The 57,671-nt window shown below is 56.3% G+C and carries 52 protein-coding genes (2 of these 52 cut by a window edge); 35 read left to right on the top strand and 17 right to left on the bottom strand.

The annotated features are described in order from the left end of the window. The 5 genes from AB8996_RS09670 to AB8996_RS09650 form a co-directional block, all read left to right on the top strand. On the top strand, positions 1-250 hold the 3' portion of the coding sequence (locus AB8996_RS09670; RefSeq protein WP_369298773.1) for an MGMT family protein. The gene continues 233 nt to the left of window position 1, outside the view; only the last 250 of its 483 coding nucleotides appear in the window; the start codon falls outside the window, past its left edge; its stop codon occupies positions 248-250. Positions 251-553: 303 nt separating this feature from the next. Then, positions 554-1,534 carry a calcium/sodium antiporter gene (locus tag AB8996_RS09665; RefSeq protein ID WP_369298772.1) on the top strand — a complete coding sequence of 327 codons (981 nt, stop codon included), beginning with the start codon at positions 554-556 and terminating at the stop codon, positions 1,532-1,534. A 116-nt stretch (positions 1,535-1,650) separates the two neighbouring features. After that, the gene (locus AB8996_RS09660; RefSeq protein WP_369298771.1) at positions 1,651-1,869 is read left to right on the top strand and encodes a hypothetical protein; all 219 of its coding nucleotides are present in this window, start codon (positions 1,651-1,653) and stop codon (positions 1,867-1,869) included. Positions 1,870-1,934: 65 nt separating this feature from the next. Continuing rightward, positions 1,935-2,126, top strand: a complete 192-nt coding sequence (locus tag AB8996_RS09655; protein ID WP_369298770.1) for a holin — start codon at positions 1,935-1,937, stop codon at positions 2,124-2,126. A gap of 137 nt (positions 2,127-2,263) precedes the next feature. Then, positions 2,264-2,971 carry an N-acetylmuramoyl-L-alanine amidase gene (locus tag AB8996_RS09650; RefSeq protein WP_369298769.1) on the top strand — a complete coding sequence of 236 codons (708 nt, stop codon included), beginning with the start codon at positions 2,264-2,266 and terminating at the stop codon, positions 2,969-2,971. Positions 2,972-3,089: 118 nt separating this feature from the next. Here the strand turns inward: AB8996_RS09650 and AB8996_RS09645 are convergent, their stop codons facing one another. The 7 genes from AB8996_RS09645 to AB8996_RS09615 form a co-directional block, all read right to left on the bottom strand. Next, the gene (locus AB8996_RS09645) at positions 3,090-3,833 is read right to left on the bottom strand and encodes a lysostaphin resistance A-like protein (RefSeq protein ID WP_369298768.1); all 744 of its coding nucleotides are present in this window, start codon (positions 3,831-3,833) and stop codon (positions 3,090-3,092) included. Between the two features lie 15 nt (positions 3,834-3,848). After that, positions 3,849-4,409, bottom strand: coding sequence for a TetR/AcrR family transcriptional regulator (locus AB8996_RS09640; protein WP_369298767.1), 561 nt, complete (start codon positions 4,407-4,409; stop codon positions 3,849-3,851). A gap of 210 nt (positions 4,410-4,619) precedes the next feature. After that, positions 4,620-5,651 carry a 3-deoxy-7-phosphoheptulonate synthase gene (locus tag AB8996_RS09635; RefSeq protein ID WP_369298766.1) on the bottom strand — a complete coding sequence of 344 codons (1,032 nt, stop codon included), beginning with the start codon at positions 5,649-5,651 and terminating at the stop codon, positions 4,620-4,622. A 44-nt stretch (positions 5,652-5,695) separates the two neighbouring features. After that, a complete protein-coding gene (locus AB8996_RS09630) occupies positions 5,696-6,130 on the bottom strand; it encodes a hypothetical protein (protein WP_369298765.1) in 435 nt (144 codons plus the stop codon). A 10-nt stretch (positions 6,131-6,140) separates the two neighbouring features. Beyond that, positions 6,141-7,361, bottom strand: coding sequence for a class I SAM-dependent rRNA methyltransferase (locus tag AB8996_RS09625; RefSeq protein ID WP_369298764.1), 1,221 nt, complete (start codon positions 7,359-7,361; stop codon positions 6,141-6,143). A 241-nt stretch (positions 7,362-7,602) separates the two neighbouring features. Continuing rightward, positions 7,603-8,775, bottom strand: coding sequence for an MFS transporter (locus AB8996_RS09620; RefSeq protein ID WP_369298763.1), 1,173 nt, complete (start codon positions 8,773-8,775; stop codon positions 7,603-7,605). A 104-nt stretch (positions 8,776-8,879) separates the two neighbouring features. Beyond that, on the bottom strand, positions 8,880-9,614 hold the full coding sequence (locus AB8996_RS09615) for a LytR/AlgR family response regulator transcription factor (RefSeq protein WP_369298762.1): 735 nt from the start codon (positions 9,612-9,614) through the stop codon (positions 8,880-8,882). A gap of 325 nt (positions 9,615-9,939) precedes the next feature. Between AB8996_RS09615 and AB8996_RS09610 the strand changes: the two genes are divergently transcribed. The 7 genes from AB8996_RS09610 (at position 9,940) to AB8996_RS09580 (ending at position 18,153) form a co-directional block, all read left to right on the top strand. Further along, positions 9,940-10,773, top strand: a complete 834-nt coding sequence (locus AB8996_RS09610; protein ID WP_369298761.1) for a signal peptidase I — start codon at positions 9,940-9,942, stop codon at positions 10,771-10,773. A 119-nt stretch (positions 10,774-10,892) separates the two neighbouring features. Then, a complete protein-coding gene (locus AB8996_RS09605; protein WP_369298760.1) occupies positions 10,893-11,558 on the top strand; it encodes a hypothetical protein in 666 nt (221 codons plus the stop codon). A 186-nt stretch (positions 11,559-11,744) separates the two neighbouring features. Continuing rightward, positions 11,745-13,265, top strand: coding sequence for a carboxypeptidase regulatory-like domain-containing protein (locus AB8996_RS09600; protein ID WP_369298759.1), 1,521 nt, complete (start codon positions 11,745-11,747; stop codon positions 13,263-13,265). Then, on the top strand, positions 13,231-13,815 hold the full coding sequence (locus AB8996_RS09595) for a signal peptidase I (protein WP_369298758.1): 585 nt from the start codon (positions 13,231-13,233) through the stop codon (positions 13,813-13,815). The genes AB8996_RS09600 and AB8996_RS09595 overlap by 35 nt, the downstream gene beginning before the upstream one ends. A gap of 64 nt (positions 13,816-13,879) precedes the next feature. Further along, the gene (locus AB8996_RS09590; protein WP_369298757.1) at positions 13,880-14,485 is read left to right on the top strand and encodes a hypothetical protein; all 606 of its coding nucleotides are present in this window, start codon (positions 13,880-13,882) and stop codon (positions 14,483-14,485) included. A gap of 34 nt (positions 14,486-14,519) precedes the next feature. Next, positions 14,520-15,278: a hypothetical protein gene (locus tag AB8996_RS09585; RefSeq protein ID WP_369298756.1), complete on the top strand. Its 759-nt coding sequence runs from the start codon at positions 14,520-14,522 to the stop codon at positions 15,276-15,278. A gap of 37 nt (positions 15,279-15,315) precedes the next feature. Next, on the top strand, positions 15,316-18,153 hold the full coding sequence (locus AB8996_RS09580) for a leucine-rich repeat protein (RefSeq protein ID WP_369298755.1): 2,838 nt from the start codon (positions 15,316-15,318) through the stop codon (positions 18,151-18,153). On the opposite strand, the gene AB8996_RS09575 is transcribed toward AB8996_RS09580, so the two are convergent. Continuing rightward, entirely contained in the window at positions 18,140-18,355 is a 216-nt protein-coding gene (locus AB8996_RS09575; protein WP_369298754.1) for a hypothetical protein, read from the bottom strand. The two genes, AB8996_RS09580 and AB8996_RS09575, sit on opposite strands and share 14 nt — an antisense overlap. Before the next feature lie 50 nt (positions 18,356-18,405). Here AB8996_RS09575 and lepA point away from each other — a divergent pair, with 50 nt between their 5' ends. Continuing rightward, positions 18,406-20,208, top strand: a complete 1,803-nt coding sequence (gene lepA, locus AB8996_RS09570) for a translation elongation factor 4 (RefSeq protein WP_369298753.1) — start codon at positions 18,406-18,408, stop codon at positions 20,206-20,208. A 266-nt stretch (positions 20,209-20,474) separates the two neighbouring features. Here lepA and AB8996_RS09565 read toward each other — a convergent pair whose 3' ends face one another. From AB8996_RS09565 to AB8996_RS09555, 3 genes are all read right to left on the bottom strand, one after another. Then, positions 20,475-20,918: a hypothetical protein gene (locus AB8996_RS09565; RefSeq protein WP_369298752.1), complete on the bottom strand. Its 444-nt coding sequence runs from the start codon at positions 20,916-20,918 to the stop codon at positions 20,475-20,477. Positions 20,919-20,978: 60 nt separating this feature from the next. Next, the gene (locus tag AB8996_RS09560) at positions 20,979-22,697 is read right to left on the bottom strand and encodes an S-layer homology domain-containing protein (RefSeq protein WP_369298751.1); all 1,719 of its coding nucleotides are present in this window, start codon (positions 22,695-22,697) and stop codon (positions 20,979-20,981) included. 193 nt (positions 22,698-22,890) lie between these two features. Further along, positions 22,891-23,508: a recombinase family protein gene (locus AB8996_RS09555; RefSeq protein ID WP_369298750.1), complete on the bottom strand. Its 618-nt coding sequence runs from the start codon at positions 23,506-23,508 to the stop codon at positions 22,891-22,893. A 309-nt stretch (positions 23,509-23,817) separates the two neighbouring features. On the opposite strand from AB8996_RS09555, the gene hemW reads away from it, so the two are divergent. Next, positions 23,818-24,924, top strand: a complete 1,107-nt coding sequence (gene hemW, locus AB8996_RS09550) for a radical SAM family heme chaperone HemW (RefSeq protein ID WP_369298749.1) — start codon at positions 23,818-23,820, stop codon at positions 24,922-24,924. 103 nt (positions 24,925-25,027) lie between these two features. On the opposite strand, the gene AB8996_RS09545 is transcribed toward hemW, so the two are convergent. Together AB8996_RS09545 and AB8996_RS09540 are read right to left on the bottom strand one after the other, a co-directional pair. Then, a complete protein-coding gene (locus tag AB8996_RS09545) occupies positions 25,028-25,867 on the bottom strand; it encodes a DNA-3-methyladenine glycosylase (protein ID WP_369298748.1) in 840 nt (279 codons plus the stop codon). Continuing rightward, positions 25,864-26,574 carry a DUF6062 family protein gene (locus AB8996_RS09540; RefSeq protein WP_369298747.1) on the bottom strand — a complete coding sequence of 237 codons (711 nt, stop codon included), beginning with the start codon at positions 26,572-26,574 and terminating at the stop codon, positions 25,864-25,866. Before AB8996_RS09540 ends, AB8996_RS09545 begins: the two co-directional genes overlap by 4 nt. A 1,053-nt stretch (positions 26,575-27,627) precedes the next feature. On the opposite strand from AB8996_RS09540, the gene rlmB reads away from it, so the two are divergent. The 5 genes from rlmB to AB8996_RS09515 all read left to right on the top strand — a co-directional run bounded on the left by rlmB (position 27,628) and on the right by AB8996_RS09515 (position 36,549). After that, a complete protein-coding gene (gene rlmB, locus AB8996_RS09535) occupies positions 27,628-28,437 on the top strand; it encodes a 23S rRNA (guanosine(2251)-2'-O)-methyltransferase RlmB (protein ID WP_369298746.1) in 810 nt (269 codons plus the stop codon). A gap of 4 nt (positions 28,438-28,441) precedes the next feature. Continuing rightward, the gene (locus AB8996_RS09530) at positions 28,442-31,468 is read left to right on the top strand and encodes a hypothetical protein (protein ID WP_369298745.1); all 3,027 of its coding nucleotides are present in this window, start codon (positions 28,442-28,444) and stop codon (positions 31,466-31,468) included. Positions 31,469-31,895: 427 nt separating this feature from the next. Then, on the top strand, positions 31,896-33,965 hold the full coding sequence (locus AB8996_RS09525) for an elongation factor G (RefSeq protein WP_369298744.1): 2,070 nt from the start codon (positions 31,896-31,898) through the stop codon (positions 33,963-33,965). A 92-nt stretch (positions 33,966-34,057) separates the two neighbouring features. After that, a complete protein-coding gene (locus AB8996_RS09520) occupies positions 34,058-34,822 on the top strand; it encodes an alpha/beta hydrolase (RefSeq protein WP_369298743.1) in 765 nt (254 codons plus the stop codon). 158 nt (positions 34,823-34,980) lie between these two features. Beyond that, positions 34,981-36,549: a hypothetical protein gene (locus AB8996_RS09515; RefSeq protein ID WP_369298742.1), complete on the top strand. Its 1,569-nt coding sequence runs from the start codon at positions 34,981-34,983 to the stop codon at positions 36,547-36,549. 73 nt (positions 36,550-36,622) lie between these two features. On the opposite strand, the gene AB8996_RS09510 is transcribed toward AB8996_RS09515, so the two are convergent. From AB8996_RS09510 to AB8996_RS09500, 3 genes are all read right to left on the bottom strand, one after another. Beyond that, on the bottom strand, positions 36,623-37,300 hold the full coding sequence (locus AB8996_RS09510; RefSeq protein WP_369298741.1) for a hemolysin III family protein: 678 nt from the start codon (positions 37,298-37,300) through the stop codon (positions 36,623-36,625). A 45-nt stretch (positions 37,301-37,345) separates the two neighbouring features. Beyond that, complete coding sequence (locus AB8996_RS09505) at positions 37,346-37,966, bottom strand: GNAT family N-acetyltransferase (RefSeq protein ID WP_369298740.1); 621 nt, start codon at positions 37,964-37,966, stop codon at positions 37,346-37,348. 294 nt (positions 37,967-38,260) lie between these two features. Further along, positions 38,261-39,244 carry a hypothetical protein gene (locus tag AB8996_RS09500; protein WP_369298739.1) on the bottom strand — a complete coding sequence of 328 codons (984 nt, stop codon included), beginning with the start codon at positions 39,242-39,244 and terminating at the stop codon, positions 38,261-38,263. A 565-nt stretch (positions 39,245-39,809) separates the two neighbouring features. On the opposite strand from AB8996_RS09500, the gene AB8996_RS09495 reads away from it, so the two are divergent. The 16 genes from AB8996_RS09495 to AB8996_RS09420 all read left to right on the top strand — a co-directional run bounded on the left by AB8996_RS09495 (position 39,810) and on the right by AB8996_RS09420 (position 57,453). Beyond that, positions 39,810-41,642 carry an ABC transporter ATP-binding protein gene (locus tag AB8996_RS09495; protein ID WP_369298738.1) on the top strand — a complete coding sequence of 611 codons (1,833 nt, stop codon included), beginning with the start codon at positions 39,810-39,812 and terminating at the stop codon, positions 41,640-41,642. Between the two features lie 171 nt (positions 41,643-41,813). After that, entirely contained in the window at positions 41,814-43,643 is a 1,830-nt protein-coding gene (locus AB8996_RS09490) for an ABC transporter ATP-binding protein (RefSeq protein ID WP_369298737.1), read from the top strand. A 173-nt stretch (positions 43,644-43,816) separates the two neighbouring features. Continuing rightward, entirely contained in the window at positions 43,817-44,317 is a 501-nt protein-coding gene (locus AB8996_RS09485) for a GNAT family N-acetyltransferase (RefSeq protein ID WP_369298736.1), read from the top strand. 184 nt (positions 44,318-44,501) lie between these two features. Further along, a complete protein-coding gene (locus AB8996_RS09480) occupies positions 44,502-45,389 on the top strand; it encodes a polysaccharide deacetylase family protein (RefSeq protein ID WP_369298735.1) in 888 nt (295 codons plus the stop codon). 65 nt (positions 45,390-45,454) lie between these two features. Beyond that, positions 45,455-46,003 carry a hypothetical protein gene (locus tag AB8996_RS09475; RefSeq protein ID WP_369298734.1) on the top strand — a complete coding sequence of 183 codons (549 nt, stop codon included), beginning with the start codon at positions 45,455-45,457 and terminating at the stop codon, positions 46,001-46,003. Next, entirely contained in the window at positions 45,996-47,315 is a 1,320-nt protein-coding gene (locus AB8996_RS09470; RefSeq protein ID WP_369298733.1) for an alanine/glycine:cation symporter family protein, read from the top strand. The genes AB8996_RS09475 and AB8996_RS09470 overlap by 8 nt, the downstream gene beginning before the upstream one ends. 141 nt (positions 47,316-47,456) lie before the next feature. Then, positions 47,457-47,780, top strand: coding sequence for a cyclic-di-AMP receptor (locus AB8996_RS09465; RefSeq protein ID WP_369298732.1), 324 nt, complete (start codon positions 47,457-47,459; stop codon positions 47,778-47,780). Beyond that, entirely contained in the window at positions 47,780-48,763 is a 984-nt protein-coding gene (locus AB8996_RS09460; protein ID WP_369298731.1) for an ATP-binding protein, read from the top strand. Before AB8996_RS09465 ends, AB8996_RS09460 begins: the two co-directional genes overlap by 1 nt. A 53-nt stretch (positions 48,764-48,816) precedes the next feature. Next, on the top strand, positions 48,817-49,680 hold the full coding sequence (locus AB8996_RS09455; RefSeq protein ID WP_369298730.1) for a stage 0 sporulation family protein: 864 nt from the start codon (positions 48,817-48,819) through the stop codon (positions 49,678-49,680). 296 nt (positions 49,681-49,976) lie between these two features. After that, a complete protein-coding gene (locus AB8996_RS09450; RefSeq protein WP_369298729.1) occupies positions 49,977-50,147 on the top strand; it encodes a DUF362 domain-containing protein in 171 nt (56 codons plus the stop codon). 107 nt (positions 50,148-50,254) lie between these two features. Further along, on the top strand, positions 50,255-51,016 hold the full coding sequence (locus AB8996_RS09445) for a tRNA1(Val) (adenine(37)-N6)-methyltransferase (RefSeq protein WP_369298728.1): 762 nt from the start codon (positions 50,255-50,257) through the stop codon (positions 51,014-51,016). After that, positions 51,013-51,858 carry a 16S rRNA (cytidine(1402)-2'-O)-methyltransferase gene (gene rsmI / locus AB8996_RS09440; protein WP_369298727.1) on the top strand — a complete coding sequence of 282 codons (846 nt, stop codon included), beginning with the start codon at positions 51,013-51,015 and terminating at the stop codon, positions 51,856-51,858. The genes AB8996_RS09445 and rsmI overlap by 4 nt, the downstream gene beginning before the upstream one ends. A 61-nt stretch (positions 51,859-51,919) precedes the next feature. Then, positions 51,920-53,260 (top strand): hypothetical protein, encoded by a 1,341-nt coding sequence (locus AB8996_RS09435; RefSeq protein ID WP_369298726.1) that lies wholly within the window; start codon positions 51,920-51,922, stop codon positions 53,258-53,260. A 15-nt stretch (positions 53,261-53,275) separates the two neighbouring features. Then, positions 53,276-54,229, top strand: coding sequence for a phosphotransferase (locus AB8996_RS09430; RefSeq protein ID WP_369298725.1), 954 nt, complete (start codon positions 53,276-53,278; stop codon positions 54,227-54,229). Between the two features lie 29 nt (positions 54,230-54,258). After that, positions 54,259-56,001, top strand: coding sequence for a pyruvate kinase (gene pyk / locus AB8996_RS09425; protein WP_369298724.1), 1,743 nt, complete (start codon positions 54,259-54,261; stop codon positions 55,999-56,001). A 69-nt stretch (positions 56,002-56,070) separates the two neighbouring features. Beyond that, positions 56,071-57,453: a leucine-rich repeat protein gene (locus AB8996_RS09420; protein WP_369298723.1), complete on the top strand. Its 1,383-nt coding sequence runs from the start codon at positions 56,071-56,073 to the stop codon at positions 57,451-57,453. Between the two features lie 89 nt (positions 57,454-57,542). Here AB8996_RS09420 and AB8996_RS09415 read toward each other — a convergent pair whose 3' ends face one another. Beyond that, positions 57,543-57,671, bottom strand: the end of a protein-coding gene (locus AB8996_RS09415) for a hypothetical protein (protein WP_369298722.1). It continues 570 nt past the right edge of the window; the window shows 129 of its 699 coding nt (coding positions 571-699); its start codon lies off the right edge, out of view; it ends in the stop codon at positions 57,543-57,545.

The raw sequence follows: 57,671 nt of genomic DNA, 5'->3' as shown, positions 1-57,671 counted from the left end.
CGAGCCCATCACGGCGGGAGTGTTCGTCTCCATCGCGGCGTGGGCAAGCCATCAGCGGCAGGACGACCCTACCCCTTACTGGCGGACGCTGAAAGCGGGCGGGGAGCTGAACCCCAAATATCCCGGCGGCGTGGAAGCCCAAAAGGAAAAGCTGGAGGCGGAGGGGCACACCGTGCTGACCCGGGGCAGGACAAACCTGAAATACTATGTCAAGGAGTATGAAAAAAATCTTTGGGAAATTAGTTGTTAGTTGTTAGATTGTTAGGGAGCAGTTGTTAGTCGTCAGGCTTGACAGGCTCGACAGATTTTGCTAAAATATCCCATGGAATTTCCGGCGGGGGAGTAGCAGGCGTGAAATGCGCAGCAAGTCAACAACCTCGGTCATTTGACCTGGCTTGCTTTCATTTGCGAGACTCGTGTATGAGCTTTTGGGCGGTACACGCAGTCTGATTTCAGAAAAAGACCGGGTATGGCTCAGTGCCATACCCGGTTTTCCGCATTTTTCGGGAATACTGAAAAGAAAGCAAACAGGAAAGGAATGTAACACATGGAAATGGCACTTGCAATCGGTTTGTTTTTAGTTGGGCTGGTGCTGCTCATCAAGGGCGGCGACTGGTTCGTGGACGGCGCCACGGGGATCGCCCACCGCTTCCACGTGCCGGAGCTGCTCATCGGCGCCACGGTGGTGTCCATCGGCACCACGCTGCCGGAGGTGATGGTTTCCGCCACCTCGGCGGTCAGCGGGCACGGGGAGATCGCCTACGGCAACGCCATAGGCTCCATCATCTGCAACACGGCGCTGATCGCGGCGATCCTCATTGCCGTGCGCCCGGAAAAGGTGGACGGGAAAACCTTCCGCACGCCGGTCATCTTCTTTTTCTGCGCCGCCGCGCTGTACCTGATCGCCGCCTATGTGTTCGGCAATTTCAGCCGGGTCGTGGGCGCGCTGCTGCTGGCGCTGTTCGTGGTGTACATGGTCGTGATTATCTGTCAGGCAAAAAACATGCCGAAAACCATCACGACAGCTACCAGGGAGAAGGAGGAGCAGCAGGAAGAGTTCCCTCCCATGTGGAAGGATATCCTGCTGCTGGTGGTGGGCGCCGCGCTGATCGCGGTAGGCGCCAACCTGCTGGTGGACAACGGCACCAAGATCGCCCAGTGGCTGGGTGTGCCGGAATCCGTTATCGCCCTGACCTTTGTGGCGCTGGGGACCTCCCTGCCGGAGCTGGTGACCGCCATCACCTCTCTGGTCAAGGGGCACGGAGCCCTTTCCCTGGGAAATGTGGTGGGCGCGAATCTGTTCAATCTGGTGCTGGTCAGCGGTGTTTCCACGGTGCTTTCCCCCTTTACCGTACCCCAGAGCAAGATGATTGCCGGAATGAACGCTTCCCTGGTGGTGGATTTGCCCGTCATGCTGTTCGTAATGGCGTTCCTGACACTGCCCGCGTTGAAGCGGGGGAAGGTCACCCGCGGGCAGGGGATCACCCTGCTGGCGGTTTATGCCGCCTTCTGTATCTTCCAGTTTGTGAGCTGAAAAATCAATCAAGACATTTTGAAAAGTTGTCCTTTCGAGGGCAACTTTTTTGTTTTTCGGGGAAAAAGATAGGGGTATTTCGGGGGCGGCAATGCAAATTGAAAGGAGGAGGTTTTATGGACAGCAGCATTTTTGTGGCGGTCCTGTCGCTGGCAGGGACGCTGATCGGCTCGCTGGCAGGTATTCTTGCGGCGAACAAGCTCTCCAACTACCGCATCAGCCAGTTGGAGGAAAAGGTCAACAAGCACAATCAGGTGGTGGAACGCACCTATAAGCTGGAGGGTCAGATGACCGAGGTGCAGCACGATATCCGGGACATCAAAACAAAAATATGAGAAGTTTTGTTTCACGGAGCGAAACCACAAAATATTCCCAATATTCAAAGAAAGGAAGAGAACATATGACAAAAAAATGGTGGAAAGCGGCGGGTGTTCGGGCAGTCAAAACCGTAGCGCAGACCGCGGCGGCGACCATCGGCACCTGCGCGGTGCTGACGGAAGTAAACTGGGTCATGGTGGCAAGCGCTTCCGTGCTTGCCGGGATTCTTTCCCTGCTGACCAGTATCGCCGGGCTGCCCGAAATAAAAGCTTGAAAACTTCGTTTTCAAGCTTCCTGAAGTTTTGCTTCCCGGTTTGAAAAACCGTGATTCCGCAGAGCGGAACCGCAAAACATTTACCAAAAATTAAAAAGGTCAAGTTTTTTAAGCTTCTTCTTAAGGAGAGACGTATAATGGTGAAAATCAGAAAGCAGCTCTGCCCGGCGGACAGGTATTACCTGAAATGCCCCTATTCCCGGACGCCCAGCCGGATCGTGGTGCATAACACCGCAAACGATGCCCCGGCGGTCAATGAGATCACCTACATGGTGAACAATGACAATGAGGTCAGCTATCATTATGCCGTGGACGACAGGGAAGCGGTGCAGGGCTTGCCGCTGGACAGGAACGCCTGGGCTTCCGGGGACGGTCACGGCAAGGGGAACATGGAGGGCATTCACATTGAGATATGCTATTCCCTTTCCGGCGGGGAGCGGTTCGAGAAGGCAGAGAAAAACGCCGCCCAGCTCATTGCCCGCCTGCTGAAGCAGTACGGCTGGGGAATCGACCGGGTGACGAAGCACCAGGACTATGACGGCAAATACTGCCCCCACCGCACCCTTGACCTGGGCTGGCAGCGGTTCTTGGACATGGTAAAACAGGAAATGGAGGAAGAAACAGTGACTTACGAGCAATGGAAAGAGTATCAGCAGCGGTACGAGAAGGAACAGGCGGCAAAGCAGGTGAGCAAGTGGGCGGAACCCGCGATGGCATACTGCAAGGAAAACCACATCATGTCCGGGGACGGGGCGGGAAACTTCCGCCCCCAGTCCAATGTGACCCGGCAGGAGCTGGCGCAGGTCATGCTGAATTTGTGGGAAAGCCCGCAGCAGAGGTTGTAACAAAAGAGAAATCCCCGGTTCCTCCTGTTGAGAAGCCGGGGAGTTTCCTGTCCATTGGCGAATGATAGAACACCTGCGCCCATAAAACAGTGCACCTGTAACACAGTGGAAAAAGATTTCACGGCATTTCGTGCCGGGAAGTCTTTTTCCCGCCTATTAAGAGGAAAACAGTATACAGGATCACTACCAGAAGCTCTATGGAGCTGAAAAAAATGTGGCGCTGCAGGGTGAGGTCGGCAAGATTTGCAAAGGCGCTTGCCATATCAATGGCGGAATGGGTCAAAATGCAGGGCAGCAGGCTGCCGCCGTGGTAGAAAATCATCACAAACAGGAAGCCAATGGCGATTGCCAGCACCACCTGAATGATATTAGCCACAAGCTGCATGCCGCTGCCGTCTACCAAATGTAAAAAATGCCCCAGCCCAAAGGTCACGCTGGAAATGACAACAGCCTGTTTCAGGCTGCTTTTCCGAATTGCCTGAAATAAAAAGCCCCGAAAGATGATTTCCTCCAGAAAGCCTACACAGAGCATACTGCACAGGTAGCAAAGGGTATCGAGCGCGGGGAGGTTCACAGCGAAGCCGTTCCAGAAATTGCAGGTGGCAAGCACCAGCAGCGGCACATACCACAGAAAATTTCCTGCCGGGGCACAAGGCGCGCACAGCCCGTACTTTTTTGTCAAACCGTTTTTGCATACCCATATCAGCAGCACGGTACTCAACAGCAGATTGAGGATCGCATGGGCGCTGCTGTCGATCCCGATCAAATTGGACAGGGGATTCGCAAGGAACTCCGCCAGACAGTAGAGGAAGATCCACAGCAGGGCGAACCAAAGCTCGCTTTTTTCATACAGCTTTTTCATGATTTTCTCCTTTCCTTACTGGACTGCCAGCACAGCGCCACGGTAGACCTGTTCCAGCTGCGCGGAAATGAGGGCTTCGTCATACTGTAAGCCGTTGTTGGCAATCAGGCTGGCGTATCCGTGAACGAACAGAGACAGAGTGAGGAACACCTGCCGGGTCTGGTCGGCGTCCAGATCCATGGCTTCCTGCATGACAGCGAGAACCTCCTGCAGCTCCTTGGAATTTATCATTTCCACCACACTGTTTTCCACCGCGTAGCCGGACTGGAACAGCAGCCGGAACAGATGGGGTTCCTCCACGGCAAAACGAATATAATTCAACCCAATACTCGATAAAATATCAATGGTTGAATCCCGCTGCTCCAATAAATATTTGCTGTGGAAGCGGTCGGTTTCCTCGTAGACGGCTCGCTTCAGCTCTTCGATTCTTCGGAAATGGTACATGACGGGCTGGGTGGAGCAGCCCAGGCGTTCCGATACCGTCCGGGCGTTGACGGCGTCGATCCCCTGTTCCCTTGTCAGGGCAAAGGCGGCGGAAATAATCATATCCCGGCTGATTTTCGTCTTTGGTGGCACACTGATTCCCTCCTCTTTAATATAATTTACGTTATATAACACGAATTATATATTGTGCTGCGGCTCTTGTCAAGAAAAAATTTGGAAAGCAAAAGCCCTCCCGGCTTTCCAGAAAGATGCTGGAAAACCGGGGAGGGCTTTTGCTGTTTTCAGAAATTTCGGCGCGGGCGGCTCCTGGTCCCGAATCCGCGCCCCGCGGTTTCGTACGCATTACGCCCGTTCCGCGATGGAATAGATCAGCTTCTCCGTATCCTCCCAGCCCAGGCAGGGGTCGGTGATGGATTTGCCGTACACCCGGTCGCAGTCGATGGGCTGATTGCCCTCCACAAGGTAGCTTTCGATCATTACGCCCTTGATGAGCTTTTTCAGGGCGGGGTTATAGTTGCGGCTGTGGAGCACCTCGCTGACGATGCGGAGCTGCTCCTTATACTTTTTGTTGGAATTGGAATGGTTGGCGTCGATGATGGCGGCAGGGTTCTGCAGGTCGCGCTTTTCGTACAGCTCGCAAAGCCGGGCAAGCTCCTCATAGTGGTAATTGGGCACGCAGGTGCCGTATTTGTCCACGCCGCCCCGGAGAATGGAGTGGGAAAGGGGGTTGCCGGAGGTGGTCACGTCCCAGCCGCGGTACAAAAAGGTGTGGCTTGCCTGCGCCGCCTGTACGGAATTGAGCATGACGGACAGGTCCCCGCTGGTGGGGTTTTTCATGCCCACGGGGATATCCATGCCGCTGGCGACCAGCCGGTGCTGCTGGTTTTCCACCGACCGCGCCCCCACGGCTTCATAGGAGAGCACGTCGTCCAGATAGCTGCGGTTCTCCGGGTACAGCATTTCGTCCGCCGCGGTCAGCCCGCATTCCTCCATGACCCGAATGTGCATCTGCCGAATGGCGATAATTCCCTGGAGCATATCCGGCGCCTGATCGGGTGAAGGCTGGTGGAGCATTCCCTTGTAGCCCTCGCCGGTGGTGCGGGGCTTGTTGGTGTATACCCGGGGGATCAGCACCAGCTTTTCCCCCACCTGCTCGTTGACTCTTGCCAGGCGGTGGACGTATTCCAGCACAGCGTCCTGATTGTCGGCGGAGCAGGGTCCCACGATCACCAGAAATTTGTCGGACTTTCCCTCGAACACGGCGCGAATCTCCGCGTCCCGCCGGGCTTTCAGCTCCTGAACGGTGGGGGACAGGGGATATTGGGATTTTAAGTCTGCCGGAATGGGCAGCTCACGGTTCTGTTTCATGGACATGGTTTTTTATTTCCTTTCTTTAATAAAATGATCGTTGTCCGTCCTTACGCTTCTTTTTCATGGTTTGTTTGGAGCAGCCGGTCTATGCCCTCCTCGGTGTAGGACAGCAGCCGCCCGTACCGCCGGGCGATGTCCAGCCTTTTTTCAGGGGTGTAGGCGCCTGCTTCCTGCGCCTGAAGCTTCTCGCGCTTCAAATCGAGGTAGCGCTGCAAAACGGCTTCGTCCTGATAGAACAGCGCGTTGTATTTTCCCCGGTTCAGGGACAGGGGGAACAGGTCGGTAAGAAAGGGCTCGTCCTCCACGTAGAGCTTCACGTTGTATTTTTCGCAAAGCCGGTGAAATTCCGGCAGGAACGCGTCCCGCTCCGCCCTGCTTTCGCAGGGGTGGGAAAGCGCCAGCCCCTTTACCCCCGCCCGAACCATCTCGCAGAAGCAGTCCGCCGCGCCTAGCTGATAGGAAAAGCTGTCGATTTTTTTCATAGGTTCCTCCCTACACGATCTGGAACAGGTAAAACTTCAAATAGTCCGTCTCCGGCACGTTCCAGAGAACGGGGTGGTCGGGTCCCTGCTGCCGGGCTTCGATCAGCCGCAGCTCCACCCTGGCGTCCCGGGCGGCGCTTTGCAGCATTTTGCGGAAGCGGTCGTCAGTCATAAAGTGGGAGCAGGAGCAGGTGGCAAGATACCCGCCCCGGGGCAGCGCCTTCATGGCGCGGAAGTTGATCTCCTTATATCCCCGCTCCGCGTCCCCCACTGTTTTGCCGGATTTGGTAAAGGCGGGCGGGTCGAGAATGATATAGTCATAAGCGCCGTGGGGAAGATTGGGCAGCAGGTCGAACACATTGGCGGCTTCATACTCCACGATTTCGGATAAGCCGTTGCGCCGGGCGTTTTCCCTGGCGCATTCCAGGGCGCTTTCGGAAATGTCCACCGAATGGACGCGCTTTGCCCCGGCCTTGGCGCAGTTCAGCCCAAAGGAGCCGGTGTGGGTGAAGCAGTCCAGCACGGTTCTGCCTGCCGCAAGCCTTGCCGCCGCAGCCCGGTTGTACCGCTGGTCAAGAAAAAAGCCAGTTTTCTGCCCGTTTTCAAAATCCACCAGATAGCGGATACCGTTTTCCGTGATCTCCGTTTCCGTCTTTTCCGGGTGGGCTTTTCCCGGCAGCGGGAACCAGCCCTTGTTTTGGGAAAGCCCCTCCAGCTCCCGGATCTTTACATCGTTCCGCTCAAAAATGCCGGAGACCTTTTCCCCGTCCGCTTCCAGAATCTCCGCCAGCAGGGGGAACAGCAAGTTTTTTCGCTGCTCAATGCCCAGCGACAGGGTCTGGGTGACCAGGATATCGCCGAACTTGTCCACCGTCAGCCCAGGAAAGCGGTCGGCTTCCCCGAAGATCACCCGGCAGGAGGAAACGTCGCCGCCCAGGGCGGTTTTGCGGTAGTCCCAGGCGTATTGCAGCCGGCGGCGGAAAAATTCCGGGCTGAAATCATCGTTGGCGTTGCCGGAAATGATACGCACCCGGATTTTGGAGCGGCTGTTGAAAAAGCCCGTGCCCAAATATCTTCCCTTGGGGCTGAGCACATCGCACAGCCCGCCGTCCTCCGGCGCGCCGCGCTGCTCGACGATCTCATTGTCGAAGACCCAGGGGTGCCCCTCCTGCGCCCGTACCGCGCCCCGCTTGTCAATGACAACCGCGGGATAGCTCCGCTCTGTTTTCATGTGCACCCACCTTTTTTCTCAAGTGACTTTTTTCTATCCATTCCGCGAATCTTAGAACGCTAAAACCAATAGAACAGTGTACCCACAACGCAGTGAAAAAAGACAGTTCTCCGAAGGAGAAGAAAGGCAAAGCCTTTCTTCCTGGAAAAGACTTCGGCTGCACCGCAGCCGATTTTCTAAATGAAAACCATCTTTTCTGATTTTTTAGTATGTCGTGAAGTCTTTTTTCCGCCCATATCTTTTACCCGAACACCTTTTCCCGGTTCTCCACCCGGAGGAACAGGGTCAGCACCATGGCGGCGGCGGTCAACCCGGCAAGCACCAGGTACAGCACGTGGATATTGGAGGAATCCAGAATGCTGCCGCCCACGTTCTGCATGACGATGGTTCCCAGGCTGGTCACGGAATTCACCACCGAGATGCCCGTGGTGGTCAGCTCCGGCGCAACCAGGTTCCGCACGATCTTCAAAATCAGCATCATAAACAGCGTTGCCGCCAGCGCCTTCAGCAAAATCATCACCGCGACCACTATGAGAGGGTCGCGGGTCAGCCCGTAGCACAGGAACTGTACCACGTTCATGCCGCAGGCGAGCAGCAGCAGCGTTTTGCCGGAAAAGCGGTCCATAAATTTATTGGAAAACAGAATGATGGGCAGCTCTACTAAAGTGCCCACCGCCAGCACGGTCCCCACCGCGCCGGTGGGCACGCCCAGCGTATCCAGCAGATAGGCGGCGTAATTGAAATTTACCCCGGAGCTGGCGTAGAACAGGAACGCGATCAGCAAAAACAGCAGGAACTGGGGGTTTTTCAAAAAAGAGGAAAGGGGCGGGCGCCGCTTTTCTTCCCTTTCCTGTTCAGGAGCGGCGGGCAGAATGGGGTCCTCCGCCCCGGCAAAGCCGATGGCAGCGATCACCGTGGACAGGAACACCAGCGCGAACAGGATGATGGGCGGGAAATGCTGAATGGCAAGCCCGGCCGCCTGCGCCCCAGCGGCATAGCCGATAGTCCCCCAGACGCGCAGCACGCCGTAACGGAATTTTGTGGCTGCCGCCAGCCGCTCGGAAATGGGCATGGCGGAATTCAGGCACGCCATAAGCAGTCCCTCCAGCAGGAACAGCGCCCAAACCTGCCTGCATTGGGAGAATATCAGCGCCATGGCGCCCATCGCCACCAGCAGGGCGCCGCTGATAAACCGGGATTTCCCGGTGCGGTCGCAGAGGTAGCCGGTAAAGGGCAGCATGGCAAAGGAAAAAATGCCGGAAGCGGAGACGATAAAGGACATCTCGCCGCCGGATTTTCCAATGTTTGTCAAGTAGACCGACAAAACGGAAACGAAAGAAGCCATGGCGAAATAGGAAAAGAAATAGATAAGCACATAGCTGAGATAGCTTCCTTTGAAACGGAAATTTTTCACTGGGTTCCTCCTGATTGGCGCGGCGCGCCGGAAATTTTTTCCTGAAGGGCAAAATATGACAGCTTTTGCAGAGCGTTTTTTTTAGGATAGAGACAAGGTTGTTTTTACAGCTGGCCTTGTTCCTTGAAAAAAGCAGTAAAGCGTTTTCGGACCTCTGCCTTTTTCGCATGGGAAATGGGAACGATGACCCCGGTGTCCATGGTGACGGCGTACTGCCCGAACTGGGTCACGTGCATGATGTTGATGAGGAAAGAGGCGTGGGTCCGCACGAACCGGGGGTCGTCCAGAAGCTGGGCGGTGGCTTCCCCAAAGGACATCCGCATGGTAGAGGTGGCGATCTGCCTGCCGGAATCCGTATGGATCAGCAGGCGGTGGTCGGAGTACTCCACATAGGCGATGTGCTCCGCCGCCAGCACATGGGTGCCGGAGGAGGTGCGGAAGGAGAACTGCAGGCTTTTCGGCTGGAATTTCTGGGCGAACCGCCGCAGGATAATTTCCGCAGCCCGGCGAATGTCCGGCGGGTCCAGCAGATAGGACATCACATCGGCGTCGTAAGCCTCCATTGCCCAGTCAGGGCCGGCGGCTACCACCATCACTTCTGTCCCCGCGTTCCTGCGGAGCCTGCGCACAAACGCCATCGCCTGTCTGGGATCGTCCCGGATATCCACGATGCACAGATCGGGGGGAGAACCCAGATTTTCGTACAGGCTGGTCTGCGCCATGGAAAACGGGCGGAACCGGCAGGAGTCCCTGGCATAGCCTTCCAGCTGCGCGGTCAGCCCCCTGGGGATTTCCGCCAGAAAAAAAGAATCATTGCTGTAAATTGAAATATCCAGCATAAAAAATTTTCTCCCATTCAAAAATCGAATCACGATCTTTCACTCAATTATACAGGAAACTTCACTTGAAATCTAGTGGTTAAGAAAGAACTTTGCGCAATTTATTACTTTTTGTAGCGGAATTAGGTGGGAATTTTGGGAAAAAGTGAAAAAAACTGTCAAAACAGTGTTCAGGCTTGAAAAAGCAGGAGAATATGCTACAATATAAGGGAAAATACAGCGTGTTGAATTTGGGTTTATTTTTCCAAAAAGCAGAACTGTATTTTTCGTGGTACTTGATTTTCTGAGGGAAATTACTGTTATTTAGCAGTATTACTATTTTTGGATGCAGTTTCTGCGTCCGGCTGAACGTTGTGAATTTGATGGAAACGATGTGATTTTCGTTATGGCAGAGGGCGCAAGAAGGGCTCAAAAAGGGAAGGGCGGGGCGCTGCAGACAGCGCTTAATGTGTTCGGCGCTGTTTTATGCGTGCTCTTTATTCCCATTATCATTTTGAACGTGGTGATGATCGTCCGTTCCTATACCGACCCGGACCATATTCCTTCCGTGTTCGGCATTTCCCCGGTCATTGTGCTTTCCGGCTCCATGTCGCCGGAATTTGAAGCGGGGGACATGATCTTTATTCAGAAAACCGATCCCAATACGCTGCAGGTAAATGATGTTATCTGCTTTTTGGAAGAAGAAACGGCTGTTACCCATAGAATTATGGAGGTGCAGCAGCAGGACGGCGAAACTTTGTATGTCACACAGGGCGACGCCAACAACATTGAGGACGCCACGCCTGTTTCCCCGGAGCAGGTACAGGGCAAGTATATGGGGATCCATTTGACAGGCGCAGGCAATTTCGCCATGTTCCTGCAGTCCACCCCCGGTATGTTCCTTTTTATCGGCGGTCCGATCCTGCTTTTCCTGTTGTGGGATATCCTGCGCCGGGCGCTTGCCGGGCGGCAGGCAAACCGGGAAAGGCAGAAGCTTCAAACGGAAACGTCCACAAAGCAGCAGGAAATGGAAGCCATGGAGCGGGAGCTGGAGCGGCTGCGCGCTCAGGTGAATGGGTCCGGCTCGTCTTCAGCTGTGGGCAGTGCTCCTGCGCAGCAGGACGTGTACGCGGAAGAAGACGAGGAAGAGGAGATACCCCCGATGTTTAAGGGGGAATGACCGCAGGGAGAACGCTGTAATTGCTGCCCTGGGTAAAAGACCTTTGTTTTCAGGATATAGCAGCGCTTGCATGGCGCTGTGAAGATATCAAAAATTTATAACACATGGAGGAACAGCAAATGAAAAAGAAAAGCATTGCAGCTCGTCTTGGCGTAGCTGCCATGGCGCTGACGCTGATCACCACCAGCCTGTCTTCCGGAACTTTGGCCAAGTATACGGAGAGCTTCGCGGGTACGACCACGATGACTGTCGCTAAGTGGAACGTTGGCGCAACAGTGACAATGGGGAGCGGCGCAAGTGCAACAACGCTGACGTCTACCCCGGTTCCGTTAGGGTCCCTGTATGACACCGCAACCAATAAGAAAGGTGTGTCAAATGGCAAGGTGGCTCCCGGCATGACCGGCGGCTTTGTGATCGATTTGACCACTGCAAAGGCGAATGTGCCCACGGAAGTTGATACCGAGTATGCAGTGTACATAGACGGCAACTCTTCTGACTTCCCCACGAATTTCAAAATGTATGAAGGCAGCAATGAGGCAAACAATGTTTTTTCAAAGACGAAAACTCCCGGTCTGGGCTACCTTCTGAAAAGCGATACGATAGCCGCGGGCGAAATGGATACTACCAAGAATGCTGTTAAGGTAAACGTCAACTGGAAATGGCCCTTTGAGGAAACCAGCGCTACTAACGCCGCCGATCTGGCTTTGGGCAAGGATCCCGGAACCGGCGCTACATTTACTGTTAGAGTAGTGTTCACTCAGGTCGAGCCGACCGCAGGCACCTGAGGAAATTAAGGCTGCTGCCGTAGCAGCAGGAAACAGGTTGCCGTTATGGCACAACCGATGGCAATAAGAGCCCTCGGCAGAGGACTTTAATGCCCTCTGCCGGGGGCTTCCTGTTTTGGAAAGGAGGAAAGGGATTTGGCGGAAAAAGGAAACGGAAAATACCCAAGGCATTTTCCCCTCTCAGCCATGGTGATGGTGCTTTTTGTCGCCTTGACCCTGACCTCCGGCATGGTGGGCTTCCTGCTGGGAAGAAACGCTTCCGGCTCCTCCGGGGAGCTGGTAGATACCATCGTGCTTTCCCCTGGGGAAGAATCCCTTCGGGGACAGGAAACGGTCCGTTATCTCAGCGGAAGATTGTGCCACAGCTCGGGCGACCCTGTTTCCGGGGCGACCGTGCTGCTGGTGGATACGGAAAACAGCGACGTTACGGACAGCCAGGGAAAGTTCTATTTCTCCGGGGTGCAAGCCGGAGACCACAGGCTGGAAGTGAAAAGCAGCAGCGGGGATACGGTCACGGAAATGGAGCTGACGCTGGACTTTTCCGGCAGCGTATCCGCCGATTTTTCGGGGGGAAGCACATCTTTCCAAATGCCCGAGGACGCCAGAATGCTGGAATTTACCCTGACTATGGGGGAGGACAGTGTGCTGGAGGTGGAGGCGGAAAGCGCTTACTTTGTGACAAGGGACGGGAAGATCGTAGATTTTGCCGGTTCTGCACTGAAGGTTTCTCCTCCTGCCCGGGCGGTGCTGCCCGAAGGGTCGCTGGTTTCCGCACAGGGCGATGTGCTGCTGCCCGCAAAGGGCGTGGTAGTCCCTGCCGAGGGCAGCCCGGTCCCCGTTTCTCCGGGAGAAGAGGCGATCTCCGGCGTGGTGGTGGAAAAGGACGGTTCTGTAAAAATTGAGGACGGTTCTACGCTTTCCCCAGACGGAGAGCTTACCCTTCCGGACGGGGAAACAGTCACTGTGGGAGACAACGTGATCCTGGTAGAAGACGGGGAAGCGGAAGAGGTCCCCCAGCTGCCCGAAGAATATGCTCCGCCGGCAAAAGTTCCTGTAAGCTCTCCGGCACAAAGCTCTTCGGGGCAAAGCCCGGCGGACGCACCTGATCGGGAACCTGAAAGCAGCCTGCCGCCGGAGTCCTCTGAAACGGAGACCTGGCAGGGGCTGGACGCGATAGATGCGGAGACAGGGATCTCCTGGAAGCAGCGGTCGGCAATTGATCTGTTCAAGCACCGAACGGATGCTTCCTCAGACCGCACCTCTACCGGCGGGACCCAGGTAGTTGCGCCGGGCTCCAAGGGCTATTATGAATTTCGCCTGGAAAACCCGGAAGATTTTGATATTGCGTACACCCTTTGTATGGAAGAGCATTCCTTCCACCTGCCCATTCGGTACTCCATGATAAATGAGGATACCAATTACAGCTATCTGTACCGGGAAAAGATTTCCTCTTCCGACCAGGCGCTGCAATCCAAACAGATCGTAATTCCGGCAAACAGCGTACAGCATTTTCGGATCGACTGGGAGTGGGAGTACGAGGACTGGTATGCGCAGGAGCGGGACAACGCGCTGGACCTGGCGGCGGGCAAGGCCGGCAGCACCAAAAACAGGACCTATCTGGTATCCATTACCCTGAACGCTTCTCAAATTATCAAGGAGTCGGAGATCAGCTATGAGGGAGATTTCCGCTATCCGGGCGTACACTGAGCGCCATGGGCTGGAGAAAGGAATCGCCATGAGAGTTATGATAAGGGTGCTGCGGGGAATATTGACAGCGCTGCTGTGCATAGTGCTGGTACTGAATCTCTGGCTGCTGGTGCAGCAAAGCGTGCTGCATTTGGAAGCGCCCCAGGTTTTCGGATATTCCCACTATATCGTTACCACCGGCAGCATGGAGCCCAGCCTTTCCCCGGGGGACCTGATCCTTGTCAAGGCACAGGACGAATATAAGCTGGGAGACGTGGTCACCTTCCACGACAGCCAGGGCGCCACGGTGACCCACCGCATTATGGGCACGGTGTCCGGGCAGTTTATCACCCAGGGCGACGCCAACAATACGGAAGACGGTGACCTGCTCTCCCCGGAAAAGATCGTGGGGAAGCTTCAGCTCGTTTTGCCGGGCGCCGGCAGCGTGATAGAATTTCTCCGTTCCCCCTTCGGTATCCTGACCCTGCTCGTGATCGGCGTATTGCTGATCAAGCTGCCGGATTGGATCGGGGCTGGAAAGAACAGGGGAAAGCGCTACAAAGAAGAATAAAAAACCATTCGGTTCGCCGGAACGGCGGGATAAAGGAAAGAAAGCCATGAAGAAGCCGGTGAAAATGAAACATTATAAAAAGACCTCCCGGCTGCCGGTGTATCTTTTACTGGCGGTAGTGGCAACTATGCTGGCAGCCACTGGGACGCTGGCAAAATATACTTCCCGGTTCAGTGGAACAGTTTCCATGCAGACCGCTGCCTTTGCGGGCGGCGGCAGTATGGACTTTGATTTGTCCCTGGAGAATATGTCTCCCGGCGAGACCCGCACCACGCGGTTCACCGTCCAGAATTATGAGGACGGGCGGGAATGCGACGTGGAAATGGAATATGAAATAAAGATCGACACGATGGGGAACCTGCCCCTGACCTTTTCCCTGCTGGGGCAGAAGGAAGCGGGGGACGGGGACAGCACGCTGGTGGGAGAGCTGAACGACCAGCTTCTTGCCACCGGCGGGAAGCTGCCCATTTCCGGTGGGGCAGAGGGGAAAAAGCGAAAGCATTCCTACGAGCTTTCCATTCGATGGCCTGCCACCGAGACGGACGGCGACTACAGCGAGGAGATCGACATGGTTACCGTCACAGTGACCACAAAACAGGTGCAGCCCACGGAGGAGGAACCGCAGCCCGCGGGCTCCAGTGGACCTTCCGGCGGGGAAAGCGCCGGATAGCGGAGCGGAAACGTGCTTTTAAGGGGGAACGCCCATGAAGAAGCAGAACAGGAAAAGGTTGGCGAACCGGGTGCTGGCGGCATTGTGCTTTGCAATGGCGCTGGCATTGCTGCTGTCTGCTTTTGGGGCTACGCTGGCAAAGTATGTTCGGCAGGATTCGGCAAACGGGGCAGCGGTCCCCGTGCCCTTTTATTTTACCAGCGACAAGCTCACAGAGGCTTCGCCCTACTATCATATCAGCGAGCCGACAGGCGATGACCCTGTAGAGATCACATTTTCCCTGTCCAATTTTGTGGACGAGCTGCGCTGCACGGAAGGAACGCTGCAATATTCCTACTGGGCGAGAAGCGCAGAGGGAAGCCCGATCGCGGGCGCGGAAGGCTCCGGCGAGCTTTCCGGCAGTTTTCAGACAAAGAATGTGACCGTTTCCCTGAAAAAGTCAGATTTTGGCGCGGACGGCGCCGTCACCATTACCGCCCAGTGTACCGCGCCCTATACCAGAAGCATCAGCGCCCGGTTCGGTTTTACAGCGGAAGATGTGCCGGTGCAATGGGAAGTTTCCGAGCAGGACGGCGCTGTGGTGCTGGAGCTTTTCGGTGGCAGCGGGCTTCCCGTGACGGTGACAGGTCCCGATACCCTGATCCCCGACCCGCTGAACGCGCTGCTGTCCGGCGCTTCTCCCGGCAGCGTGACCTTTACCGCCGAGCCGGGCGTCCGTTATGCCCTGACATTTTTGAAGAAAGATCAGCAAAGCAGCTATACTGCGGACGATTTTACCGTGACAGAGGGCTGAGAAGCCCTGTGACTTTGCAGAAAGGGGGGTCCGTTCCATGAAATTTTTCCGGCAATGGAAGAAAAAAGGCAGAGCGCTGCTGTGCGTACTGCTTTCCGCGGCGCTTGTCACCACCAGCCTTTCCGCCGGCGGTCTGACTGTTATTGCCCAAGGCGCGGAGCGTACCTTCGATATCGGCGTGAACCCGGAAAGCGTTACCGCCACCCTGACGGAAAACGGAGTGCTGACCATCAGCGGCTCCGGCGCGATCCGGGATTTCACCGCGGACACAGCGCCCTTTGCCGATTGTCAGGTGAAGTCCGTGAAGCTGGGCGCGGATCTGACTTCTATCGGCAGCTACACCTTCTATAACTGCGGGGAGCTTTCCGGCAGCCTGGTGCTGCCCAAGGGTTTACTGCGCATTGGCGACCGGGCATTTTCCGGCGGCAGCGCGGCGCTTGCCCCCAAGCCAGGCTCTGTGGAGAACGGCTTCACGGAAGCGAAGGTCACAAAAAAGCGGGAGACGGCTGTGGAGGACCCTTCTGCGGTGAGCCAGCCTGACCCGACCCCCGCCCCGGCGGCGGACGATCCCGCCAGCGGCAGTCAGGACGATGCTTCTTCCCTTGGGGATACCGCTCCCGGCGAGGAACAGAATGCCGTATCTTCTGCTGCGCAGGAGGTGGAAGCCCTGCAGGAGAATCAGCAGGAAGAAAAACAGGACAGCAAGCCGGACAGCGGGGAAGCCGAAGGAACACCTGCGCCGGAAAGCAAGCCGGAGGAAAATTCTTCCGGCGAGCAGAGCAGCGCCGTTTCTTCCACGGAGAGCGGCAATGAAACAAAATATGTGATCGAACGGATCACACAGCAGGAGATCGGGGAAGAAATTTTCTATCCCAGGACGGACGGACCAGCCTTTTTCTGCTCGGCGGAAAATGAAAGCTTCCGGGAAGCCATGCTGGCGGCGGGCTACCGGGAAGCGGGCACAATGCTTCCCGTGACGTTCCAGTGCGGCAAGGGCAGCTGCGCCGACGGCGATACGGTCACAAAGACCCTTCCCGTGCTGGACGGGAAGATCACCCTGCCGGCAGCGCCCGCGGAGTTTTCCGCCCCGGAGGGAGACGGGCTTTATACCTACTCCTTCTGCGGCTGGACGGAGACGAAGGACGCCCCCAATACCCTGCGGGAAGCGGGCTCCGCCTTTGCCGTGGGGGACAGGACAGACCTTTATTTCATCGCGAACTGGAACGGGTCGATGACCGCGAAAATTACCGTAAAGCAGGACGGCGACAGCAAAGTGTTTACCGTGCCTGCCCTGGAGGGGTACGAAATACTTTCCTACCGCTGGCAGACCTGTGTGCTGGCGGCAGGGGAAGCGCTGCCCTTAAAGCAGGATACTCTGGCGTGGAAGGATATTTCCGGGGAAACCTCTCAAAGCTATCGGTGGAAGATCGTGCCTACGGAGACAGGCAGATTGTTCCGCTGCGTGGCGACGGTGCAGAAGCAGCAGAATTTCCTGCAGGCGCTGTTCAGCGCCGACGATCAGGAGGAAGCCGCATTTGACGCGGTGGAAGCGATCCCGATGGCTGCTGCCGATGACGGCGGAACCGCTTCCCCGGGAGCACAGATCGTTCGCGGCAGAAGGTTTTCCGCCGGGTTCTCCGGGGATAACCCTACCATTATGACGACGGGTTCGGTGACAGCTCACATCGTTTCCAAATATACGCCCTCCGGCTCTATCTTCGGTTCTACCAGAAGATATCTGCGTCTGTACCAGAAAGCGGAGGACGGCACGCTGAGCCAGAAAGCATTTTCCTCAGGCACAAAAATCGTTTTGGGGGATATGTCAAATGGCGGCTGTACTTATTACAGCCACACCTCTACCGCTCTGGAGCAACTAACAGGTATTCCTCTCACCAGCTTTGAGTCCCTGACAGGTTCCGGCAGCTATGTTCTTCCCTCTGACAGCACCACGGAGGTGGTGGAAAACCTGATTTTTGTGGTGGATTTTCTGGGAAGCACGGAAATGACCACCGGGGAATACTGCCTGGGGATGGTCAGCGGTTTGTTCGGGTCTTCAAACGACGGTGCTCACGCATCCTTTACCGTGGCGGCGGAGGAAAGCTGCAGCCTGGGGCTGGAGCGGACAGAAACAGATGAATTTACATGGGGTTGTACCTTGACCCCTCAGATCCCTGCGCATAACAGCCGATATGCGGCGGGGGCGTTTATCCACCTGTGGGCTACCAGTCCCGACGGAACGCGCTCCTACCGTTTCCCGGAGGAGCTTGTAGTGTCCGGGGACTGCGAAAACGTTATGGCGGAGGAGGACGGCTCGCTGACCTTTACCATTCCTGCAAGCGGTTCGTCCTCTGTGTTCCTGAATTTCTCCAGCGTACCCGAGCTGGTGTTCCTTGATGGTGAATACCAGCTGCATGCTTCGCTGACGCCCCGGGCGGGGCTTCAGATGATTGGACGGCAGGGAACTGCCGACGCGGAAGCCGCTGTGGGGGTGTCCCTCTATCGCGGCAAGGAAGAGCAGCAGCGCTCGGTAGGTGTGGCGCCGGGCGGGGAGACCCAGCGGCTGGTAGACGCCTCCGAGGAAGCGGTGGACATGGTGTTCCTGCTGGAATACCGCGGCATTCGGCAGGGAGATACCCTGCAATACGAGGTGCTGCAAAAGACCGGCAAAAGCCCTGACAACAGCAGCTATTCTTCCGCTTCCGGCGATTGGAGCTTTTCTCCCGCTCCGGGATTTACTCCCACCGGAGACGGCGCCACCCTGCACCTGACAGTTCCCAAGGGGCAGGAGCGGGGGACCTACCGCCTGCTGGTGCGCATTGTGGACGCTTCCGGCGCTTCCGTCGCAGAGCAGCCATATAACTTTATTGTGAAGTGAGCCGCTGTTCCCCAATGTCCTGGCGGATGACCCCTTTCCCTTTGGGAAAAGCACCGGGTTTTTCTCCAGGCAGCAGGCACGCTCTGCGCATATCAGAAACAGAAAATGAGGAAAAGCTGATGTGGGAAAAGCCATACTCAGCTTTTTTCATTTCCCCAAAAAGGTTTACTTTACCCGGACAATTTGATAAAATAGACTGCAAAGAGAATGCTTTTGGAAAAACTCTGCCATACGGCAGGAGCAGGAGAGAATATGGATAGAAGCAAGATCAGGAATTTCAGCATCGTGGCGCACATCGACCACGGCAAAAGCACGCTGGCGGACCGCATTTTGGAAAAGACCAAAGCCGTCCCGCTGCGGGAAATGGAAAACCAGCTGCTGGATAATATGGATTTGGAGCGGGAGCGGGGGATCACCATCAAAGCCCACGCCGTCACCCTGGTGTACACCGCAAAGGACGGGGAGGACTACATTTTCAATTTGATCGACACCCCCGGTCACGTGGACTTTAACTACGAGGTATCCCGTTCGCTGGCTGCCTGTGAGGGCGCGATCCTGGTGGTGGACGCGTCCCAGGGCATCGAAGCCCAGACTTTGGCGAACACCTATCTGGCGGTGGACGCCGGGCTGGAAATTCTGCCCGTGGTGAATAAGATCGACCTGCCCAGCGCGGACCCGGACAGGGTCTGCCATGAAATCGAAAACGTCATCGGCGTGCCCGCCATGGATGCGCCCCGTATCTCCGCCAAAACCGGGCAAAACGTGGAGGACGTGCTGGAGAGGATCGTCACCGATATCCCCGCGCCCTCCGGGGACGAGACCGCCCCCCTGCAGGCGCTGATTTTTGATTCCTATTACGATTCCTACCGGGGGGTCATTGTGTACGTCCGGGTGAAGGACGGCACGGTGAAGCCCGGGGACACCATTCGCATGATGGCGACCGGCGGGGAATTTACCGTGGTGGAATGCGGCTTCATGCGGGCGACCGCCTTGGAGCCGGCAGACGCGCTGTGCGCCGGGGAGGTGGGCTATATCGCCGCCTCCATCAAGGACGTGCGCCAGGCGCGGGTGGGCGATACGGTCACGCTGGCGGAGCGCCCGGCGGCGGAGCCGCTGGAGGGCTACCGCGCTGTGCAGCCCATGGTGTTCTGCGGCATTTACCCGGCGGACGGCGCCCATTATACCGACCTGCGGGACGCGCTGGAAAAGCTGCGCCTGAACGACGCTTCCCTGTCCTTCGAGCCGGAGACCTCCGCGGCGCTGGGCTTTGGTTTCCGCTGCGGATTCCTGGGGCTTTTGCACATGGAGATCATTCAGGAGCGGTTGGAACGGGAATATAATCTGGACCTCATCACCACTGCCCCCAGCGTGGTGTACAGGATCAGGAAGACCAACGGCGAGGAAATTTCCATTGACAACCCCACCAATTATCCCGACCCCGCCGCCATTCAAAGCGCGGAAGAGCCCATCACCAACGCCCATATTTACTCCCCGGCGGACTATGTGGGGAACATTATGGAGCTGTGCCAGGAGCGCCGTGGCGTGTTCAAGGATATGAAATATCTGGACACCGACCGGGTGGATATCCACTATGAGCTGCCCCTGAACGAAATCATTTACGATTTTTTTGACGCGCTGAAATCCCGCACCCGGGGCTATGCGTCCTTCGACTATGAGCTGATGGGCTATCGCCCCAGCGAGCTGGTAAAGCTGGACATCATGCTCAACGGCGAGGTGGTGGACGCCCTTTCCTTTATTCTCCACGCGGAAAAGGCATACCCCAGAGCCAGGAAGATGACGGAAAAGCTGAAGGAGAAGATACCCCGGCAGCTGTTCGAGGTGCCCATTCAGGCGTGCGTGGGCGGGAAGATCATTGCCCGGGAAACGGTGAAAGCCATGCGCAAGGACGTGCTTGCCAAATGCTATGGCGGCGACATCACCCGAAAGAAGAAGCTGCTGGAAAAGCAGAAAGAGGGCAAAAAGCGTATGCGCCAGCTGGGCACGGTGGAGGTCCCCCAGGAAGCCTTCATGGCAGTGCTGAAATTAGATGAGTAATGAGAAATTAGGAATGAGCAATGAGCAATTAGTTGTTAGATAGTGTGAAAGCCTCCTCTGAAAGGAAAAGCCTCCCCTGTAGAGGGGAAGTAGTCTGCTATGCAGCCTACGGGACCGCTGAACAGCGGTGGAGAGGTTCTATGCGAAGGTGCCAGCGGGTAGTTGTTAGTAGTTAGTTGTTAGAAAAAGCAATCCCCGGTCAACTGACCGGGGATTGCTTTTATAATCAAAGAGTATCCTTTTCACGGGAAGCGAATGTGAAAAACTTACTGCTTTTCGGGATTTGCGGTGGGTACGCTTGCCGGGCCGGACTCTTCCTTCCGAATTTTGTATTCCGTCAGAAGAGAAGTTTTGCGCGTGTTATCATAGATCCCCGCCAAAGCGCCAACCAAAATGGAGGCAAAATGATAAGTAAAATATTCGATCAGAGCATAAAAGCCATATTGAATGGCTTGCAGGAGAAAAGCTCCCAAAAACGCTCCCACTGCGTCAATAAATGTTTTATCATACATATCTGCAGTTACAGAAGCGCCTAGACAGCCCTCAACAATAGAAGCAATGAGCCCATAAATCAGGATAACAATAAATACCCTTTTTCCCCATTTTCCTATACCCTCAGACCATGCCCACAGCTCGGACGAAATACGGTCTTCTTTCACGCAGTCTTCTATGGACATGGATTTGGGCGATTTATTATCTAATAGACCCATAATCAATTCCTCCTCATTTTTTGTAGTTTCTTTTGCTTTCTGTGATTTGCTGTTTTTGGGTTAATTCGCGTAGCGGTACAGGAAAGTGACGATCTGTCCGCGGGCGCAGCGGGCGTCCGGGCTGAACTTCCCATTGCCCGTGCCGCCGGTGATCTCATTTGCCACCGCCCATTTCACTGCGGTTTCATAATATTCCCCGGCTTTTACATCGCTGAACGCGCTGCCGGAAGTTTCAGGGGAACCTTCTTTCCGCCACAGGAAAGTGACGATCTGCGCCCGGCTGCACACGGTCTCCGGGCTGAACTTCCCGTTGCCCGTGCCACCTGTAATGTTTTGCTCCACCGCCCACTGGACGGCTTTTTCATAGTACGATCCCGCCTTTACGTCCTTAAAGCCAGCGGCGGTGCCCGTGGGTTTCGGCTCCCCGGCGGCGCGCCACAGGAACGTGACTGCCTGCGCCCGGGTGCAGCTTTGATTGGGGCTGAAATGGGTCTTGTCCGTGCCGGTTGTGATGCCGTTGTCTACAGCCCAATTCACCGCATCATAATAGTAGGCGCTTTGAGGAACATCGGCAAAACCTTTGCCCGAAAGCCACCAGTCCCACTTCAAAGCAGGGTTCGGTTCTATACTGCCCAGGATCGCGGGAATATCTTTTCTCATCTTCATGTATGCTACAGCCGCCGCTGAAGTATCATGGTCAGCATAAGGAGAGCGGGAGGGCTTCGTACATACAAGCGTATAACCTGGTCTTCCTGGGTAGAGCGTAACCTTTCCCAATACTTCGGACCAGCTGCCGCCAAGGTTACAAAGTTCAAGGGTGAAAAGCTCAGCCTGATTAGAATCTCTGAAAGTCCAGTTAAAGTAATAAAGTTTAGAGGAAGGATCACTGGAATAGCTTACTGACACGTCTGTCCAGCGTTCGGGAAATTGCATCGTTAGAATTACATCTCCCATGCCGGTACGCAGCTCGTAGGAAATGGTATGATCGTCGTCTGTATCGCCGTCCTCCGTATAGAAAACGGGTGCGCCAAGCAAGGCGGAGTTTCCATCTGCAAAGACGATTTTTCCCCATCTCTCCTTATCTCCGTTTATATAATAGACCTTTTTTAGATTTGTCCCGGAAAACGCCCAAGTCCCTACGGTTTGAAGACTTAATGGGAGCCAAACGTCGGTCAGGTCGTAACAGCCCCAAAAAGCAGTCGCCCCAATGCTGGTTACTCCTTCGGGAATCACGATGCTGGTCAGCTTGGAACATTTTTCAAAAGTAGAAGGCTCAATGCTCTTTACCCCTTCGGGAATCACGACGCTGGTCAGGTGGTAACAGTTCGAAAAAGCAGAATCTCTAATGCTGGTGACGCCCTTTGGAATAGAATAGGCTCCAGATTTTCCAAGGGGACAAGACAGAAGCCGTGTTTTTTCCTTGTTAAACAATACGCCGTCCTGAGAGCTAAACTCCGGGTTATTCGTGTCCACATTGATTTCCGTCAGGTTGGGACTGCGCAAAAGTTCTTTACCTATTTTCGTTACGCTGTCCGGAAGGCTGATGCTGGTTAAATTTTGGGAACCGACTGTGATGGAGACAACCTCCACGCCATGAATTTCAGCAGGAATTTTCAGTGTTGTGACGCTGGAATCAATGTGCGTTACTTCTCCATTGGATACATCAAAGGAAATGCTTCCGCCCGAAACCGGGTAGGAAACGATTGCCGCACTTGCCGCCATGGGCAGACACCCTGCCAGCAAGCACAGCGCCAATAACAAGCTTAAAATCTTCTTCATTTCTCTGAACTCCTTTCAAGGTTTGTCAAAAAGTGTACTTTTTGACATAAGTCCCCAAAAGGCAAACTCAAAGCAGGGCGGGGCAGTTTTTTGGAAAAAAGGGAAAATTTTCCTTGACATTTCCTGCCTGTTCCTGTAACATTTGTATACAGAGAAAATGCTGTCAAAAAGTACACTTTTTGACAGTGTTTTTTTATATTCTCCCGTTCCCGTGGATCAGGCGGTATTCCCGCAGGCGGCGATAAAAGGTGGATTCGCTCATGCCGCAGCGGCGGATCGCTTCCCGGAAAGGAAGCTGCTTCCGCTCCCACGCCGCGACGATCTTTCCAAAATCGGCGGGCGAGGACTTTTCAGGTCTGCCGAATCTTATCCCCCGTTCCTTTGCCGCCGCAATGCCCTCCGCCTGGCGCTGGCGGATATTGACCCGCTCGTTTTCCGCCACAAAGGAAAGCACCTGCAGCACAACGTCGCTCAAAAAGGTGCCCAGCAGGTCCTTTCCCCGCCGGGTGTCCAGCAGGGGCATATCCAGCACGCAGATATCCACCAGCTTTTCCTTGGTCAGGACCCGCCACTGGTTCTGGATTTCCTCGTAATTGCGCCCTAAACGGTCGATGCTCTTGATGTACACAAGGTCGCCGGGGCGCAGGCGCTTCAACAGGCGCCGGTACTGCGGGCGCTGGAAATCCTTGCCGGAGCGCTTGTCTACGTAGATGTTTTTTTCAGGCACAGCCTTTTCCTGCATCGCGATGAGCTGGCGGTCTTCATTCTGGTCCGTGCTGGAAACCCGTACATAGCCGTAAATTTCTATCATGTTTTCTCCTTGGGAATGGCAGATTTTTCATGGCGAAAGAAAAGACCGTCCCGCGGGGCAGCGGAACGGAGCTTTTTGCAGGACGGGCGCGCCGCCCTCTCCTGTTTCATTTTAGCAAAGGAACATAAGTTCGTCAATATTTTCCTCTCCGCGCCCGGCTGGGGAAGCTGCACTTTTGGGAAAGCTGCACTTTTGGGAAAGTTGCACTTTCGGGAAAGTTGCACTTTCCTCCGCTCTTTGCTACAATGAACGAGCGAGCAATATCTAACGACTAATAACTAACAACTAACAACCAACGGGGGTGCTTTTTTGCCCGGTATCTATCTCCACGTTCCGTTCTGCGACGGGAAATGCCCGTACTGCGACTTTTATTCGCTGCGGGGAAATGAAAAACAGATGGACGATTACGTTTCCGCCATGATACGGGAAATCAGAGCCTGCCCCGCAGCGCGGGAAAAGCTATTGGCGGGAACCGTGTACTTCGGCGGCGGGACCCCCAGCCTGCTGGGCGCGGAGCGGCTTTCCACCCTGCTGGACGCGGTGCGGGAAAGCTTTGACCTGGCGGAGGGAGCGGAGGTCACGTTAGAAGCCAACCCCAATTCTGTGGGCAGGGAATTTTTCCGGGCGGTGCGGAAAGCCGGGTTCAATCGGCTTTCCATGGGAATGCAGTCCGGCAATGAGGACGAGCTGCAATTCCTGGGGAGAAAGCACTCCCGGGAAGATGTAAAATCTGCGGTTTCGGCTGCCCGAGCCGCCCGGTTTGAAAATATCTCTTTGGATTTAATGCTGGGGCTGCCGGGGGGAAGCGGGGAAAAGCTCCGGCGATCCATCGACTTTGCCGCCGGGATGGGGGCGGAGCATATTTCCGCCTATATCCTGAAGATCGAGCCGGGCACGCCCTTTGCGGCGCGCGGCATCGACCTGCCGGAGGACGACGCTGCCGCCGACCAGTACCTGTTTTGCGTGGGGGAGCTGGAACGGCGCGGCTACGCCCAGTATGAGATCAGCAATTTCGCAAAGCCCGGGCGGGAGAGCCGCCACAACCTGGTCTACTGGCACGGCGAGGAATACCTCGGCTTTGGTCCCGGCGCCCACTCCTTTTTTGGCGGCAGACGGTTTTTCTACCCCAGAGACCTGGAGGGCTTCCTCCGGGGAATTTCCCCCACCGACGACGGCGCCGGCGGCGGGTTTTCGGAATACGCCATGCTGAACCTGCGGCTGGCGGCGGGAATTTCCCTGACGCAGTGCCGGGAAAAGTTCGGCGCGGCGGGCGAAGAATTTTTTCTCCGTCTGCTGCAAAACGCAAAAAAATGCCCGCCCGCGTTACTGCGGGCGGACAGGGAAAGGCTGGCGTTTACGCCGGAGGGATTTCTCGTTTCCAACGCTCTGCTGCTCCATCTATTAGAAGATTTTTAAGTCGCGTGTGAAAGTTTTCATTTGCCTGGGATCGGCGGCTCACGTTGTGAAAAGTATTTTGAAAACAAAAACGCTGTTCTGAGCCACGGGAAAAGCTTCTGCGTCAGCTTCCCGAAAACAGCTCCGGGTGCATTCGGCTGTAGTGGAAAATGTACTGCTGGGCAAGCCCGGCGTTTTCCCCGAAATCCTCCGGTGCGTACCCCGGTAGAAGCTCCGACATCGCCCGTTTCATCCAAACGTCCATGGGGAAGCATTCCGTTTTGTGGAACCCGTACAGCAGGGTGCATTCCGCCACCTTGGGACCCACCCCCAGGATCTTTTGCAGCTCGCTTCTGCCGGTTTCCGCCGGGGAGCGGGCTATTTTTTGTAGGTCTATTTCTCCATCAGCCACTTTTTTGGCGGCGTCGATGAGATATTTTGCCCGAAAGCCCGCCCGGAGCGGGGAAAGGTCCTCCACCGTACAGGCGGCAAGCTTTTCCGGCGCGGGAAAGGTGAACCGCCCGGAATCGGCGATGGGCTTGCCTAACAAATGGCACAGCCGGGAAACGATCCCCTGTATCCGGGGAATATTGTTGTTTTGGGAAATGAGGAAGGAGCAGAGGGCTTCCCAGGGCTCCTGCCGCAGAATGCAAATGCCCGGGGCAAAAGAAGCCGCCTGCCGCAGCACCGGGCTGAGGGCGGAAAGCTCCGCCCGCTTTTTCCCGTAATCCGCGTCCAGGTCAAAGTAGGTTTTCCAAAAAGAATCGAAATCCTGCTGGGAGCAGAAAAACAGGAGCTCCTGTTCATTTTGCGGATTTCTTTGCAGACGGAGCAGCTTTCCGCCTGCTACGCCCTCCCAGCAGAGGGAGCCGTCTTCCAATGGCACTTCCTTCCAGCGGAACGCCTGTCCGCAGGTCAGGGTCTGGGCAGGGTCGAACGCGGCGGGCACACAGACGGGGGTCATCTGTTTTTCTCGTCGGCTTTCTGCCGCACGTCCGGCTCCCGGGAAACGAGCCATGTGATCGCCCGCTCGATGGCGTCCTTGGAATTGCCCCAATCGCTGCCGGCGCTGCGGTAATCGAACATTCGGCAGAAATGGGTCACGTCCCCGGCAAGCTCCTTGAGATACCCCCTGGACAGCCGGGTGGTTTCCGATTCAAAGGCGGCGAAGTCTTTTTTGGGCAGCAGCTTTTGGGCAGCCTCCAGCACCATGCCGGTATGGGACATACAAATATAAGGCTGGTCATGGTACAGCTGCCGGAACTCGGCGTCACCCTGCCAGAGCTTTACGGCGTTGCGCACCAGATGCTTCATATTGGTTTCGATGTTTTCACAGATAAAGCAGTGCTCCTGCCGGGAATGCACCGCAGCCACCGCTTTTTTCAGGGGCTGACCGCCCTCGGGGAAAATATCCTTTTCTGTTTCCGCCAGCAGGCTTTCCAGGATCAGCGCCACGGAAAGGCGGCTGCCGCGCTCCAGTATCTGGTTGAAATGCTCCCTGCAAAAGCCCAGACGGTTGGTCTCTATGCGTACGTCCGGCTCCATCATGGCAGCGCCGGTGATGTAGGTTGCCATTCTGTCCTCCAGCATATCCCGCATCTGGCAGAAGGGACAGCCTTTTTTTGGCAAAAATACATCGTTTATCGGAATGGAACAAATGTCTTCTCTCATGAGCACCCTCCTTGGAATGATAATACACGAATGCATAAAAATTCATTTTTCCCCAGGAGAAAAATAGGGAGCGTCAATAGGCAGTTTCGCAAAAATCCCCCTGTTTTTCTCGTGTTTTGTTTCAGTATACCATAAAATGAAAGAAAAAGGTAGACTTTCTTCGGAGGAAAAGGTTTTGAGAAACCCGAAAGGGGACTGCATAAAGAAATTCAGTAAATAGTCAGTAAAAGCCGACTGTCCGAAAAAAGGTATTGACACAAGATAGCAGATACATGCGTCTGCTATCCACAGTATATCGTGGAAAAAGCGGAACTCAAAAAATTGCCCAAAAAATGGGGAAAGGAACCGAAAAAAACTTCCCGTTAACATAAGTTTTCCAAGGAAAAATCAGGTGTGGAAATCAGAACCCGCTTGAAACGAGGGGTTATTAACATTTTCCACAGGGTTTTCCACATCCTGGATTTCCAGATAAATTTCTTTTATGTAAACGACTGGAAAAGCGGAAAATACAAAGAGTAAAAAAGAATTTTCATGCAAAAAAGAAAATAAAATGAATTTTTAATCATTCCTCTGTCGGAAAAAACCGCAGAAAAAAGAACCCTGTCGGAATCTCTCTGCATTTTTATTTGAGATTTTCGGAAAGATGTGCTATAATACCCTGAGATATTTACCATTGAGACAGGAGACGCCTTCCACCGTCGCAGCAGGCAGAGGGAAAGGCTGCAATTGGGCGGAGTGATCCCGTACTGATGCAGGAGATTTCCGATTGCCCACCGCAGGTGAAAAGTTGGATAAAAGGGTAAGTAGCGGTCGGGCGGCGCAGTTCTACATTGTACTAAGAGGGTTCCCGAATGCCCGCCGCAGGTGACGTGAAACAGAAGTGAAAGCCGTGGTCGGGTCGAACAGGTTCCTCTTGTACCAAGAGGGTGCTCGATTGCTCACCGCAGGTGGAGAGTTTGGATTAATAGAGAAAAGTAGTGGTCGGGTCGAACAGGTTCCTTTTGTATAAAGAGGGTTCCCGATTGCCCACCGCAGGTGTGAAGGGTGTATCAAGTGGACAAGCAGAGAGAAAAAAAGGAACAGAATGCTCCTGCCCGGGGAGAGGATATCATTGCCGGGCGCAACGCCGTCAGCGAAGCGCTGAAATCCGGCAGAGCCATCGACAGCCTGTACGTCCAGCGGGGCGAGAAAAGCGGCGCGCTGCTTTCTCTGGTCGCCCGGGCAAAGGATGCGGGCATTCCTGTGAAGGAAGCCGATCCCCGGAAGCTGGAGCATCTCTGCGGCGGCGCGGTGCACCAGGGCGTGGTGGCAGTGGCGGCAGTGCGGGAATTTGCCGATCTGGAGGATATTTTTCAGCTTGCCCGGCAGCGGGGCGAACCGCCTTTCCTGATTATTTGCGACGAGCTGGAGGACCCCCACAATCTGGGGGCGGTGATCCGCACGGCGGAATGCGCCGGGGCGCATGGGGTGGTTATCCCCAAGCGCCGCAGCGTAGGGCTCACCTATGCGGTGGGAAAATCCTCCGCCGGCGCGGTGGAATACCTGCCCGTTGCCAGAGTGCAGAACCTTGCTGCTCTGCTGGAGGAGCTGAAAGCCCGGGGCGTGTGGGTCTATGCCGCCGATATGGACGGCTCTCCCTGGTGCGAAACTGATTTCACCGGACCTGTGGCGCTGGTCATCGGCTCGGAGGGGCACGGCGTGGGCAGGCTTATCAAAGAAAAATCGGACTTCGTGGTGTCCATACCCATGAAGGGCCATATCAATTCGCTGAACGCTTCCGTGGCTGCCGGCATCCTCTGCTACGAGGTGTGCAGGCAGAGGAGCGGGCTTTACGCGGCTAACCCGATAAGGAGGGATTCCTGACCTTATGGCTGAGAAAAAGGAATTTACGTTGGAAGACATTTTGGCAGAGCAGCGCGATCTGCGGGAGGGCGACCCGGCCCCCGCCGTGGAACAGCCGGAGGAGACCGCCCCGGAGAGTGAGCCTTCTGCCGAAAATGCGCCCCGTTCCCCTGTTTCAGAGGACACGGCGGACCTGAACGCCTTTGCCACCGGCAATATCCAGATCGTGCCGGAAATGCGGGCTTCCGCCGCCCCGGAGGAACCGCGGGAGGAAAAGAGGAGCAAGGCGGACAAAAAGGCGGAAAAAGCGGAAAAGAAAAAGAAGAAGCGCGGGCTGTTCGGCAGAAAGCAGAAGGTGCCGGATTTCGACGAGGGCGAGGACATGTACTACGGTCTTCAGCTCAAGCCCATTGACGAGTACCGCAAGGGCTTTGACCCTGCCACCGGGGAATTTACCCTGGGCGAGGACAGCTACAAGGCGCTGTTTGACGACTCGAAAAAAGCCATTGACGACGAGGTGGAGCAGAACTTCCAGCGCCTGCAGAAGGAGCGCCGCCGCCGGGTGGCGGAGGCGGTGCAGACCGCCGGCGTGGACGAGCAGGAGATCGCCGAGGAATTTGGCGTGGTCGCCCCCATGCCGGTGACGGCGTTCGCCGCCGACCCCTACGCCAGACAGCACGGCATTGAGGTGGAGGGAGCCGATCCCTCTCAGGAGGAACTGCCGGGCATTCAGAAAGCCATGCTGGAAACTGTCAGCGACCAGACCATGGAGATCAAGCTGAATGTGCTGAACGATACCATCGAGCTGCAGCGGGTGAAGGATATGCCCGCCGTCAGCGAAGAATCTGTCAATAAGATACTGGAATCCATCGAGCAGGAGGAAGCGGTACAGGAGGAGCCTGTGCAGGAGGGGACCATCTCCGAGGTGGAGCTGGCGGAGAACGCGGACCTTGCCCAGATGCCGGAGGTGCCCACCGCCCCGGAATATCTGGAAAAGACAAAGGAGATTCCTGTGCAGGCGGCTGTGGAAGACGCCGCCCTCCCTGCCGGGCAGGGAGAAAAATCCCTGGAACAGGAAACCGTCATCACCGGCAGACCTTTGGGGGAAATCCCCCAGATCGCCAGCATTTACGAATACCGTTCCAGAAGCATTCCCACCCATGTCATCAATGTGGACGTGCTGCAAAGCGCGCTGCTTTCCGAATCCGAGGGCTTGCAGCAGGCGGCTGAGGAAGAGGAGGTCAAACATACCCCGCGCCGCAGGGTGCGGAACAAGAAGCTGGAGGAGCCCCGGGAAGAGCCGGAGGAGGTCGCGGACACCGGGGAATCCATCGACGATTATACGGGACCCGAGGACGCCAAATCCATTTCCCACGAGCTGCGCAGCGATATGCGCGAGCTGACCATGCGCATGATGATCACCGGTATCTGCACCGGGCTGCTGGCGCTGGTGAACCTTATTTTCGGCGGGGGAGCCTCCGCGGACGGCGGCTCGATGACCATTGTGTACGTGATCCTGACCGTGGTATTTCTGATCGTTTCCATCGGCGTGTGCTACCGTACCGTTGCCAATGGATTAAAGGCGCTGTTCTCCTTTAACGCCAACTCCGACAGCGCGGCGGCGGTGGCGGCAGTGGCGGTCTCCATACAGACAGTCGCCTCTATTTTCTTCCGTTCGGAGCTGGCGGACGGCAGGCTGCATCTGTACGCCGTGATCCTTTCCGCCATCCTGTTCGTGAACGCGGCGGGCAAGCTCACCATGATCCGCCGGATCCACAGCAACTTCCGCTTTGTCACCTCCAAGGAGCAGAAGTACGCCGTGCGGACCTTTGACGACTACAACACCTCCCTGAAAATGACCAAGGACAGCGTAGCGGAAAAGCCGCTGATCGCCTATCAGTGCAAGGCGGGTTTCCTGAAGCGCTTTTTGGAGCTTTCCTATAATCCCGACCCGTCGGAGTCCGCTTCTCAGCTGCTGGCGCCCATCGGGCTGGTGTCCTCTCTGGTGCTCTGTATCGCCTGCCTGCTGATCACCCGCAGCGTTCCCACCGCCCTCAGCACCTTGGCGGCGGCGTCCTGTGCCTGTGTGGCGGCTGCCAATATGCTGTCTGTGAACCTGCCCATCAGCCGCCTGTGCAAAACTGCCCGCCGGGCAGGCGCCATGGTGGTGGGCTATGAGGCGGTAGAACAGCTGGGCAATGTCAACGCCGTGCTGGTGGACGCGGAGGATATCTTCCCCCGGGGCACTGTGGTGCTGGGCGGCATCAAAACCTTCGGCAACCGCGCCGGGGCGGAAAGCGCCATTATGGCGGCTTCCGCCCTGATGAAGGAGATCGGCGGTCCCCTGTCCGGCGTGTTCGACCAGGTCATCAGCGAAAATGAAGACGCCCTGCCTGAGGTGGAGAGCTTCTCCTATGAGGAGGGCGGCGGCATTATCGGACGGGTGGACGGGCAGAAGATCTACATTGGCGACCGTTCCCTGCTGATCAATCACAGGATCGAAGTACCTGCCAGGGAAGAAGAGACCCAATATGTGTCCGGCAACAAGGTCATTGTGTACATCGCGGTGGATACGGCGGTGGCTGCCATGCTGGTGCTGACCTATTCCGCGGACCGCCGCAAGAAAAATGAGCTGCAGCGGCTGGAAAACAGCGGGATCAGCGTGCTGGTCCGCACTACCGACCCCAACGTCACCCCCCAGATGGTGTCCCGGCTGTTCGGCATTGACGCCGCGTCCGTGGGCATTCTGGACGGCGAGCTGGGGGATACCTCCAAAAAGCTGTTGGACGAAACCATCGGGCGCGCGGACGCTGTGGTCGCCACTAAGGGCAGACCGGAATCCATGATGAGCGTGATCGCCGCCTGCGTAGAGGAAAAGCGCACCGCCGGTCTGGTGGTGGCGATCCAGAATACCGCCGTGGTGCTGGGCTTCGTGCTGGTGGCGTTCATGGCCTGCTTTGGCGGCATTCGCCAGCTTTCCTCCTTTGTTCTGTTTGCCTTTGAGCTGTTCTGGCTGCTGGTGATCATGGTGATCCCCAAGCTGCGGAAATAGTTTTTCCAATAGAATAGAGCAGGATCAAAAAGCGGTTCCCCTGGGGGAGCCGCTTTTCTGCTTTCGATGGAGTTGATGGCGTAGGGCAGCGGTCACGGTGCTTTTCCAAAGGAAAGGGTCTTTCCCGAAAACAGCCTTCGGCGGGAGGAAAAAACGAAAACTAGTTGATTAGAAGAAATACCGGGTACATTTTTATGCAAAATGCTCAAAAACAGAAAAAATTTTTTTGAAAAATCATATATTTTCTGTGATTTCCCATTGTGTTTTCCCGTATACTGCTATATAATATATCCAAAGTTGCGGTCAAAATCGGGCGTATGTCGTGCTAAATGCCAAATACGGGGTTTGTGAGGACCGTATCCCGGCGGCATACGGTGCGGATCAAGGCTGTGAAACCAGCCCCAAGGGGCATGGAAGGAGAATACAGATGAACCAATATCAGGCGAAGAATATCATCAATTTGGCGGTGGCTGGGCACAGCGGCGCGGGCAAGACCTCTCTGGCGGAGGCGATGCTGTATCTGAGCGGCGCTTCCGACCGGCGCGGTAAGGTGGGCGAGGGCAATACAGTCTGCGACTATGACCCCGAGGAGATCCGCCGGAAGGCTTCCATTTCCGCTGCGGTGGCTCCGCTGGAATGGAAAAACAAGAAGATCAACCTGCTGGACGCGCCCGGTCTGTTCGATTTTGAGGGCGGGCTTTGCGAGACCATGCGCGCCGCCGACACGGTGCTGATCGTCATTTCCGGCAAGGACGGCATTTCCGTAGGTACGGAAAAGGCGTTTGCCGCCGCCGAGAAGCGGCATTTGGCAAAGATCTTCTTTGTCAACGGTCTCTGCGATGAAAGCGCCCGGTTCTACCGTGTGTTTGAAGATTTGAAGGCGCAGTTCGGTCCTTCCGTGTGCCCCGTGGTAGTGCCCTATATTCAAGGGGACCAGGCGAACATCTACATAAACCTGCTGGAGTACAAGGCGTATGACTATTCCGGCGGCAAGCCGGTGGCAGTTCCCATGCCGGACATGGGGGACCGTCTGGAGGGCTTGCGGACGGCTATCTATGAAGCCGTGGCGGAAACGGACGACGCGCTGTTTGAAAAATATTTTGCCGGCGAAGAATTTACGCCGGAGGAGGTCATCGTAGGCGTCAGCAAGGGCGTAAAGGCTGGCACCATCACCCCCGTATTCTGCGGGGACGCCATGCTGATGCGCGGCATGGAGCAGTTCCTGGACGGCGTGGCATGGCTCGCCCCCTCTGCGGAGGAAAAGGCTGCGGAAATCGGTGTGGACGTGGACGGCAACCCTGTGGAGCTGCCTGTCAATGAGGACGCTGCCGCCGTGGCGCTGGTGTTCAAGACCGTTGCCGACCCCTTTATCGGCAAGCTTTCCTATTTGAAGGTGATCTCCGGCAAGATATCCACTGAGACCCAGCTTGTCAATATGCGCACGGGCAATGCCGAGCGCGTGGGCAAAACGGTAATGATGGTGGGCAAAAAGCAGGAGGACGTCAAGTACATCGGCGCGGGCGATATCGGCGCGGTGCCCAAATTTGCCGCGGTGAATACCGGCGACACCCTGTGCGCTCCCACCCGCAAAGTGACGCTGGAGGGTGTGGAATATCCCACCCCCGCCCTGACCATGGCGATCGTCCCGAAGAACAAGGGCGAAGAGGATAAGGTCGCCCAGGGCATGCTGAGGCTTTCCGAGGAAGACCCCACCCTGCAGTTCTCCAACAACGTGGAGACCCACGAGCTGGTGATCGGCGGTCTGGGCGAGCAGCACCTTGACGTGGCGATTTCCAAGCTGAAGACAAAATTCGGCGTGGAGGTCACCCTGAAAACACCCAAGGTGCCCTACCGCGAGACGATCCGCAAGATGGTACAGGTGCAGGGGCGCCACAAGAAGCAGACAGGCGGTCACGGGCAGTTCGGCGATGTGTGGATCGAGTTCTCCCCCTGCGACAGCGAGGGTCTGGAATTCGGCGAGCGCGTTGTGGGCGGCTCCGTCCCCAAGGGATTCTTCCCCGCGGTGGAAAAGGGCTTGCGGGAATGCATTTTGAAGGGACCGCTGGCAGGTTACCCTGTGGTTGGATTGTCCGCCGTGCTGTATGACGGCTCCTACCACCCGGTGGATTCCTCCGAAATGGCGTTCAAGACTGCCGCGTCCATTGCCTATCGCGACGGTATGCCCAAGGCAAACCCTGTGCTGCTGGAGCCCATTGGTCACCTCCGCGCCACCGTGCCGGACGGCAACATGGGCGATGTGATGGGTGAAGTGAACAAGCGCCGCGGGCGCGTACTGGGCATGGAGCCTGCGGGATCGGGCAGACAGACCGTGGAAGCGGAAGTCCCCATGGCGGAAATGCACGATTTCTGCACCTTCCTGCGTCAGTGCACCCAGGGCAGGGGCAGTTTCACCTTTGAGTTTGAACGGTACGAGGAAGCCCCCGGCAACGTGTCGCAGAAGGTCATTGAAGCGGCAAAAGCCGAAAGCGGCGAATAATTCCGAAAAGGCAGGCGGGGTCGTCCATGGAATCGGCGGCCCCGCCTTTTTACAAAAATCTCAAAAGAAAATAACGAAGGAGAGAAAACAGTATGGCAAAAATGAGGATCGAGCTGTTTCTGAACAGCCTGCAGCGGCACACGTATTTTGAGCTGGCTCTGCCCAACGACGCCCCCAACGAAAGCGGGCGCCCCCTGACCACCATTTTCCATCTGCACGGCTACACCGGCAAGGCGGAAAACTGGGTCTCTGAGGAGCTGATGAAAAAATACAATATTGCCGTGGTCAGCCCCACGGCGGAAAACAGCTTTTACCTGGACGGGCGCTCCACCGGGCACGCCTATGCCACCATGGTGGGGGAGGAGCTGGTGGATTATGTCCGCCGGACCTTCGGCATTGCCCAGAAGCCGGAAAACACCTATATCATGGGCATTTCCATGGGCGGCTTTGGCGCGGTGCGCACCGCCCTTGCCTACCCCCATGTGTTTGGCAAGGTCGCGGGGCTGTCCTCGGCGCTGATCGTCCACGATATTGCCCACATGAAAGAGGGGGAAAGCAACCCCATGGCGAATTACGCCTATTATTCCGAATGCTTTGGCGATCTGGAAACGGTGGAGGAAAGCCGCAACAACCCGGAAACGCTGGTCAAGGAGCTGAAAGCCGCCGGGAAGAAACTGCCGGAAATCTATCTGTGCTGCGGCTCGGAGGATTTCCTGGTCGAGCCCAACCGCCAGTTCCATCAGTTCCTGACAGAGCAGGGCGTCGCCCATGAATATCACGAAAGCCCGGGCGTCCACGACGACAAATTCTGGGCGGAATACGCCCCGAAGGCGGTGGAGTGGTTCTTTAGTCGTTAGTTGTTAGGAGTTAGTTGTTAGAGAAGGGCGCGCTTCCTTTCTACTGTTCCGAACTGCCGCAGGGGCGCAAATCAGGAACGAAAGCTCTGGTCGGGCGAAGCAGGTCGTTAGTCGTTAGTTGTTAGACAGGGAATTTAAGCAAGAGTGGAGGAAACAACATGGAAGTTACGATTGCAAGGGATTGCAAAGCATATCCCCACAAAAAGCATTGGCAGTTCTGCGTGGGCAGCGGTCACGCTGCTCTGGCGCTGCGCACCGATTACACCCGGCAGCTGAAATTTATCCACGAGGAATTGGGTATCGAGCGGGTGCGCTTTCACGGGATATTCAACGATGATATGAACACGCTCCACACCCTGGCGGACCTGATGCCGTTCCCCGGGGCGGAGCAGTTCACCGAGCAGAGCTTCCGCGCCTGCGGCGTGGCATATGACAACGTGCTGGCTGCGGGCATGAAGCCCTTTGTCGAGCTGGGCTTTATGCCCGGTAAGCTGGCAGCCCGGGACGACCGGGGAATGTTCTTTTACAAGCCCGTGATCTCTCCTCCGGCGGATTACGGCGCGTGGGCAGAGTACATCAAAGCGTTCCTGCGGTTCCTGATCCACCGCTATGGCGGGGAAGAGGTGCGGACATGGTATTTTGAGGTCTGGAACGAGCCGGACCTGCCCGTATTTTTCTCCGGCACCAGGGACGAATATTTTAAGCTTTACGAGGTGACCGCCCGCGCTGTCAAGGAAGTGGACGAAAAAATCAAGGTGGGCGGACCTGCCACCAGCGGCAGCAAGTGGGTGCGCTCCTTTGTGGAGTTCTGCGAAAAAAACCACGTACCTGTGGATTTCGTCACGACTCACCAATATGCCGGAGACCCGCTGGGCGGCGTGGAGGATCAGGGGGATATGGAAGGCGGCGGGCAGCCGGAATTTCATTTTGAAATGCCGGACCTCAGCGCCGTGCAGGAGAAAAGCTTCCTCGGCGGTCAACGGGCGATCATGCCCGACCAGTCCGAAGCCCGGGATATCCCCAACGACGTCTTTTTCCGCAATTCCGCCGTGGTACAGGAGCAGGCAAAGGGTCTGCCGGTGTACTACACCGAGTGGAATGAAAACGCCGGGTTCTCCTCCTATACCAACGATACCAGAAAGGTGGCGGCTTACGATGTGAAAGCCGCATTGGACACGGCGGACGCTGTGACAGGCTCCAGCATCTGGTGCTTCAGCGATATTTTTGAAGAGCTGCACCCTTTCCCCCAGCCGTTCCACGGCGGGTTCGGCATGCTGACACAGGACGGCGTGCCGAAGCCGGTATTTTACGGCATGAAGCTGCTGGCGGAAGCCGGGGACCAGCGCCTTGACCTGGGCGGGGACGCCACAAAGGGGGAGATCGGCATTGCCGCCTTCCGCAAGGGAGAAACCACGCAGGTGCTGCTGTTCCGCCAGAAAATGAAGAATCTGGATTTGCCCAAGGAGCCCGTTACCCTCCGGGTGGAATGCGAAAAAAAGCCCCGCGGGGTCACGGTGTCCAGAATCGACGAGGAGCACTGCAACCCGCTGAAGCTCTGGGAGGAAATGGGGCAGCCGCAGGATATGAACCCCCAGGAGGTGGAAGCGCTGAAAGCTGCCACCTCCATGAAAAAGGAACCCTGGGACTTCACATGGGACAACGGCGAGGCAGTTGTCTCCGCCGCCCTGGGCGTCAACGATATCTATTTTGTAGAGATACAGACGTAAGGCTGAGCAACAAAAAGGGAACCAGCAAAAAGCAGGGCAGCGAGTGCTGCCCTGCTTTTTTGTCTCTGAAAAATCATTTCACGATCTGGTACACACACACGGTATGGAGAACGCTGCCGGCGAGGACAAACAGGTGGAACACCGAATGGATATAGGGGATTTTTTTGCCCACGCCGTAGAGGATCGCGCCGAAGGTGTAGCACAGCCCTCCGGCAAGCAGGCACCAGAAGCCCACGGAGGAAAGGTGCGCCATGACGGGCTTCATGGCGATCACCACTACCCAGCCCATGGCAAGGTAGCACACCATGGAAACGATCTTGAACCGCTCCACGCTGACGGCGTTCAGCACCACGCCCAGCACCGCCGCGCCCCAGACCACGCCAAACAGCGACCAGCCCCACGCGCCGCCCAAACATACCAGGGTGATGGGGGTGTAAGTCCCGGCGATGAGCAGGAAGATGGTGCAGTGGTCCAGGGAACGGAACACCACCTTCGCCCGGTTCAGCCCCAGAGCGTGATAGATGGTGGACACGGTGTAGAGCAAGATCATGGTGGCGCCGTAAATGGAAACGGAGACCACACGCTTCGGCGTTTTTTCGCAGAAAACAAGGAGCAGCACCAGCGCCGCCACAGCGAACAGCGCCGATACCCCATGGGAAACGGCGGAAAAAATTTCCTCCCCCAGGGTATATTTCGGCAGCCCTAAAAACCGGCGTTTTTCCAGCCGACGTTCCTTTTTTTCGTTAGACATGGAAAGCCCCCTCCAGATATTGGAATTTTTCCAGCAGGAAAAATATTACCTTAATTTTTTCGATAAATACAGTATCAAATCATCGTCATTACGGCACATTGCATTTGGCTCACAAATCTTATCGCCGTACCATACGCCGGTGCCGTCGGGAATATAACCCCGCATAACATACATTCGCTGCGCGTTTCCGTAGCCGCAGTGCAGCCCCACGCCCAGAGAAACCACATCAGAATATGCAGAGGCGATTTGCTCAGCCACGTCCATAAGCTTACTGCCGATCCCTTTTCTGCGATATTTTACCAGCACGCCAAAATCTACGATTTCAGGACAGCCCTGATTTGCAAACGCGCCCACATCAGGGCTTGGATAGACATGGACATACCCTGCCGGATTGCCGAGGTACTCTGCGACCAGCGCAATACATTTTCCTTCTGCCTGATGCTGTAACCTCATTTCGTACTTTTCGATTGTCTGCTGCCAGCCCTGGGCTGTTTCCTCATCGGAAATGATTTTTGCATCGCGCTGCTCCATATCGCGGATCAGCAACTCTTCATATACCATAGGCGCAGAATGCGCCCACTGTTTGGAGAAGCCCGGTACTTTTGCAGAGCAAAAGGGAACCGCATTACGGTTCAGGGGTTCTCCGTGATGATCGCTTGCGATCATTATACCATAGGCGCAGAATGCGCCCACTGCTTGGAGAAGCCCGGTACTTTTGCAGAGCAAAAGGGAACCGCATTGCGGTTCAGGGGTTCTCCGTGATGATCGCTTGCGATCATTGTACCATAGGCGCAGAATGCGCCCACTGCTTGGAGAAGCCCGGTACTTTTGCAGAGCAAAAGGGAAGCGCATTGCGGTTCAGGGGTTCTCCGTGATGATCGCTCTGCGATCATTATACCATAAGAACCTCTGTCAAGGGGGATTTTGCCCAAGTAAAATCTCACAGCAAACTGGAATCTGTCAAGCTGTGAAGTATTTCATTTCCATCAATGCCTGCTTCCGTACGGTTTGATTTTCTGCTATCGTCACATAAAATTGATTTTCACGAAATGAGGAATACCGCAGCAGAAGGTTCTGGCTATAAAGGGTTTCAAATTTGCGAATGTCTTCGTACTTTTTGCAATAGGCATGATTTTCGTATGTTTTATATAGATATGGCGCCGTTGTATATAATTTGAATGTCACTCTGTTATCCAGGGCGCTGAGCATCATCGGCATGGTGCCGCAGTAACCGGATTCTACCACTACGATTTTCTTTTCTTTCACGGAAGAAAGAAGACGGGAAAGCAGGTCTTTCAGTTTTCCGTGCTGTTCCAGTACCGCCAGCATTTGCTCTTTGCAGTAGGAGTGGTAATCATCGAAAGAAATATGACCATATTCAAGAGCTTCGTAAATCGGCAGCCGGATAGCGTCATCTATATCTTCCACACCCGATATATCCCTCAAAAAGCTGCGGCTGATGATCCACGCATACAGGTGTTTTCTGCCCCTGCTTTGATAGTACAAATATGGCAAAAGCGAATCTCTGAACAGGAAGATGTACGCGGTTTCCTCCTCATGGCCTATCCAGTCGCAGTAATCCCGAATGCCCGCTAAAAATTCGTTTTTGGAGCAAATTTCCTGAAAAGCCGCCTCTTTTTGTATCTTCTCCATCACCGACACGAGCTCGTATTCCGTGCCGCCGTACGTTGTTTCCGGCAGTCTGCTTTGATCGACCTGAAACGGTTCCCCACCGGCGCTCTTTATTACCCTGTGCAGCCGAGAAAGACAGGAATACTTGCTTTCCAGATAATCATTCAGCTCCAGGTATCCTTCGTCCGCAAGGTCATCAAGAATCTTCAGTAACTGCTTAGCTTCATAAACATCAGCTGAAGAAAGCGGTCTGCTTTCAAGCCGTTGCACCGCTTTCATGTAATATTTTTCATGGAACGAAAGAAAGCCCATATAATTTCACAGCTCCCGGTTTGTCAAATTGATACGAACAGGGGATACCATCAATCCGAACGATGCTCTATCCCTTCTGTCACAAATGGACCGCCGACTATGGAATGTATTCGTTGGTGGAACCACCTTTTATCCATTACATCTCACGAGAACCTCTTCGGGAAAGCCGGGGATTTCCGCTTGCTTCTGTTTTTTCAGTATACTTCAGCCGGGGGAAAAAGGCAAGCCGGAGGGAAAGCCCAGTTGTAAAAATTCTATGAAGATTTTACAAAAAATCCTGTTGACTTTTGACCGATGACATGATAGCATAAAAATACCGTCGTTACCATGCCGGGGAGAAACCGTGAACTCTTGCCCGGCGCAGGAGAGTGCAGAGCTGCACCCTCTGTTTTGGCTTGCTTTTTGCCTAGTGGGGGGACGGCAGGCTTTCGGGGAGAGCCTGCCGCCGCCTTTTTTGTATCCGGGAAAATTTAGTTGGGGGGATTTTCCCATATGCCCACAGGAAGAAAAGCGGGGACAAAAGGAACTATTGGAACATAGAGAAGAGGAATGAAAGCGTTATCCTATGAAAAAGAATCAGACTGAAACAAAGAAAAAGTCCAGCATTCTGCGGTTTTTCCCCTTTACCAAGGGATTCCGGGGAAATTTCGTGCTGGCGCTGCTGATGATCGTGATCTCTGTCGTCGCCAACTATATGACCCCGCAGGTCATTCGTGTGACGGTGGACTCGGTCATCAACGACAATCCCTTTAACCTGCCCGGCTTTCTGGTAAACTTTATCAACGCCATCGGCGGGCGGGAAATGCTGCGGACGCATATCGTGATCTGCGCGGCGGCGTCTCTGCTGTTTGCCGCCATCGGCGGCTTGTCCAACTATGCCTACCGCATGAATCTTGCCAAGGGCTGCGAGGGCACGGTGGCGCGCATTCGCAACAGGCTTTTTGACCACATTCAGCGGCTGCCCTACGCCTGGCACAATTCCCACCAGACCGGCGAGATCATTCAGCGCTGCACCAACGACCTGGACCTGGTCCGCAACTTTGTGAACGACCAGCTCATGGGCTGTATCCGCGTGCTGCTGCTGATGGCGGTGTCCATGGTGCTGATGTTCTCCATGAACGCCCAGCTTTCCCTGGTGGTGCTGTGCTTTATCCCCCTGTCCGTAGGGCTTTCCCTGGTATTCTTCGTGATACAGGGCAAGCGGTTCCAGAAAGCGGACGAGACAGAGGGCGAGCTTACCGCCATGGTGCAGGAAAACCTCACCGGCGTCCGGGTGGTGCGGGCGTTCGGCAGGGAGCGGTTCGAGATCGACCGCTTCAACAAAAAGAACCGGGAATATACCGATTACTGGGCAAAGCTCGGCAATATCATGGGCATCAACTGGGGTCTGGGCGATTTCCTTGCCGGGCTCCAGGTGCTGGTGGTGCTGGTCGCCGGTGTGTTTTTCGTGGAAAGCGGCAGCCTGACCGAGGGCGAGTACCTTGCCTTTACCGCCTACAACGCCATGCTGGTCTGGCCCACCAGGAGCCTTGGGCGCCTGCTGGGAGAGCTTTCCAAGACCTCCATCAGCTCCACCCGCCTGTTCGACATTCTGGACGCGGAGGAGGAGCAGGACGCCCCCGACGCCCAGGAGCCGGAGATCAGGGGCAATATTGTGTTCGACCATGTGAATTTCCACTATCCCGACAGCTCCGCCGGGGTGCTGGAGGACGTTTCCTTTACCATCAAGGCGGGAAGCACCTTTGGCATTTTGGGCGCGACAGGCAGCGGAAAGTCCACCCTGATGTACCTGCTGGACCGGCTGTACGACCTGCCGGAGGGCGACGGCACCATCACCGTGGACGGTGTGGATATCCGAAAGATCAAGCGTTCCCACCTGCGGAAAAATATCGGCATCGTGCTGCAGGAGCCTTTCCTGTTCTCCAAGACCTTCCGGGAGAGCATTGCGGACGGCGCCAACCGGCAGGATATTGAGACGGTACGGCATTACGCCCGCATGGCAGTCATTGACGACGCCATCGAGAATTTCGCCCAGGGCTACGAAACGCCTATCGGCGAGCGGGGCGTTACCATTTCCGGCGGGCAGAAGCAGCGCGTTGCCATTGCCCGTATGCTTATGCAGGACACGCCCATCAAGGTGTTTGACGACTCCCTTTCCGCCGTGGATATGGAAACGGACGCGAAAATACGCCAGTCCATCAGGGAAAACGTCCATGGCACCACGATTTTGATCGCCCACCGTATCACCACCCTGATGAACGCCGACCAGATCATCGTGCTGGATAAGGGGCGTGTTTCCCAGATGGGGACCCATCAGGAACTGATCCGGCAGGACGGCATTTACAAGCGCATTTTTGATATGCAGAAAGGCAACACCGAAGACGGTGTTGCCTCCTGAAGAACCCTCTGAGCAGAAGAAAGCCTGCGGTTTTCTTCCTGAAATGCTTCTCTTTTGCTCCGCAAAAGCACCGGGCTTCTTCGCCTAATCGGAAATGGCAGCACCGAGGACGAAGCTGCTTCCTGAAATCAGTTATTCGTTATTAGTTGTTAGAGATTTGTTGGAGGAACTATGGAAAACACGACACAGGAAAAAAAGGGTTCAGGCTTTTCCCTGAAGATATGGGCGAAAATACTTCCCTTTTTGAAGCCTTATAGAAAGAAACTGGTGCTGTTAGGCACAGCGATGGTAGTTTCGGCTGCCATTGATATTTGTTATACCCTGATGACCGGCTACGCGGTGGACAATTTCATTACGCCCCGCAGCCACGAGGGGCTTCTGCCCTTTGCGCTGCTGTACCTGCTGCTGGTGCTGATCGTCACCTGCTCCACCATGCTCATGGGGCGCAACGGCATTGGGGTAGAGGTCAGATTGAACCGGGATATGCGGGAAAAGCTGTTCACCCACTTGCAGACCCTGAGCTTTTCCTATTATAACCAGACCCCGGTGGGAACCATCATGGCGCGGGTCATGAGCGATACCAGCCGGATCAGCGACGCCCTGGCATGGAGCATTGTAGACGTGTTTTACAGCACGATCTATGTTCTGGGCTGCATGGGGGTCATGCTGGTCCTGAACTGGAAGCTGGCGCTGCTGGTCATTGTGGTGGTGCCCTTTATCGTACTGCTGACTCTGTACTTCCAGAAACGCATTCTGGCGGTGAACCGGCAGGCGAGAAAGATCAACGCCGAGATCACCCGGCACTACAACGAGGGTATCTCCGGCGCGAAGACCTCGAAAACGCTGGTGATCGAGGATAAAAACACGGAAAAGTTCCAGGAAGTTACCGGGCGCATGAAGAGCACCACCATTCGCTCCGTTATGCTCAGCGCCGTGTATGTTCCGCTGATCGGTCTGCTGACCGCACTGGCGGTGAGCTTTGTCATCACCGGCGGCGGCACCATGGTGCTGGGGGACCTTATCACCATCGGCGAGCTGACCATCTTTGTCAACTACGCCCTGATGATCGCCGAGCCGGTGCAGAACCTGGCGGGAACCATCTCCAACTTCATTTCCACCCAGGCGAACATCGAGCGCGTGACCGCTTTGATGGAGCTGCAGCCGGAGATCACGGACAGCCCGGAGGTCATTGAAAAGTACGGGACTTCCCTTGACCCCAAGCGGGAAAACTGGGAACCCCTTGAGGGCAGCATCGTTTTTGACGATGTGACCTTCCGCTACCCCGACGGCACGGAAAACGTGCTGGAGCACTTTGATCTGGAAGTGCCCGCGGGAACCACTGTGGCAATTGTGGGCGAGACGGGGGCGGGAAAATCCACCCTGGTCAACCTGGCGTGCCGGTTCTTTGAGCCCACCGGCGGGCGTATCCTGATCGACGGCAGGGACTACAGGGAGCGCAGTATGCTGTGGCTGCACAGCAACATCGGCTATGTGCTGCAAACGCCCCACCTGTTCTCCGGCTCCGTCAAGGAAAATATCCGCTACGGCAAGCTGGACGCCACCGACGAGGAGATCATCGCCGCGGCAAAGCTGGTAAACGCCCACGACTTTATCATGCACATGGACCACGGCTATGACAGCGACGTGGGCGAGGGCGGCGGACAGCTTTCCACCGGCGAAAAGCAGCTGGTGTCCTTTGCCCGCGCCGTGCTTGCAAACCCGAAGATATTCGTTTTGGACGAAGCCACCGCCTCCATCGACACGGAAACGGAAGCGCTGATCCAGGAAGCCATTTCCACCCTGCTGACCGGGCGCACGTCCTTCCTCATTGCCCACCGGCTGTCCACCATTCGGAAAGCGGACATGATCCTGGTGGTGCGCGGCGGCAAGATTATCGAGCGCGGTACCCATGCCGAGCTGATGCAGCAGAACGGCTACTACGCCGACCTGTACAATAAGCAGTTCGAGACAGAAAGCGCGGAGACCGTGTTCCGTTCTTAAACAAAAAAGCGCCGAACCGCGGTTTTGGAAAGTGTTCGTTCCATAGATTTTATGTAGTATCTTCTCCCCCGCCGCAGGCGGAGGAGAAGATACACTTTAGTTTAGTGGAATCGGCACTTCCCGATTTTATAGCCCTGCGGTTCGGCATTTTCTTTCCCAAAGGAGAAATTTTTATGAAAACGATAGAGCTTGCCGCATATCAGGGAGAGGAGGAGCAGGCAGTCTCTCTGATCCGGGGATTTTGGAAAGCCCACAACCAGTACGATATGCCGCCGGAGGAAGCGCGGGAGGATTTAGCCGCGTGGACGGCACAGGGGCACAGGCTCTATTTTATCCGCCGGGACGGAGACACGGTAGGGTTCCTGCACCTTGGCAGCCGGGGCGGGGAAATCGACTGGCTGGAGGATCTGTTCGTCCTGCCCGCCTGCCAGAAGCAGGGAATCGGCAGGGAAGCCATACGGCTGGCGGAGGAGCTTGTAAAACAATACTCCCAAAGTATGTACATCGAAGCCGCCGCCCGGAACGAGGGGGCGATCCGCCTGTACCGAAAGCTGGGCTACAACTGCCTGAACACCATCACGGTCCGCAAGGACTTCCCCGGCTATGAATACGATGTGGTGCGGGAAGAGTCAATTTATGGAGAATCCTTTGAAATCAGGAGGAGCAAGGGATAAACCCCAAAACATTTGAAAGCCAAGCTGCGCTTCACGTAAAAAGTTCTTGTCTGCCCGCGGAGCGCAGCCGTAAAAGATACTTTTGCCCTTGCACTTATCCAGAATCCAGCATCTAGTATCCAGCATCTAAATTCATATCTTTGCCGCCCTGTGCTTATATATGTAAGACAGGGCGGTGTTTTTTATGGGAAAAGGCAGAGGAAAGGGTTTTCTGTATGCGTCCTTCAAAATAAACTGGAAGCTGCTTGCGGCTTCCGTGCTGGGCGCAGCGGCGGTTTTCGCGGTGCTTTTCACCGTGAGCGCCGCCACCGTGGAGCAGGGGGTGGAGATCCCCGTGGTGATGTACCATTCGGTGCTGAAGGACAGAGCCTATCACGGGAAATACGTGATCTCCCCAGACGAGCTGGAAAGCGACATGAAATATCTGAACGACCACGGCTACACCACGATCCTGCCCCGGGACCTGATCGCCTATACCAAAGGGGGCGAACTGCCGGAAAAGCCGATCATGCTCACCTTTGACGATGGCTACTACAACAATTATCTCTATGCCTTCCAGCTGGCAAAGCAGCACCAATGCAAATTTGTCATTTCCCCCATCGGGTACTTTTCGGAGTTTTATACCGAAAGCGGGGAAAAGAACGGCTATTATACCCACTGCACCTGGGAGCAGCTGAAGGAAATGGCGGATTCCGGGCTGGTAGAGGTGGAGAACCACAGCTATGACCTGCATAAAAGCAGCAAAAGCCCTGTGGGTGTGAAAAAAATGTCCGGGGAGACGGAGCAGCAGTACCGGGAGCGGCTGACTGCGGATTTGGAAAAAGCCCAAGCTGCCATCGAGGAAGCTGTGGGCACAGCGCCCCAGACCTTTGTATACCCCTTTGGCGCGGTGAGCGCCACCACGCCGGAAATCGTGAAAGAGCTGGGCTTTTCCTGCACCCTGACCTGCGAGGAAAGGACGGGAAAGGTCACCCGGGACCCGGAATCCCTGTACGGTTTGGGGCGGTTCCTGCGCCCGTCCGGGGTGAGCTCAAAGGAGTTTTTCACCAAACGTATGAAGCTGCCGGAATGATTGGAAAAAATCGGCACATATTGTTTGGTGGAACAGTCAAACGGTGTGAGAAAGGAGCCAATACCATGAAACGGGTGATTTTCAATTTGCCAGCCCAGCCGGGGGCGGAATATCCCAACGGCGGCACGGAGGGGTACTGGATCGGGAAAATCGCGGACCGCGCCATACAGCTTCTTTCCGCCGGGGGAGAGGTAGAAGCGGCGCGGGTTTCCCCGGAAGATCCCCGGCAGCCCGGATCCCCGGGGGAATGCAGCCTGTATATCAGCCTGCGCTCGCAAACGGCTCCGCCGGAAGCAGCCGGGCAGCGGAAAGGGCTGGACGTATGCTATGCGGAGCACAGCGCCGACGGCAAGCTGGCGGCGGAAAAATTTGCCGCCCGGCTGAAGGAAACCTACCCCCAGCCGGAGCTTGCGGGGCCCCGCCCTGTGGCGGAAGCCGAAACCACCCCCATGAAGGACGTTCCCGTGCTGCTCATCAAGCTTGCCTACCACGACAACCCCCAGGACGAGGCGTGGCTGACCAACGGCACGGAGGAGATCGCCGAAAAACTGCTCCAGGCAATTCAGGAGGTCTTAGAAGTCCCCGTGGAGCGCCCCGAGGCTGACCATGCTTGAAGCATTGCGGGACGCCCTGTGGGGCTGGCACGTGCTGCTGCTGATTTTGGCGGCTGGAATCTATTTTTCCGTTTCAGGAGGATTTTTCCAGCTGCGCCATGTGGGAAGATGGCTGAAAGCGGCGGTGGGCGGCGGAGAGGAAGGAAAAAAAGAGGGGGAGATCACCCGGTTCCAGGCGCTGACGGCAGCCCTTGCCGGGTCTATCGGCACAGGAAATATCGTGGGGGTGGCGGCTGCCATCACCGTGGGCGGACCAGGCGCGCTTTTCTGGATGTGGGTCTCCTCCCTGTTCGGCATGATGACTGTGTTTGGGGAGAACCTTCTTGCGGCGAAGCACAAAAACGCCCCCGGCGCGCTGGGATACATCGAATCGGTACAAAAATGGGGAAAACCCCTGGCGGCTCTGTATGCCGCCGGGTGCTGCCTTTCCTCCTTCGGCATGGGAAACATGACCCAGACCAACGCCTGCGCGGCGTCGCTGGAAAGCTTTGGGCTGCCCGCGGCTGCCACCGGGCTGGCGCTGGGTGCCCTTGTCTTTTTCGTGGCGCGGGGCGGGTTGAGCTTCGCGGTGAAGATCACGGAGCGCCTGGTTCCCGCCATGACGCTGCTGTTTTTTGGCGCTTCCCTCGGGGTGCTGTGGGTGTTCCGGGAGAACCTGCCCGGCGCGGTCCAGAGCATTTTCGCGGAGGCGTTCACGCTCAGAGCCGGGGCGGGCGGTACGGCGGGGGCGCTGCTGGCGCTGAAAACCGGTGTGTCCCGGGGAGTGTTCACCAACGAAGCGGGTCTGGGCAGCTCCGCCTTTGCCTATGACAAGGTGGAGCGCCGCACCCCGGTAGAGCTGGGCTGCATGGGGATTTTCCAGGTATTTGTGGATACCATTGTCATGTGTACGGTAACGGGGCTTTGCATTTTATGCTGCCGCTCTCCCATGCTGGAAGGGGCAAAGCTCACCTTTTTTGCCTACGAATCCGCTTTGGGACAGCCGGGCAGTTGGGCGGTTTCCCTCTGCACGGCGCTGTTTGCCGCGGCGACGGTGATCTCCTGGTGCTGCTACGGGAGGGAGGGGCTGTTCTACCTGACCCACGGGAAGGGCAGAACAGCGTTTGCCCTCGTGTCGGCGCTGGCGGCGTTTTTGGGCTGTATCCTGCCTCTGAAAGCCGTGTTCCAGCTGGGGGACGCCTTTAACGGCTTGATGGCAGTCCCCAATATTCTGGCGCTGTTCTGGTGCAGGAACGAGATAAAAGAAGAATTGCGCGGCAGCGAAAACCGGGAGAGGAAAAAACGGTTTTCACAAAATTTTCAAAAAACCTAGCATTTTCCCGGCTTCCATGATATAATGACTACGGAAGATCATTTGCAGCCGGCGCTTTCAGCGCCTATGGTAAAACAGATTTACCGAACGAAATAATCCCGCGGGCAAACGGAAACGGCTGCCCGGAAAGGCATGGTTTTTATGAAACTGATTCTTGCAATCGTAAGCAATGACGACAGCGGCGCCGTGTCCTCTGCGCTGACCAGGGAAGGCTATTCCGTGACGAAGCTCGCCACCACCGGCGGCTTTCTGATGGCGGGCAACACCACCTTCATTTCCGGCGTGGACGACGAAAAGGTGGACGACGTGATCGGGCTGATTTCCAAGTACAGCAGCCGCCGTACCCAGATCGTTCCCAGCACCTCCACCATGGACGTGGGCATGTATTCCTCCTTCCCGGTGGAAGTCACCGTGGGCGGCTCCACCATCTTTGTGCTGAACGTGGATCGTTTTGAGAAGGTCTGATGAATTTTTCCGGCTTTTTAGGAAATGACGAGGTGAAGGCGGCGCTGTCCGCTGCTTTCGCCCAGCATCGCTTTCCCCATGCCGTCGTGCTGCAGGGGGAGGCGGGCTGCGGCAAGCGAACTATGGCAAAGCTGATCGCAAAAGCGCTGGTGTGCAGAAACCGGGAGGCAGCCCCCTGCGGGGAATGCCCCTCCTGTATCCGCGCCGTTGCCGGTTCGCATCCCGATATCCGGGTGGAAGAAGGGAGCGGGGCGACCCGCTCCCTTAGCGTTGATACCATAAAGGCAGTCACTGCCGACGCTTACCGTATGCCGGAGGAAGCGGACGTGAGCGTGTATATCCTGCTGATGGGCGCGCGCACCTCCGAAGCCGCCCAGAATAAGCTCCTGAAGGTGATCGAGGAGCCGCCGGAAGGGGCGGTGTTCCTTTTGGTGTGCGAGTCGGCGGAGCAGCTGCTGCCCACCATTCGTTCCCGGGTGCAGAGCTTTACCCTGAAGCCACCCCCGCCGGAGGAAGCCGCCGCCTATGTGGAGCGGGCTGCCGGCGTGGACAGCACCGCCGCCAGACGGCTGGCGGAGCTTTGCGGCGGGAATATCGGCAGAATGCTGGAGGAAGCCCAGGGGGGTGCCTCCGCCCAGGCGGCGGAAATCGCCGCCGCCATGGCTGCGGGAGTGATGGACAAAAGCGGAGACGCGCTGCTGAAAGCCGCCGCGCCGCTGCAAAAGGACAGAAAGCTCTGCGGGGAAGTGCTGGGGAGATTGTCGGTGATTTTCCGGGACGCCTGCGTGCTGCGCATGGGCGGGACAAGCCTGCTGGGCAGCGCCCACAGGGAAGCGGACCTGTTGTCCGGCTTGCCGAAGAACCGGCTGTGCAGGCTGCCGGAGATCCCGGAGGAATTTCGGAAAAAGCTGGAACGAAACGCCAACATGAGCCTGCTGATCTGCTGTCTCTGTTCCCAGCTGCGGGAAGCGGCAGGAAAATAAAGGAAGCTACCATAGACGGCGGCGCCAGACCGCCGGGAAAAAGGAGAGTTTGTATGGCAGAGGTCGTCGGAGTACGGTTTCGAGATACAGGGAAAATTTATTATTTTGACCCCGGTCAGGAAAAGCTGGCCTGCGGGGAAAAGGTCGTCGTGGAAACCTCCCGCGGCGTGGAATGCGGCGAGATCGCCATGAAGAATCAGGAAGTGAGCGACAGCTCCATCGTGCAGCCTTTGCGGAAGCTGATCCGCAAGGCGAACAAGGACGACCTGCGCCGGGTAGAGGAGAACCGCCGGAAAGAAAAAGAGGCGTTTCGCATCTGCGAGGGGAAAATTGCCGAACGCGGGCTGGAAATGAAGCTGGTAGAGGTGGAATACACCTTCGACAACAGCAAGATACTGTTTTATTTCACTGCCGACGGTCGTGTGGATTTCCGGGAGCTGGTGAAAGACCTGGCAGGGCAGTTCCGCACCAGGATCGAGCTGCGGCAGATCGGCGTGCGGGACGAGGCGAAAATGCTGGGCGGTATCGGCGTGTGTGGGAGACCCTTCTGCTGCGGGTCGTTTTTAGGCAGCTTCCAGCCTGTGTCCATCAAAATGGCAAAGGAGCAGGGGCTTTCCCTGAACCCCGTGAAGATTTCCGGCGCCTGCGGGCGCCTGATGTGCTGCCTGAAATATGAGCAGGAAGCCTATCAGGACCTGCTGCGCACCACCCCCAAGGTAAACGCTTTAGTTTCCACCCCGGACGGCAAGGGCGTGGTCATCGACCAGAACCTGCTGACCAGAAAGCTCACCGTCCGGCTGGACAAGGACCCCGACGCCGCCCCAAAGGTCTATCAGGTGGACGAGGTGAAGGTCCTGCGGGACGGAAAGATCAAGGTGGACAAAAAAGAAGCGGAGCAGCTGAAGAATCTGGAATAAAGCAGTTGTCAGCAGTTAGAAAAAAGCTCCCTCAGGGAGCTTTTTTCTATGGGAAATTTTGTTGTAAGAAGTGGAAAACCGCGGGAAAGGGAAACTGCCGCGCCAAGGGTACGGAGGGAAATATGACAAACAGGGAAATTCTGAAATGCATTGACAACGGGGCGGATCGTTATGCCGGCTCTTTTGGGAATGCCTGGCATATTCGTAAAAAGGCGACTGACAGGAAAAGAAATGTCTTGATTTTTAGTAGAAATGTGCTAGAATAAGGGTGTAAAAATCTTTGGAGGTGTTACCCCATGCCTTATGTTATCAGCGATGAATGCATTGCCTGCGGCGCCTGCGCCGGTGAGTGCCCCGTTGGAGCTATCTCCGAGGGCGATGGCAAGTACGTGATCGACCCCGATACCTGTGTGAGCTGCGGCGCCTGCGCCGGAGTATGCCCGGTAGGCGCTCCTCAGGAGGGCTGATCGGCTTTCGGGTTATTGATTCGGAAAAGCGGAATCCGGGGAGAAGCGCGTCTTATCTCCGGGTTCTTCTTTTTTCTGATTTTTTGGAAAGCGTGGGACGCCCTGTGATGAGAACGGAACTGCAGCCGGAAGCTAAATGGGAGCCCTTGGGAAAGGGCTTCCGCGTGCTGACCACAAAGGAGCATGGGTTTAACACCGACACCCTGCTGCTCGCGGATTTTTCCCTGCCCCGCCCCCGGGAGCGCTGCGCCGATCTCGGCACGGGCTGCGGGACGATCCCCCTGCTGTGGTGCGCCCGGGCAGCCCCGGAAGCTGTGCTGGCAGTGGAACTGCAGGGTGCCGCGGCGCGGCTTGCGGAGCAGTCCGTTCTGGAAAACGGTCTGTCGGGAAAAATCCAGGTGGTGCAGGGCGACGTGAGGGATTTCCGGGAGCTTCTGCCCCACCAGGGCTTTCATCTGATCGCTTGCAACCCGCCCTATTATCCCCTGTGCAGTGGGGAAGCCGGGGAGGGAGCGAGGAAAACCGCCCGGCACGAGGAAAGACTTTCCCTGCTGCAACTGGCGGACGCAGCCCGGTACGCGCTGCGGTTCGGCGGGCGGCTGTGCGTCTGCCTGCCGGGGGAACGGCTGGCGGAAGCGGTGGAGGTGTCCCGCCAGCACGGGCTGGAGCCCAAGCGGCTGCGGCTGGTGCAGTCAGCGCCGGGAAAAAGACCTTACTTATTTTTGCTGGAATGCCGCCGGGGCGGAAGACCCGGCGTAGATATAGAACCAACGCTGCTGATTTCGGACGGCAGCGGGAATTTTACGGAAGAAATGCTGAAAATCTACGGGGAATACGGAAAAGCCCCGGAAAGGGAAGAACGCCGGTGAAGCTGGAAAAAGGCGCGTTGTATGTGGTGGGAACGCCCATCGGGAATCTGGAGGACTTTTCCCCCAGAGGAGTGGAAACGCTGAGGGGGGCGGATTTCATTGCCGCCGAGGACACCAGGGTGACCATGAAGCTCTTAAATCGTTTTGACATCAAAAAGCCCCTGATGAGCTATTTTGAGCACAATAAAATACAGCATGGGGAGCTTATTTTGCAGCGCCTGCGGGCGGGGGAGACCTGCGCGCTGGTGTCGGACGCGGGAATGCCTGCCATTTCCGACCCGGGGGAAACGCTGGTTGCCGCCTGCGCGGTGGAACATATCCCGGTGTATGTGGTGCCCGGACCCACGGCGGTGATCTCCGCGCTGGCGGTCAGCGGGCTGCCCACCGGGCGGTTCACTTTCGAGGGCTTTTTGAGCATGAATAAGCGCAGCCGCCGGGAGCATCTCCTTTCTGTGGAGCACGAGACCCGCACCATGGTCTTTTACGAAGCCCCCCACAAGCTACGGAAGACCCTCGCCGATCTGGAAAAGCTGTTCGGCGGGGACAGGAAGCTTGCCGTTGTCCGGGAGCTGACAAAACTCCACGAGGAGGTCTGGCGCACGGATCTGCGCACCGCCGCCGCCCATTATCGGGAGCATGAGCCAAAGGGAGAATATGTGCTGGTGGTCGCAGGGGCGCAAGCCTCTGCCGAGCCGCAGGAGGAATACACGGTGGAGGACGCTGCCGGGCTTGCCCGGGAAAAGATGGAGCAGGGGCTTTCCGCCGCCGACGCGGCAAAGGAAGCAGCCCGGCTCACCGGGCTGCGCAAGGGCGATATCTATCGGATTTTAAGTGAAAAATAACGCGGGCACAGCACCGCTTTATAGCAGAGGATCGGGAAAAAGGAAACAGGGAGGAATTTTTATGAAAAAGTTGCTTGCATCTTTTCTGGCGGCAGGGCTTCTTTTGCTGGGGCTTTCCGCCTGTGCGCTGCTGATGCCGGCGCCAGGCTCGTCAAAAGCGCCGGAAAGCTCGGGAAGCGCCGGAACGGTCAGCGCTTTGGAGCTGACGCTGGAATTTTCCTATGGAACGCGTACAGGAACTTACACGGGGGAAATGAAGGACGGTCTTCCCCACGGACAGGGGACGTTTACTTCTCAGAACGCAGAAGGCGGAGCCTGGACCTATACCGGGGAATGGGATATGGGGCACTGGAACGGTCATGGCAGATCGGAATGGGAAGACGGGACCTATTACGAAGGCGAGTACCGTGACGATGTGTACCAGGGGGAAGGCGTACTGGGGAACGAAACCGACCGCTGGGAGGGGACGTTCCAAAACGGCGGTATCCTGGAAGGAAAGTATTTCTATAAAGATGTGCTGCTGTTTGAGGGAAAATTTGACCCTGCCGCCAACAGCCCGGTAAACGGGCGGCTGTACAGCACGGACGGCAGCGTTTACGAGGGTGAGATCGACCCGGAAACAGGAGAGCCTGACGGTCAGGGAAAAATTTTGGAAGCGGACGGGACCGTGCGCTTTGAGGGGACGTTCGTGCAGGGGAAAGCGGAGGTCAGGGTAACCGCCGTACCCTATGCGGAAACAGTGGCCGAGGGTGAAATGACCCGGACAGAGCTTGCGGATATGTATGCCCACACCGACGGGACCGGCACGGACTATACCGGCAGAAAAGCGACGATCACCGGCGTTGTCACCGCCGGGTTCACCACCACGGAGGGCGAGGTGCGCTTTGAGCTCTGCCAGAATATCGGGGAACGGAAAAATCCCACGCTGGTCGCGGCAAAGGAGATCCCCCTTCAGGTGGGGGACATTGTGAAAGTCAGCGGAACGCTGACAAATCAAGCCATAGAGCCTATTTTGGAAGCGGATACCCTGGAGGTGGTCTCCCTGGAGGAAGGGGACGACCCGCCGCTGTTCCGAAGCGAAGAGCCGGTTTCTCAAACCATGGGGAATTTGAAGGTCACTGTGGAAAAGGTGGAATTCTGCGAAAAGCGGTTTTTGGTGTTCCTGTCTGTGGAAAATCTGGGAGAAGGGGAGGTTTACCTTGGACGCGATGGAGACGTGGTGCAGGGGCAGACCCAGTATGAAAGCAAATACGATCCACTGTATCTTGACTATCCCCAGCTTCAAACCTCTATCCTGCCCGGCGTAAAAACCTCCGGCGTGATCCCCTTCCCCGCCATAGAAGCCGAAAACTGCCGTTTTTATTTTCAGGACGCTGTGTTTGAGATCGAAGTAAAAAAATAACGAAAGAAGAAAAACATGGGAAAAGGAAATTATCTGGTCGAAGTGCCGCCGGAAAAGGCGAACGCCTTAGAGCCTGCTTTTCAGGCTTTGGGGCTGGAACAGAGCCGGGTGAAAAATATTCGGCAGTTCCATGAGGACGGCGGCGGAGCGGACAGGGCATATTCCGTTTACCGCATGGAATATGATGGGCGTGAAGCCGTGCTGAAACGAAGCGCCCCGGCGGAAGCGGAGCTGTACCGCGCCTATCTGGAGCAGGGGGATTTTCCCGTCCCCACGCTGTACCGCGCGGCGCAGAAAGGGAAAAGCTGCTGGCTGCTGCTGGAATATGTTCCAGGAAACGATCTGCGGGAATTTACCCCGGAGCTGGCTTCGCTGGCGGCGGAAAGCCTTTCGGCGCTCCACAACGCGTACTGGCGGGGGGAGCCTGAAAGCGGCGGAGAAAACAGCGGGGAGCGGTTTGAACGGTATTGGGCAAGGATCACCCGCCGGGCACAGTGCCTCGCCGCGCACCCGGCGCTGGGGGAAGCGTATCAAATTTTTCTGGAGCGGCAGAAAACCTGCCCGCTGACCCTGTGCAACGGGGATTTCCTGCAATATAACGCGCTGTTTGACGGGAAGAGAGTGGTGCTGATCGACTGGGCGTTCGGCGGCGAAATGCCCTATTCGCTGGACCTTGCCCGGCTCATCGCCCATGGCAGTGAAAATCGGGAAGCCTTTCCCTATTACATGACCGACAGCCTGCGCAGGGAGTTTTTACAGGCGTATTACCGGCGCATGAAGCAGCCCCTGGACTACCGGGAGTTTTTGTGGGACGTGACGCTTGCGGCGCTGAATGAATTTGTAGAATTTCTGGAAGAGGATTTTCTGGCAAACGCCGCCGACCCGGACCCGTTCTATCTCCGCAGGGTGGAAGAGACCGCGGCGCTGATCCTTCGGGGCAGACAGGCTTTTCACGGAAGCAATGCGTAACATTCAAATACAGAAAGGACGGAAGCGATATGCTGAGAAAGACAAAGATCATCTGCACACTGGGACCTGCCACGGACGACGAGGGCGTTTTGCGCCGTCTCATGCTGGGGGGTATGAACGCCGCCCGGTTCAATTTCTCCCACTGCACCCACGAGGACGCGGCAAAAAAGCTGGAGGTCGTCACCCGCCTGCGGGAGGAGCTGGGGCTGCCCATCGCCACGATCCTGGACACCAAGGGTCCCGAAATACGGGTGAAAAGCTTTCAGAACGGTCCCATTGAGCTGAAAAAGGGAGATACCTTTACCCTGACCACCCGGGAGGTGGCAGGCGATGAAAAAATCGTTTCCATCACCTATCAGGATTTGCCCAAGGACTTGCAGCCCGGCGCAAGGGTGCTGATCGACGACGGTCTGGTGGAAATGAAGGTGCGCAACGTCTCCGATACGGATATTGTCTGCGAAGTGAAAAACGGCGGCGTGGTATCCAACAACAAGGGCATCAATGTCCCTGGCACCAAGCTTTCCATGCCCTTTATCAGCGAACGCGACCGCTCAGACATCATTTTCGGCATCGAAAACGGCTTTGATTTTATCGCCGCGTCCTTTACCCGTTCCGCCGCGGATATTCTGGAAATCCGCAAGATACTGGAGGAATACCACTGCCATACCATCAATATCATTGCCAAGATCGAAAATATGGAGGGCGTGGACAATATCGATGAAATTCTCCGCGTGACGGACGGCATCATGGTCGCCCGGGGCGACATGGGCGTGGAAATTCCCTTTGAGGACGTGCCCGTGCTGCAAAAGCAGCTGATCCAAAAGTCCTACCACGCCGGGAAGCAGGTGGTCACCGCCACCCAAATGCTGGATTCCATGATGAAGAACCCCCGCCCCACCCGGGCGGAAGCCACCGACGTGGCAAACGCCATTTATGACGGCACCAGCTGTATCATGCTGTCCGGCGAGACCGCCGCGGGGAAATACCCGGTGGAAGCGCTGGAAACCATGGTGCGCATTGCGGAAAAGGCGGAGCAGAGCATCAACTATATCCAGCGCTTCAATTCCCGGGACAATTCCGACATCGCCTTTGACGTGACAAACGCCATTTCCCACGCCACCTGCACCACCGCCCACGACCTGGGGGCGAAAGCCATCATCACCGTCACAAAATCCGGCGGCACGGCGCGGCAGCTTTCCAAGTTCCGCCCGCTGTATCCCATTGTGGGCTGTACCATCGAGGAGCACGTCAGCCGCCAGCTGAACCTTTCCTGGGGCGTTTCCCCCCTGGTCATTGCCGAGGAAAAGGACACCGACGCCCTCTTTGACCATGCCGTAGACGCCGCAGAGCGGGCAGGGCTGGTGAAAAGCGGCGACTTGGTGGTCATCACCGCCGGAATGCCCCTGGGCGTGTCCGGCACCACCAACATGATGAAGGTCCACGTGGTGGGGCACGTGCTGCTCACCGGGCAGGGCGTGACGGAGAAATCGGTTTCCGCCCGGCTGTGCGTGGTGAAAAAGCCGGAGGATTTGAAAAATTTCCGGGACGGGGACATTCTGGTCGTTGCCGAAACGGACAATTCCATGGTGGACTACCTTCGCCGTTCGTCGGGGATCATCACCGAGCAGAAGGGGCAGAACACCCACGCCGCCATTGCCGGGCTTGCCATGGATAAGCCGGTCATTACCGGGGCGGAATACGCCACCGAGATTTTGAAAAACGGCGCTGTGGTCACCCTGGACGCCAATACCGGGCGCGTCAGCGCGTGCTGAGGTAGTTTTTTAGCTGGAAAGAAGTTTTGGAAGGTGAGCTGTATGAAAAAAGGAAAATACTTGCTAAGCTTGCTGTTGGTTTGTTGTTTGCTGATAGGATGTATGCCTATGGCAGCCGGGGCGGAGGAAGCTGCTGATCCTGAATCTGTTTCGGGAACCTGCGGGGAAAATGTTACCTGGAGCTACGATACGGAAACAGCGACCCTCACCGTCTCCGGCACAGGAGAGATGGAGGATTATGGGAAAAACGCTCCGCCCTATGCCCATTGGCGCGAGTTCGCAAAAACAATCACAGTTGCTCCGGGCGTTACCTCCATCGGGTCTGGCGCGTTCGCGGGGTTCGACGTTTGTACCGATGTGAATATTCCCAGCAGTGTGAAAAAAATCGGCGAAATTTCGTTTTTCTGGTGTTATAAGCTGCCATCGGTATCGATCTCCGATGGAGTGGAATATATTGGCGGCAGTGCGTTTAAAATGTGTGAGCGCCTGACCTCTGTGGAAATGGGCGACAGCGTTGCTGAGATCGGTGGCAGCGCGTTTGAGCTTTGTTATCGCTTAGCTTCCGTGAAGCTCTCAAAAGGCTTGAAGAAAATTGGTATGTCGGCATTTGCCACTACTGCTTTGACTTCTGTGGATATCCCGGCTGGGGTCAAGGAATTATCCGGGTTCAACAGCTGCGATAATCTGACTACCGTAATTATCCCGGAAGGAGTTACCTCGCTGGGACTGGCTGCGTTTTGCGACTGCCAAAGTCTGTATGCCATAGAGGTGCCCAAAAGCGTCAAGCAGATCGATGTTACCTCTTTCCAAGACAGCGAGTGGCTTACGGTTTACGGAGAAAAGGGGAGCTATGTGGAGACCTTTGCGAAAGAAAATAATATTCGTTTCGCTGTAGGGAAGATTCCCAGTTCCAGCAGCGTTCTCTCACGGTTCAACGATGTTTTCGCCGGTGAGTATTATGCCGACGCCGTGATATGGGCGTCCCTGCGTAGTATCACCGCGGGTACAGACGATACCCATTTCAGCCCCAATACCTCCTGCACCCGCGCTCAGGCCGTTACCTTCCTGTGGCGGGCGGCAGGCAGACCGGATACTATGGGAGAAGGCAGCATATTCAGCGATGTAAAGAGCGAAGAGTATTACGAAAAGGCTGTGCGCTGGGCGGTGGAAAACAATATCACCGGCGGCACGGGCGATGGGAAGTTCAGCCCGGATGCGGTTTGTACCAGAGCGCAGATTGTCACCTTCCTGTGGCGGGCTGCCAGAGAACCTAAGCCTGCGGGCACCGCCGCTGGCTTCAAGGACGTAAAGGCAGGGTCATACTATGAAAAAGCCGTCCAGTGGGCGGTGGAGCAGGACATTACGGGCGGCACGGGCAACGGGAAATTCAGCCCGGAGACTGCGTGCAGCCGGGCACAGATCGTCACTTTCCTGTACCGTTACGCAAATTAAAAAACAGCAAAAGCAGGAGCGCCCCAGCCGACCCGGCTGGGGCGCTCTTTTCTAACAACTAAAAACTAACCACTAACAACTATCCGCCATCAGGTCTTCTCCTGAAAATCCTTCAAGCGGGCTTCGTATGCGTCCTGCATTTCCTGCGGGAACGCCAGCCCCGCCGGATCGGCGCCCATGCAGGAAAGGAGATAGCGAGTGAAGTCCGGGTTCAGCAG

Origin of the sequence: uncultured Neglectibacter sp. (assembly GCA_937958185.1) — a bacterium.
Lineage (GTDB): Bacteria > Bacillota > Clostridia > Oscillospirales > Acutalibacteraceae > Acutalibacter.
This window is presented reverse-complemented; position numbering and strand designations above follow the sequence as displayed.

Coding starts and splice junctions, on each gene's coding strand:
- AB8996_RS09610 (WP_369298761.1), top strand. CDS start 9,940: ATGCAGTTTCTGCGTCCGGCTGAACGTTGTGAATTTGATGGAAACGAT.
- AB8996_RS09665 (WP_369298772.1), top strand. CDS start 554: ATGGCACTTGCAATCGGTTTGTTTTTAGTTGGGCTGGTGCTGCTCATC.
- AB8996_RS09585 (WP_369298756.1), top strand. CDS start 14,520: ATGAAGAAGCAGAACAGGAAAAGGTTGGCGAACCGGGTGCTGGCGGCA.
- AB8996_RS09540 (WP_369298747.1), bottom strand. CDS start 26,574: ATGAGAGAAGACATTTGTTCCATTCCGATAAACGATGTATTTTTGCCA.
- AB8996_RS09650 (WP_369298769.1), top strand. CDS start 2,264: ATGGTGAAAATCAGAAAGCAGCTCTGCCCGGCGGACAGGTATTACCTG.
- AB8996_RS09655 (WP_369298770.1), top strand. CDS start 1,935: ATGACAAAAAAATGGTGGAAAGCGGCGGGTGTTCGGGCAGTCAAAACC.
- AB8996_RS09480 (WP_369298735.1), top strand. CDS start 44,502: ATGGGAAAAGGCAGAGGAAAGGGTTTTCTGTATGCGTCCTTCAAAATA.
- AB8996_RS09450 (WP_369298729.1), top strand. CDS start 49,977: ATGCCTTATGTTATCAGCGATGAATGCATTGCCTGCGGCGCCTGCGCC.
- AB8996_RS09465 (WP_369298732.1), top strand. CDS start 47,457: ATGAAACTGATTCTTGCAATCGTAAGCAATGACGACAGCGGCGCCGTG.
- AB8996_RS09555 (WP_369298750.1), bottom strand. CDS start 23,508: ATGATAGAAATTTACGGCTATGTACGGGTTTCCAGCACGGACCAGAAT.
- AB8996_RS09515 (WP_369298742.1), top strand. CDS start 34,981: ATGGAAGTTACGATTGCAAGGGATTGCAAAGCATATCCCCACAAAAAG.
- AB8996_RS09460 (WP_369298731.1), top strand. CDS start 47,780: ATGAATTTTTCCGGCTTTTTAGGAAATGACGAGGTGAAGGCGGCGCTG.
- AB8996_RS09505 (WP_369298740.1), bottom strand. CDS start 37,966: ATGATCGCAAGCGATCATCACGGAGAACCCCTGAACCGTAATGCGGTT.
- AB8996_RS09435 (WP_369298726.1), top strand. CDS start 51,920: ATGAAAAAGTTGCTTGCATCTTTTCTGGCGGCAGGGCTTCTTTTGCTG.
- AB8996_RS09590 (WP_369298757.1), top strand. CDS start 13,880: ATGAAACATTATAAAAAGACCTCCCGGCTGCCGGTGTATCTTTTACTG.
- AB8996_RS09525 (WP_369298744.1), top strand. CDS start 31,896: ATGAACCAATATCAGGCGAAGAATATCATCAATTTGGCGGTGGCTGGG.
- AB8996_RS09430 (WP_369298725.1), top strand. CDS start 53,276: ATGGGAAAAGGAAATTATCTGGTCGAAGTGCCGCCGGAAAAGGCGAAC.
- AB8996_RS09490 (WP_369298737.1), top strand. CDS start 41,814: ATGGAAAACACGACACAGGAAAAAAAGGGTTCAGGCTTTTCCCTGAAG.
- AB8996_RS09545 (WP_369298748.1), bottom strand. CDS start 25,867: ATGACCCCCGTCTGTGTGCCCGCCGCGTTCGACCCTGCCCAGACCCTG.
- AB8996_RS09660 (WP_369298771.1), top strand. CDS start 1,651: ATGGACAGCAGCATTTTTGTGGCGGTCCTGTCGCTGGCAGGGACGCTG.
- AB8996_RS09605 (WP_369298760.1), top strand. CDS start 10,893: ATGAAAAAGAAAAGCATTGCAGCTCGTCTTGGCGTAGCTGCCATGGCG.
- AB8996_RS09595 (WP_369298758.1), top strand. CDS start 13,231: ATGAGGGAGATTTCCGCTATCCGGGCGTACACTGAGCGCCATGGGCTG.
- AB8996_RS09565 (WP_369298752.1), bottom strand. CDS start 20,918: ATGGGTCTATTAGATAATAAATCGCCCAAATCCATGTCCATAGAAGAC.
- AB8996_RS09445 (WP_369298728.1), top strand. CDS start 50,255: ATGAGAACGGAACTGCAGCCGGAAGCTAAATGGGAGCCCTTGGGAAAG.
- AB8996_RS09530 (WP_369298745.1), top strand. CDS start 28,442: ATGGCTGAGAAAAAGGAATTTACGTTGGAAGACATTTTGGCAGAGCAG.
- AB8996_RS09600 (WP_369298759.1), top strand. CDS start 11,745: ATGGTGATGGTGCTTTTTGTCGCCTTGACCCTGACCTCCGGCATGGTG.
- AB8996_RS09510 (WP_369298741.1), bottom strand. CDS start 37,300: ATGTCTAACGAAAAAAAGGAACGTCGGCTGGAAAAACGCCGGTTTTTA.
- AB8996_RS09625 (WP_369298764.1), bottom strand. CDS start 7,361: ATGAAAACAGAGCGGAGCTATCCCGCGGTTGTCATTGACAAGCGGGGC.
- AB8996_RS09495 (WP_369298738.1), top strand. CDS start 39,810: ATGAAAAAGAATCAGACTGAAACAAAGAAAAAGTCCAGCATTCTGCGG.
- AB8996_RS09630 (WP_369298765.1), bottom strand. CDS start 6,130: ATGAAAAAAATCGACAGCTTTTCCTATCAGCTAGGCGCGGCGGACTGC.
- AB8996_RS09615 (WP_369298762.1), bottom strand. CDS start 9,614: ATGCTGGATATTTCAATTTACAGCAATGATTCTTTTTTTCTGGCGGAA.
- AB8996_RS09635 (WP_369298766.1), bottom strand. CDS start 5,651: ATGTCCATGAAACAGAACCGTGAGCTGCCCATTCCGGCAGACTTAAAA.
- AB8996_RS09580 (WP_369298755.1), top strand. CDS start 15,316: ATGAAATTTTTCCGGCAATGGAAGAAAAAAGGCAGAGCGCTGCTGTGC.
- AB8996_RS09500 (WP_369298739.1), bottom strand. CDS start 39,244: ATGGGCTTTCTTTCGTTCCATGAAAAATATTACATGAAAGCGGTGCAA.
- AB8996_RS09470 (WP_369298733.1), top strand. CDS start 45,996: ATGCTTGAAGCATTGCGGGACGCCCTGTGGGGCTGGCACGTGCTGCTG.
- AB8996_RS09645 (WP_369298768.1), bottom strand. CDS start 3,833: ATGAAAAAGCTGTATGAAAAAAGCGAGCTTTGGTTCGCCCTGCTGTGG.
- AB8996_RS09560 (WP_369298751.1), bottom strand. CDS start 22,697: ATGAAGAAGATTTTAAGCTTGTTATTGGCGCTGTGCTTGCTGGCAGGG.
- AB8996_RS09520 (WP_369298743.1), top strand. CDS start 34,058: ATGGCAAAAATGAGGATCGAGCTGTTTCTGAACAGCCTGCAGCGGCAC.
- pyk (WP_369298724.1), top strand. CDS start 54,259: ATGCTGAGAAAGACAAAGATCATCTGCACACTGGGACCTGCCACGGAC.
- AB8996_RS09455 (WP_369298730.1), top strand. CDS start 48,817: ATGGCAGAGGTCGTCGGAGTACGGTTTCGAGATACAGGGAAAATTTAT.
- lepA (WP_369298753.1), top strand. CDS start 18,406: ATGGATAGAAGCAAGATCAGGAATTTCAGCATCGTGGCGCACATCGAC.
- AB8996_RS09485 (WP_369298736.1), top strand. CDS start 43,817: ATGAAAACGATAGAGCTTGCCGCATATCAGGGAGAGGAGGAGCAGGCA.
- AB8996_RS09475 (WP_369298734.1), top strand. CDS start 45,455: ATGAAACGGGTGATTTTCAATTTGCCAGCCCAGCCGGGGGCGGAATAT.